Annotated in this window: 50 protein-coding genes, 1 pseudogene and 1 riboswitch (1 of these 52 running past the window's edge); of the genes and pseudogenes, 23 read left to right on the top strand and 28 right to left on the bottom strand. The window is 74.4% G+C overall.

The features are described from left to right. Nucleotides 1–533, top strand: the 3' portion of a protein-coding gene (locus LFA75_RS09040; RefSeq protein WP_263639368.1) for a 3-hydroxybutyryl-CoA dehydrogenase. Its footprint begins 319 nt before the window's first position; only the last 533 of its 852 coding nucleotides appear in the window; the start codon falls outside the window, past its left edge; its stop codon occupies nt 531–533. Here LFA75_RS09040 and LFA75_RS09035 read toward each other — a convergent pair. Both LFA75_RS09035 and ddaH read right to left on the bottom strand, forming a co-directional pair. Next, nucleotides 521–1,549 (bottom strand): ornithine cyclodeaminase, encoded by a 1,029-nt coding sequence (locus LFA75_RS09035; RefSeq protein WP_225233309.1) that lies wholly within the window; start codon nt 1,547–1,549, stop codon nt 521–523. The two genes, LFA75_RS09040 and LFA75_RS09035, sit on opposite strands and share 13 nt — an antisense overlap. Then, nucleotides 1,546–2,409: a dimethylargininase gene (gene ddaH, locus LFA75_RS09030; protein ID WP_225233308.1), complete on the bottom strand. Its 864-nt coding sequence runs from the start codon at nt 2,407–2,409 to the stop codon at nt 1,546–1,548. Before ddaH ends, LFA75_RS09035 begins: the two co-directional genes overlap by 4 nt. A gap of 125 nt (nt 2,410–2,534) precedes the next feature. Here ddaH and LFA75_RS09025 point away from each other — a divergent pair, with 125 nt between their 5' ends. Continuing rightward, on the top strand, nt 2,535–2,981 hold the full coding sequence (locus tag LFA75_RS09025) for an Lrp/AsnC family transcriptional regulator (protein WP_225233307.1): 447 nt from the start codon (nt 2,535–2,537) through the stop codon (nt 2,979–2,981). Here LFA75_RS09025 and LFA75_RS09020 read toward each other — a convergent pair. Further along, the gene (locus tag LFA75_RS09020) at nt 2,978–3,649 is read right to left on the bottom strand and encodes a maleylpyruvate isomerase N-terminal domain-containing protein (RefSeq protein ID WP_263639367.1); all 672 of its coding nucleotides are present in this window, start codon (nt 3,647–3,649) and stop codon (nt 2,978–2,980) included. The genes LFA75_RS09025 and LFA75_RS09020 overlap by 4 nt on opposite strands. A 78-nt stretch (nt 3,650–3,727) precedes the next feature. On the opposite strand from LFA75_RS09020, the gene LFA75_RS09015 reads away from it, so the two are divergent. Together LFA75_RS09015 and LFA75_RS09010 are read left to right on the top strand one after the other, a co-directional pair. Continuing rightward, the gene (locus tag LFA75_RS09015) at nt 3,728–5,689 is read left to right on the top strand and encodes a HelD family protein (protein ID WP_225233306.1); all 1,962 of its coding nucleotides are present in this window, start codon (nt 3,728–3,730) and stop codon (nt 5,687–5,689) included. 44 nt (nt 5,690–5,733) lie between these two features. Continuing rightward, entirely contained in the window at nt 5,734–6,588 is an 855-nt protein-coding gene (locus LFA75_RS09010; protein ID WP_225233305.1) for a PPK2 family polyphosphate kinase, read from the top strand. A gap of 215 nt (nt 6,589–6,803) precedes the next feature. Here LFA75_RS09010 and LFA75_RS09005 read toward each other — a convergent pair whose 3' ends face one another. The 6 genes from LFA75_RS09005 to LFA75_RS08980 all read right to left on the bottom strand — a co-directional run bounded on the left by LFA75_RS09005 (nt 6,804) and on the right by LFA75_RS08980 (nt 13,449). Then, on the bottom strand, nt 6,804–8,072 hold the full coding sequence (locus tag LFA75_RS09005; protein ID WP_225233304.1) for a guanine deaminase: 1,269 nt from the start codon (nt 8,070–8,072) through the stop codon (nt 6,804–6,806). Next, complete coding sequence (gene xdhC, locus LFA75_RS09000) at nt 8,069–8,869, bottom strand: xanthine dehydrogenase accessory protein XdhC (protein ID WP_225233303.1); 801 nt, start codon at nt 8,867–8,869, stop codon at nt 8,069–8,071. Before xdhC ends, LFA75_RS09005 begins: the two co-directional genes overlap by 4 nt. Then, nucleotides 8,869–11,292: a xanthine dehydrogenase molybdopterin binding subunit gene (xdhB, locus tag LFA75_RS08995; protein ID WP_225233302.1), complete on the bottom strand. Its 2,424-nt coding sequence runs from the start codon at nt 11,290–11,292 to the stop codon at nt 8,869–8,871. The genes xdhC and xdhB overlap by 1 nt, the downstream gene beginning before the upstream one ends. Continuing rightward, nucleotides 11,289–12,176 carry an FAD binding domain-containing protein gene (locus tag LFA75_RS08990; protein ID WP_225236033.1) on the bottom strand — a complete coding sequence of 296 codons (888 nt, stop codon included), beginning with the start codon at nt 12,174–12,176 and terminating at the stop codon, nt 11,289–11,291. The genes xdhB and LFA75_RS08990 overlap by 4 nt, the downstream gene beginning before the upstream one ends. A gap of 26 nt (nt 12,177–12,202) precedes the next feature. Further along, nucleotides 12,203–13,132 (bottom strand): hypothetical protein, encoded by a 930-nt coding sequence (locus tag LFA75_RS08985; RefSeq protein WP_225233301.1) that lies wholly within the window; start codon nt 13,130–13,132, stop codon nt 12,203–12,205. Further along, entirely contained in the window at nt 13,129–13,449 is a 321-nt protein-coding gene (locus LFA75_RS08980; protein WP_225233300.1) for a PadR family transcriptional regulator, read from the bottom strand. The genes LFA75_RS08985 and LFA75_RS08980 overlap by 4 nt, the downstream gene beginning before the upstream one ends. Before the next feature lie 39 nt (nt 13,450–13,488). On the opposite strand from LFA75_RS08980, the pseudogene LFA75_RS08975 reads away from it, so the two are divergent. Further along, nucleotides 13,489–15,441: pseudogene (locus LFA75_RS08975) on the top strand (transglycosylase domain-containing protein); the annotation flags it as partial. 569 nt (nt 15,442–16,010) lie between these two features. On the opposite strand, the gene LFA75_RS08970 reads toward LFA75_RS08975, so the two are convergent. Together LFA75_RS08970 and LFA75_RS08965 are read right to left on the bottom strand one after the other, a co-directional pair. Further along, complete coding sequence (locus tag LFA75_RS08970) at nt 16,011–17,063, bottom strand: 2,3-butanediol dehydrogenase (protein ID WP_455428458.1); 1,053 nt, start codon at nt 17,061–17,063, stop codon at nt 16,011–16,013. 10 nt (nt 17,064–17,073) lie between these two features. Continuing rightward, nucleotides 17,074–18,888 carry a flavin-containing monooxygenase gene (locus tag LFA75_RS08965; RefSeq protein ID WP_225233298.1) on the bottom strand — a complete coding sequence of 605 codons (1,815 nt, stop codon included), beginning with the start codon at nt 18,886–18,888 and terminating at the stop codon, nt 17,074–17,076. Nucleotides 18,889–19,012: 124 nt separating this feature from the next. Between LFA75_RS08965 and LFA75_RS08960 the strand changes: the two genes are divergently transcribed. Continuing rightward, nucleotides 19,013–20,203 carry a GAF domain-containing protein gene (locus LFA75_RS08960; RefSeq protein ID WP_225233297.1) on the top strand — a complete coding sequence of 397 codons (1,191 nt, stop codon included), beginning with the start codon at nt 19,013–19,015 and terminating at the stop codon, nt 20,201–20,203. Here the strand turns inward: LFA75_RS08960 and LFA75_RS08955 are convergent. Together LFA75_RS08955 and LFA75_RS08950 are read right to left on the bottom strand one after the other, a co-directional pair. After that, entirely contained in the window at nt 20,160–21,008 is an 849-nt protein-coding gene (locus tag LFA75_RS08955; RefSeq protein ID WP_225233296.1) for a YhjD/YihY/BrkB family envelope integrity protein, read from the bottom strand. The genes LFA75_RS08960 and LFA75_RS08955 overlap by 44 nt on opposite strands. 47 nt (nt 21,009–21,055) lie before the next feature. After that, a complete protein-coding gene (locus LFA75_RS08950; RefSeq protein ID WP_225233295.1) occupies nt 21,056–23,086 on the bottom strand; it encodes a glycogen debranching N-terminal domain-containing protein in 2,031 nt (676 codons plus the stop codon). Between the two features lie 122 nt (nt 23,087–23,208). Here LFA75_RS08950 and LFA75_RS08945 point away from each other — a divergent pair, with 122 nt between their 5' ends. The 4 genes from LFA75_RS08945 to LFA75_RS08930 all read left to right on the top strand — a co-directional run bounded on the left by LFA75_RS08945 (nt 23,209) and on the right by LFA75_RS08930 (nt 27,667). Beyond that, nucleotides 23,209–24,300: a LacI family DNA-binding transcriptional regulator gene (locus LFA75_RS08945; RefSeq protein ID WP_225233294.1), complete on the top strand. Its 1,092-nt coding sequence runs from the start codon at nt 23,209–23,211 to the stop codon at nt 24,298–24,300. A gap of 73 nt (nt 24,301–24,373) precedes the next feature. Further along, entirely contained in the window at nt 24,374–25,612 is a 1,239-nt protein-coding gene (locus LFA75_RS08940) for a sugar ABC transporter substrate-binding protein (protein ID WP_225233293.1), read from the top strand. Further along, nucleotides 25,609–26,769 (top strand): carbohydrate ABC transporter permease, encoded by a 1,161-nt coding sequence (locus LFA75_RS08935; RefSeq protein WP_225233292.1) that lies wholly within the window; start codon nt 25,609–25,611, stop codon nt 26,767–26,769. The genes LFA75_RS08940 and LFA75_RS08935 overlap by 4 nt, the downstream gene beginning before the upstream one ends. 4 nt (nt 26,770–26,773) lie before the next feature. Next, nucleotides 26,774–27,667 (top strand): carbohydrate ABC transporter permease, encoded by an 894-nt coding sequence (locus LFA75_RS08930; RefSeq protein ID WP_225233291.1) that lies wholly within the window; start codon nt 26,774–26,776, stop codon nt 27,665–27,667. Here LFA75_RS08930 and LFA75_RS08925 read toward each other — a convergent pair whose 3' ends face one another. From LFA75_RS08925 to LFA75_RS08910, 4 genes are all read right to left on the bottom strand, one after another. Then, nucleotides 27,668–28,783, bottom strand: coding sequence for an NDMA-dependent alcohol dehydrogenase (locus LFA75_RS08925; RefSeq protein WP_225233290.1), 1,116 nt, complete (start codon nt 28,781–28,783; stop codon nt 27,668–27,670). 20 nt (nt 28,784–28,803) lie between these two features. Continuing rightward, on the bottom strand, nt 28,804–29,223 hold the full coding sequence (locus LFA75_RS08920) for a PIN-like domain-containing protein (RefSeq protein WP_225233289.1): 420 nt from the start codon (nt 29,221–29,223) through the stop codon (nt 28,804–28,806). Between the two features lie 3 nt (nt 29,224–29,226). After that, nucleotides 29,227–29,904, bottom strand: coding sequence for a DUF433 domain-containing protein (locus LFA75_RS08915; protein WP_225233288.1), 678 nt, complete (start codon nt 29,902–29,904; stop codon nt 29,227–29,229). Nucleotides 29,905–29,967: 63 nt separating this feature from the next. Further along, nucleotides 29,968–31,491, bottom strand: a complete 1,524-nt coding sequence (locus LFA75_RS08910) for a phytoene desaturase family protein (RefSeq protein ID WP_225233287.1) — start codon at nt 31,489–31,491, stop codon at nt 29,968–29,970. A 203-nt stretch (nt 31,492–31,694) separates the two neighbouring features. Further along, nucleotides 31,695–31,852: riboswitch (cyclic di-AMP (ydaO/yuaA leader) on the top strand. A gap of 15 nt (nt 31,853–31,867) precedes the next feature. Between LFA75_RS08910 and LFA75_RS08905 the strand changes: the two genes are divergently transcribed. The 3 genes from LFA75_RS08905 to LFA75_RS08895 all read left to right on the top strand — a co-directional run bounded on the left by LFA75_RS08905 (nt 31,868) and on the right by LFA75_RS08895 (nt 34,762). Further along, complete coding sequence (locus tag LFA75_RS08905) at nt 31,868–32,950, top strand: C40 family peptidase (RefSeq protein ID WP_225233286.1); 1,083 nt, start codon at nt 31,868–31,870, stop codon at nt 32,948–32,950. 150 nt (nt 32,951–33,100) lie between these two features. Then, nucleotides 33,101–33,439, top strand: a complete 339-nt coding sequence (locus LFA75_RS08900) for a DUF3817 domain-containing protein (protein WP_225233285.1) — start codon at nt 33,101–33,103, stop codon at nt 33,437–33,439. Between the two features lie 9 nt (nt 33,440–33,448). After that, nucleotides 33,449–34,762, top strand: coding sequence for a serine hydrolase domain-containing protein (locus LFA75_RS08895; RefSeq protein ID WP_225233284.1), 1,314 nt, complete (start codon nt 33,449–33,451; stop codon nt 34,760–34,762). A gap of 166 nt (nt 34,763–34,928) precedes the next feature. Here the strand turns inward: LFA75_RS08895 and LFA75_RS08890 are convergent, their stop codons facing one another. The 3 genes from LFA75_RS08890 to LFA75_RS08880 are packed head-to-tail and all read right to left on the bottom strand — an operon-like array spanning nt 34,929 to nt 37,495. Continuing rightward, nucleotides 34,929–35,447, bottom strand: a complete 519-nt coding sequence (locus LFA75_RS08890; RefSeq protein ID WP_225233283.1) for a hypothetical protein — start codon at nt 35,445–35,447, stop codon at nt 34,929–34,931. Nucleotides 35,448–35,486: 39 nt separating this feature from the next. Continuing rightward, the gene (locus LFA75_RS08885) at nt 35,487–36,995 is read right to left on the bottom strand and encodes an alpha/beta fold hydrolase (RefSeq protein WP_225233282.1); all 1,509 of its coding nucleotides are present in this window, start codon (nt 36,993–36,995) and stop codon (nt 35,487–35,489) included. Nucleotides 36,996–37,024: 29 nt separating this feature from the next. Continuing rightward, complete coding sequence (locus tag LFA75_RS08880; RefSeq protein ID WP_225233281.1) at nt 37,025–37,495, bottom strand: Lrp/AsnC family transcriptional regulator; 471 nt, start codon at nt 37,493–37,495, stop codon at nt 37,025–37,027. Between the two features lie 130 nt (nt 37,496–37,625). Between LFA75_RS08880 and pdhA the strand changes: the two genes are divergently transcribed. From pdhA to LFA75_RS08865, 3 genes are read left to right on the top strand one after another with little or no spacing between them, the layout of a single operon-like run. After that, the gene (gene pdhA / locus LFA75_RS08875) at nt 37,626–38,759 is read left to right on the top strand and encodes a pyruvate dehydrogenase (acetyl-transferring) E1 component subunit alpha (protein WP_225233280.1); all 1,134 of its coding nucleotides are present in this window, start codon (nt 37,626–37,628) and stop codon (nt 38,757–38,759) included. Continuing rightward, entirely contained in the window at nt 38,756–39,730 is a 975-nt protein-coding gene (locus LFA75_RS08870) for an alpha-ketoacid dehydrogenase subunit beta (protein ID WP_225233279.1), read from the top strand. The genes pdhA and LFA75_RS08870 overlap by 4 nt, the downstream gene beginning before the upstream one ends. Further along, nucleotides 39,730–41,259, top strand: a complete 1,530-nt coding sequence (locus tag LFA75_RS08865; protein WP_225233278.1) for a dihydrolipoamide acetyltransferase family protein — start codon at nt 39,730–39,732, stop codon at nt 41,257–41,259. Before LFA75_RS08870 ends, LFA75_RS08865 begins: the two co-directional genes overlap by 1 nt. An 87-nt stretch (nt 41,260–41,346) precedes the next feature. On the opposite strand, the gene LFA75_RS08860 is transcribed toward LFA75_RS08865, so the two are convergent. From LFA75_RS08860 to LFA75_RS08845, 4 genes are all read right to left on the bottom strand, one after another. After that, a complete protein-coding gene (locus tag LFA75_RS08860) occupies nt 41,347–41,607 on the bottom strand; it encodes an HPr family phosphocarrier protein (protein WP_225233277.1) in 261 nt (86 codons plus the stop codon). Nucleotides 41,608–41,688: 81 nt separating this feature from the next. Continuing rightward, nucleotides 41,689–43,809: a PTS fructose transporter subunit IIABC gene (locus tag LFA75_RS08855; RefSeq protein WP_225233276.1), complete on the bottom strand. Its 2,121-nt coding sequence runs from the start codon at nt 43,807–43,809 to the stop codon at nt 41,689–41,691. Between the two features lie 28 nt (nt 43,810–43,837). Next, nucleotides 43,838–44,812 (bottom strand): 1-phosphofructokinase family hexose kinase, encoded by a 975-nt coding sequence (locus LFA75_RS08850; protein WP_225233275.1) that lies wholly within the window; start codon nt 44,810–44,812, stop codon nt 43,838–43,840. Beyond that, a complete protein-coding gene (locus LFA75_RS08845; protein WP_225233274.1) occupies nt 44,809–45,576 on the bottom strand; it encodes a DeoR/GlpR family DNA-binding transcription regulator in 768 nt (255 codons plus the stop codon). Before LFA75_RS08845 ends, LFA75_RS08850 begins: the two co-directional genes overlap by 4 nt. A gap of 259 nt (nt 45,577–45,835) precedes the next feature. Between LFA75_RS08845 and LFA75_RS08840 the strand changes: the two genes are divergently transcribed. Then, nucleotides 45,836–47,545 carry a phosphoenolpyruvate--protein phosphotransferase gene (locus LFA75_RS08840; protein ID WP_225233273.1) on the top strand — a complete coding sequence of 570 codons (1,710 nt, stop codon included), beginning with the start codon at nt 45,836–45,838 and terminating at the stop codon, nt 47,543–47,545. A gap of 332 nt (nt 47,546–47,877) precedes the next feature. Further along, nucleotides 47,878–48,033 (top strand): hypothetical protein, encoded by a 156-nt coding sequence (locus LFA75_RS08835; protein ID WP_225233272.1) that lies wholly within the window; start codon nt 47,878–47,880, stop codon nt 48,031–48,033. A gap of 118 nt (nt 48,034–48,151) precedes the next feature. Here the strand turns inward: LFA75_RS08835 and LFA75_RS08830 are convergent, their stop codons facing one another. Then, nucleotides 48,152–48,976 (bottom strand): tyrosine-protein phosphatase, encoded by an 825-nt coding sequence (locus LFA75_RS08830; protein ID WP_225233271.1) that lies wholly within the window; start codon nt 48,974–48,976, stop codon nt 48,152–48,154. An 89-nt stretch (nt 48,977–49,065) separates the two neighbouring features. On the opposite strand from LFA75_RS08830, the gene LFA75_RS08825 reads away from it, so the two are divergent. The 5 genes from LFA75_RS08825 to LFA75_RS08805 all read left to right on the top strand — a co-directional run bounded on the left by LFA75_RS08825 (nt 49,066) and on the right by LFA75_RS08805 (nt 54,135). Further along, the gene (locus tag LFA75_RS08825; protein WP_225233270.1) at nt 49,066–50,397 is read left to right on the top strand and encodes an MFS transporter; all 1,332 of its coding nucleotides are present in this window, start codon (nt 49,066–49,068) and stop codon (nt 50,395–50,397) included. A 117-nt stretch (nt 50,398–50,514) separates the two neighbouring features. Next, complete coding sequence (locus LFA75_RS08820; protein ID WP_225233269.1) at nt 50,515–51,453, top strand: ABC transporter ATP-binding protein; 939 nt, start codon at nt 50,515–50,517, stop codon at nt 51,451–51,453. After that, a complete protein-coding gene (locus LFA75_RS08815) occupies nt 51,450–52,310 on the top strand; it encodes an ABC transporter permease (RefSeq protein ID WP_225233268.1) in 861 nt (286 codons plus the stop codon). The genes LFA75_RS08820 and LFA75_RS08815 overlap by 4 nt, the downstream gene beginning before the upstream one ends. Nucleotides 52,311–52,351: 41 nt before the next feature. After that, nucleotides 52,352–53,533 (top strand): sensor histidine kinase, encoded by a 1,182-nt coding sequence (locus tag LFA75_RS08810; RefSeq protein WP_225233267.1) that lies wholly within the window; start codon nt 52,352–52,354, stop codon nt 53,531–53,533. Then, nucleotides 53,530–54,135, top strand: a complete 606-nt coding sequence (locus LFA75_RS08805; RefSeq protein ID WP_225233266.1) for a response regulator transcription factor — start codon at nt 53,530–53,532, stop codon at nt 54,133–54,135. The genes LFA75_RS08810 and LFA75_RS08805 overlap by 4 nt, the downstream gene beginning before the upstream one ends. A gap of 1 nt (nt 54,136) precedes the next feature. On the opposite strand, the gene LFA75_RS08800 is transcribed toward LFA75_RS08805, so the two are convergent. The 3 genes from LFA75_RS08800 to LFA75_RS08790 all read right to left on the bottom strand — a co-directional run. Continuing rightward, nucleotides 54,137–54,295 (bottom strand): hypothetical protein, encoded by a 159-nt coding sequence (locus LFA75_RS08800; RefSeq protein ID WP_225233265.1) that lies wholly within the window; start codon nt 54,293–54,295, stop codon nt 54,137–54,139. A 119-nt stretch (nt 54,296–54,414) separates the two neighbouring features. Further along, nucleotides 54,415–56,259, bottom strand: coding sequence for an acyl-CoA dehydrogenase (locus LFA75_RS08795; RefSeq protein ID WP_225233264.1), 1,845 nt, complete (start codon nt 56,257–56,259; stop codon nt 54,415–54,417). 106 nt (nt 56,260–56,365) lie between these two features. Continuing rightward, on the bottom strand, nt 56,366–56,631 hold a 266-nt coding region (locus tag LFA75_RS08790; RefSeq protein ID WP_225233263.1), incomplete at its 5' end, for a lipopolysaccharide assembly protein LapA domain-containing protein.

The following is a 56,631-nucleotide window of genomic DNA, read 5'->3' as shown; positions in this document are numbered from 1 at the left end:
CGCCGGACGCGCTGCTGGCCTCGAACACGTCCTCCATCCCGCTGGTGAAGATGGCCAGCGTCACCAAGCGGCCGGACAAGGTCGTCGGCGTGCACTTCTTCAACCCGGCACCGGTGCTGCCGCTGGTGGAGATCGTGGCCAGCCTGCTGACCAGCGACGAGACCCTGGCGACCGTGACCACGTTCGCCGAGGACCAGCTGGGCAAGACCACGATCCGGTCCAAGGACCGGGCCGGGTTCATCGTCAACGCCCTGCTGATCCCCTACGTGCTGTCCGCGATCCGGATGATGGAGTCCGGGTTCGCCTCCGCCGAGGACATCGACGCCGGCATGGTGCAGGGCTGCGCCCACCCGCAGGGGCCCCTCGCGCTCGCCGACCTCATCGGCCTGGACACCACCGCCGCGGTGGCCCAGTCGATGTACGCCGAGTTCAAGGAGCCTCTGTACGCCCCGCCGCCGCTGCTGCTGCGGATGGTCGACGCCGGACTGCTGGGTCGCAAGACCGGCCGCGGGTTCTTCCCCTACACGCGCTGAGGGGTCCGCTGCAGCAGGGCGAAGAGGTCCTTGGGGTCGGCCGGGTCGGCGACCAGGTCGAGCTCCTGGCCCCACGGGGTGCCCCGGACGGCGTCGCGCAGCCAGCACAGCACGCTGAAGTCCTCGACGGCGAAGCCGACGGAGTCGAACAGCGTGACCTGCTCGGCCGACGTCCGGCCGGGGCGGGTACCGGCCAGCACCTGCCACAGCTCGGTGACCGGGGAGTCGGCCGGCAGCACCTGGATCTCGCCCTCCACCCGGGTCTGCGGCGGGTACTCCACGAACACGGTGGCGGCCTCGACGAGGGGGCGGGGCAGCTCGGTCTTGCCGGGGCAGTCGCCGCCGATGGCGTTGAGGTGCGTGCCGGGGGCGACCGCGTCGGCGTCCAGCACGGTGGCCCGGCTCTTGTCCGCGGTGCAGGTGGTGACGACGTCCGCGCCGGTCACCGCCTCGCGGGAGCTGCCGGCCACGTGCACGGTGAAGCCCAGCGGCTCCAGGTTGGCGACCAGCTTGGCGGTGGCCGCCGGGTCGGGGTCGTAGACGCTCAGCTCGGTGATGCCCAGTGCCCAGCGCATGCCCAGCGCCTGGAACTCGGCCTGGCTGCCGGCACCGACCAGCGCGAGGCGGGTGGCATCGGGTCGGGCCAGCGCGCGGGCGGCGACGGCCGAGGTGGCCGCCGTCCGGATCGCGGTCAGCAGCGTCATCTCGGCCAGCAGCAGCGGGTAGCCGGTGTCCACGTCGGCCAGCGCGCCGAACGCGGTCACGGTCTGGAAGCCGCGCTCGGGGTTGGTCGGGTGCCCGTTGACGTACTTGAAGGCGTAGGTCTCCCGGTCGGCGGCCGGCATCAGCTCGATGACGCCGACGGGGGAGTGGCTGGCCACCCGCGGGGTCTTGTCGAACTGCTCCCAGCGCAGGAAGTCGGCGTGCACCCGCTCGGCGACCTGGCCGATGGCCCGCTCCACCCCGGTCGCACCCAGCACGGCGGCCGTGTCGGCCACCCCCACGAACGTCGTCACGACAGCTCCTCCACATCGGTGCGGACACGCATCTCGGCGGTGCAGCACTTGACGCCGCCCCCGCCCTTGGCCAGCTCGGACAGGTCCACCCCGACCGGCTCGTAGCCCCGCGCGGCGAGCTGGGCGGCCAGCCCGGTCGCCGCCACGGGCAGCACGACGTGCCGGCCGTCGCTGACCCCGTTGAGGCCGAGCACCAGCGCGTCGGCCAGGTCGGCCTCCACGGCGTCGGGGAACAGCGTGCGGACGACGTCCTGGCCGGCCGCCGAGAAAGCGCCGGGGAACCAGGCCACCGTGGTGTCGTCCAGGGCCATCAGGCAGGTGTCCAGGTGGTAGAACCGCGGGTCCACCAGCTCCAGGGTCACGACCGGGCGGCCGATCAGGGCGGCCAGCTCGGCGTGCGCGGCGCGCGTCGTCCGGAAGCCGGTGCCGGCCAGCACGACGTCCCCGACGACGACGAGGTCGCCCTCGCCCTCGGAGACCTGCTCGGCGACGTGCACCGGGATGCCCAGCTCGGCGAGCAGGTCGCGGTGGTGCGCGGCCTCGGCGGCGCGCTGCGGGTGGGCGAACCGGGAGCCGTAGGCCACGCCGTCCACGACGAGGGCGCCGTTGGCGGCGAACACCATGTCCGGCAGGCCGGGGACGGCGGGCAGCACGTCCACCCGGTGGCCCAGCGAGCGGTACAGCTCCACCAGGTCGGCCCACTGCTGCAGCGCGCGGTCGGTGTCCACCGGGGTGCTCGGGTCCATCCAGGCGTTGATCGCGTAGACGACGTCGAAGTACGTCGGCGGGCAGACGACGTAGTGCCGCGTGCGCGCCGTGCGGACGGCGGACGGGGCGGGCAGGGCGGTGGGCGCGGACACGCAGGTGCTCCTCGGCTCGGGTGATGTCCATGGTCCGGCCTGCGGTGCGCGCAGGCGATGCCCGCGGATTGCGTGTCGGCAGCGATCCGTTGCTTGTGCGAGGCACCTGGTGCAACGATTCGCCGGTGGAGACCTTCGACGACATCGACCGGGGCATCGTGAACCACCTGCGCCGGGACGGGCGGGCGACGTTCGCCGAGGTCGGGGAGGCGGTGGGGCTGTCCGCACCGGCCGCCAAGCGCCGGGTGGACCGGCTGGTCGGGTCCGGGGCGATCAGCGGGTTCGCCGCGATCGTCGACCCGGGTGCGCTGGGCTGGTCGACGGAGGCCTACGTGGAGGTGCAGTACTCCGGCGTGGTGTCCCCGGCGCGGCTGCGCGCCGACTTCTCCGACATCGCCGAGGTGGTCAGCGCCTGGACGGTGTCCGGGGTGGCCGACGCGGTGCTGCACGTCCTGGCCCGCGACATCGGGCACCTGGACGCCACGATCCAGCGGGTGCGTGCGCTGCGCGGGGTGACCGGCACCCGGACCGACATCGTGCTGGCCCGGTTGTTCCAGCGCAGCCCGGACTAGCCCGCGACCGGCCCGAACGCCGCCGCCGGGCCGGTGGCCCGCTCGGCCCGGGCCAGTGCCCGCAGCGCGGTCGGCGTGCCGTGCTGCCGGGCGGACAGCACCGCCAGCAGCGCCAGCGCGGGGTGGGTCAGCTCGTCGTCCAGGTCCGGCAGCGGGAGCTGCACGCTGGCGGCGAGGTCGTCGGCGTGCACCAGGACCTCCATCGCCCGCACCACCAGGAAGTCGTCGGTGGACACCGAGCAGTCCTGCCAGGGCACGTAGGTCGTCGGCCCGGCTGCGGCCACCGCGTCGGGGAGCCAGGCCGTGCTGCGCGCGAGCACGGCGACGGAGTCCGCCTGCCCGCCGGCGGCCATGGCGTCGAAGTCGTCGCGGATCGAGGTGTTCTCCGGGGCGTCGACCGGGGCGGTGAACCAGTCGGTGCGGCGGTACAGCTCCACGAGGGTCACCACCGGGGCGTGCGACGGGGGCGGGAGGATGCCCAGGAACTCCACGGCGGCCTCGAACTGGCCGACCAGGTGCCGGGCCACCCCGCCCACCGTCATCCCGGGCAGCGCGGACTCGCGGTCCCAGGCGGCGGCGACCTCGGGCGCGCCGACGAGCGGGGCGAGGGCGAGCGCGGCGCGGTGCAGGGCGGTCCGGTCGACGGTCCCGGCGAAGGTCAGCGGCACGGCCCGACCCTAGGGATCCCGGGCCGCCACCGGAACCCGTTGAGCTCACCGGCCGGTCGGGCGTAGCGTCCTCCGACCGTGCCCGAAGACGCCGTCCTGACCGCCGAGCGCGCGCACCTCGACCTGGCTGCCGCCTGTCTGCAGCAGATGCACACCGCCACCGCGGCCACCGCCGACGCCGGGGTGGACGCCTGGGCGTCCGAGCGGTTGGGTGCCGCCCGGGCGGAGCGGCTGCGCAGCCTGGCCGCCGCCCGCGGGGCGCCGCCGTTCTTCGGCCGCACCGACACCCCGGACGAGGCCTTCCACGTCGGCCGCCGGCACGTCCGCGACGCCGCCGGCGACCCGGTGGTCATCGACTGGCGGGCGCCGATGAGCCGGCCGTTCTACCAGGCCAGCGCGGCCGACCCGCAGGGGTTGACCCGGCGCCGCCGGTTCGGCTTCGCCGACGGCCGGTTGACCTCCTACGAGGACGAGTCCCTGACCGGGGACGACGGCGAGTCGCAGCTGCTGCGGGAGGAGATCGAGCGGCCGCGGTCGGGCCCGATGCGCGACATCGTGGCCACCATCCAGCCCGACCAGGACGACATCGTGCGCGCCCCGCTGGCGGAGTCGATCTGCGTGCAGGGGGCACCGGGCACCGGCAAGACCGCCGTCGGCCTGCACCGCGCGGCCTACCTGCTGTACACGCACGGCGAGCAGCTGGCCCGCACCGGCGTGCTCGTCGTCGGCCCCAACCGGGCGTTCCTGCGCTACATCGAGCAGGTGCTGCCCGCCCTCGGCGAGGTGGAGGTCGACCAGGCCACCGTCGCCGACCTGACCGGCCGGGTGCCCGTGCGCGCGCAGGACCCGGACGACGTGGCCGTGCTCAAGGGCGACGCCCGGCTGGCCGAGGTGCTGCACCGGGCGGTCTGGCGCGGGGTGGCCAAGCCGCAGGACTCGGTGCAGGTGCCGCTGTCCGGCCGGCGCTACCGCATCCCCGTCGAGCGGCTGCGGCGCTACGTCGACGACCTGCGCCGGGCCGACATCTCCTACGGCGCCGGCCGCGAGCGGCTGGGCCTGTCGCTGGCCGAGGACGCCCGCCGGCAGAAGGAGGAGGCCGGCGGCAGCCCGACCGACGCCGAGACCCGCCGCTGCGCCCGGTCGGCCGAGGTGCGCGCGTTCTGCGACGAGCACTGGCCGGCCGTGGACGCCGCGGGGCTGGTCGCCGCGGTGCTCGCCGACCCCACCCGCGCCGCCCGGGGCGTGCTGACCGACGAGGAGCAGGAGCTGCTGCGGCGCGCACCCGCCCGGTCGGTGCGGTCCACCCGCTGGACGGCGGCCGACGCCGTGCTGGTCGACGAGGTGGCCGGCCTGCTGGAGCGGACGCCGGGCTACGGGCACGTGGTGGTCGACGAGGCGCAGGACCTCTCGCCGATGCAGTGCCGCGCGGTGGCCCGCCGGCTGGCCGCGGGGTCGCTGACCGTGCTCGGCGACCTGGCGCAGGCGACCAGCCCCTGGTCGGTGGCCGACTGGACGCAGACGCTGGCCGCGCTGGGCCGCCCGGACACCGTCGTCCGGCCGCTGACCCGGGGCTACCGGGTGCCGGCCGAGGTGCTCGAGTTCGCCAACCGGCTGCTGCCGACGCTCGTGCCCGGGCTGGCGCCGGCCACCGCCGTCCGCTCGGAGCCGGGGTCGCTGCAGCTGCGGTCAGTGTCCTCGCTGGCCGGCCCGGTGGCCGAGGTGGTCGCGCAGGTCGCGCAGGGGTCGGTCGGGATCGTCTGCGCGGACGCCGGGGTCGACGAGCTGGTCACCGCGCTGCGGGCGGAGGGGCTGCAGGTCGAGGCGCTGGTCGACGACGGCAGCGAGCCCGCGCGGGTGGTCGTCGTCCCGGCGACGCTGGTGAAGGGCCTGGAGTTCGACGCCGTCGTGGTGGTGGAGCCCGCGGCGATCGTGGCCGCCGAGCCCCGTGGGCTGCACCGGCTCTACGTGGCGCTCACCCGGGCCGTCAGCAGCCTGGTCGTGCTGCACCGCGAGGACCTGCCGGAGCTGCTGGTCGGCTGACGGCGCCCGGGCCGCGGCACGCGACCGGAACTAGGGTGCTGATCATGGCCAAGACGACGACCTCCCTGCGCGAGGTGCTCCGCGCGCCGTCCGGCCCGGTGTCGCTGGCCGACCTCGACCCGCGCGGCACGCCGCACGCCCCCGGGGACAAGGACGCCACCCGCGACCAGATGGCCGCCGACGGCGCGGAGCTCTCGCTGCTGCAGGAGCGGCTCTACGCCGAGGGCGTCTCCGGCGGCGACCGGCGCGTGCTGCTGGTGCTGCAGGGCATGGACACCAGCGGCAAGGGCGGGGTGATCAAGCACGTCGCCGGGGCGGTCAACCCGCAGGGCGTGCTGATCACCAGCTTCAAGAAGCCGTCGGCCGAGGAGCTGCGGCACGGGTTCCTCTGGCGGGTCCGCCGGGCGGTGCCCGCACCCGGGCTGCTCGGCGTCTTCGACCGCTCGCACTACGAGGACGTACTGATCGGCCGGGTCCGCGAGCTGGCCAGCCCGGCGGTGATCGAGCGCCGGTACAAGGAGATCGCCCGGTTCGAGGACCAGCTGGCCGAGGCCGGCGTGACGATCGTGAAGTGCATGCTGCACATCTCCCGGTGGGAGCAGAAGCAGCGGCTGCTCGCCCGGCTGGACGACTCCACCAAGCGCTGGAAGTTCAACCCCGGCGACATCGACGAGCGCGCGCTGTGGACGGACTACCAGCGCGCCTACGAGATCGCCATCGAGCGCACCAGCACCGAGGCCAACCCCTGGTACGTCGTCCCCGGCGACCGCAAGTGGTACCGCAACTGGGCGGTCGGCCGGCTGCTGCTGGAGGCCGTGGGCGACCTGGCCCCGCGCTTCCCGGCCGCCGAGTACGACGTCGCCGAGCAGCGCGACCGCCTCATCGACGAAGCCGACTGACCCACCCTGCGCAGAGGGTCACCCCACCGTCATCGGGTCGCGCCACGACGCGACCCGATGACCGCCGGATGCCCTTCTGGCAACCCGCGGCGACCTCGCTGGTCCAGGATCGCCACGCCGACTGGGTCGCGGGTCGATCCAAGTCCACGGCCGGGTCCGGTCGGGGTGTCCGCGCATTCCTGTGGGTCCTCGTCCGTCGTGATGGACGGACACCCTCAGGGATTCGCGGACACCCCGCGGATGCGGTCGCCGTCGACCCAGACGCCGGCGATGTCGGCCGGGCCGCCCAGGGCGAAGGCCTTGGCGAGGGCGTCGTCGGGCCCGGCCGCCGACCTCAGGACGACGTCCAGGGTGCTCCCGGCATCCGGGCGCAGCCAGACGGCGTCGAAGCGCTTGCCCACCGACAGGTCGCCGACGTCGTCCAGCCCCAGGGCGTCGGCGCCGGCGGCGGTGGCCAGGTGCAGCAGGTCCGCCGGGGTCAGCGGCTCCCCGGCCGCGCCCAGCAGCTGCTGGCCGAAGTAGCCCTGCAACCCCTCCTTGAGCAGGGAGAACCCGGTGCCGGCGCCCACGTCGGAGCCCAGCGCCACCCGCACCCCGGCCGCCCGGTGCCGGCGCAGCGGGAACAGCCCGCTGCCCAGCGCGGCGTTGGACGTCGGGCAGTGCGCCACCGCCGTCCCGCGCAGGCCCAGCAGGTCGAGCTCGCCGTCGGTGGGGTGCACGTCGTGCGCGAGCACCGACCGCGGTCCCAACAGCCCGGGCTTGTCATAGGTGTCCACGTAGGACCCGCCGAACAGCTCGGCGACCGCGGCCACCTCGGCCAGGTTCTCGTTGACGTGCGAGGTGACCAGCGCGCCGTCCACCTCGCCCAGCAGGTCGGCGCAGGACTCCAGCAGCTCCGGGCTGCACGACAGCGAGAACCGCGGGGTCACCGCGTACCGCGAGCGCCGCACGCCGTGCCACCGCTCCGCCAGCGCGCGCCCCTCCGCCAGGGCCCGCTCCGGCGTGGTCAGCAGCGCCTCGGGCAGCAGGCGGTCGCTCACCACCAGCCCGGACGTCACCCGCAGCCCGACCCGGTCGGCCTCGGTGAACAGCGCGTCCACCGCCGGGGCGAAGTGCGAGCCGAACACCAGCGCGGACGTCGTCCCGGCGCGGGCCAGGCCGTCGACGAACTCGGCGGCCACCGTGCGGGCGTAGCCGACGTCGGCCAGCCGGCACTCCTCGGGCAGCGCGCACCGCTCCAGCCAGTCCAGCAGCGGCATGCCCAGCCCGCCGATCGCCCGGACCTGCGGGTAGTGCACGTGGGTGTCGACGAACCCGGGCAGCACCAGGCCACCGGTCAGGTCGACGACCTCCTCGCCGGCGGGCGCGTGCACCACCCCGCGGGCGACGACGACCCCGTCGCGGACCAGCAGCCCGCCGTCGAGCTCGGTGCGCAGCTCCCCGGCGACCGGGGTGTCCAGGAACGAGCCGCGGTAGAGGGTCACGAGGGCACGCGGGTGAACGCCCCGAGCAGGGCGGCCGCGACGCTGACCGCGATGACCGCCGGCTCCTTGCCGGCCAGCTCGGGCAGCCCGATCGGGCAGGTGATCCGGTCGGGGTCCGGGGCGCCGTCGGCCAGCAGCGTGCGGCGGAACCGGGCCCACTTGCCGGCCGAGCCGATCAGCCCGATCGAGGCCAGGCCGGGGGTGCGCAGCGCGGCGTCGCACAGCGCGGCGTCCTCGGCGTGGTCGTGCGTCATCACCAGCACGTGGGTGCCGGCCGGCAGCTCGGCGAGCACCAGCTCGGGTAGCACCGGGACCTGGTGCACGTGCACCGCGGCCAGCGCGTCGTCCAGCACGGCCAGCCGCTCGGGGGTGAGCTGGTCGGGCCGGGAGTCGACCAGGTGCAGGTCGAGGTCGTGGCGGGCCAGGATGCGGGCCAGCTCCAGCCCGACGTGCCCGATGCCGAACACCGCCACCGCCGGGACGACGGGCAGCGGCTCCAGCAGCAGCCCGACCTCGCCGCCGCAGCACTGCACGCCGTGCTGGTAGGGCGCCTTGTCCGACAGCGCGACCTCGACGACCTGGGTGGCGAATTCCCCCCCGGCCAGCAGCGCCCGCGCCCGCTCGACCGCGACCGCCTCCAGGTTGCCGCCGCCGACGGTGCCGTGCTGGGCGTCGGCGGTGACCACCATCTTGGCGCCGGCCTCGCGCGGCGAGTGCCCGCGGACGGTCGCCACGGTCACCAGCACGCCCGGCTCCCGCCGGTCGCGCAGCGCCTGCACGGCGCGGTCCCACCGCATCAGGACTCGCTCAGCACGCGCTCGGACGTCGGCCGGATCGGCGGACCGGTCGGCTGCGGTGGCTGCTCGCCGCCGTCCCGCAGGTGCGCGCCCTCGCCGGACCGGGCCGCCTCGACCGCCCAGAACACCGCCTCGGGGGTGGCCGGGGAGGCCAGGTCCACGGCGGTGCCGGCCGGGCCGAACGCGGCCGCGGCCTGGCGCAGCGCCTCGCGGACGCTGAACGCCAGCATCAGCGGGGGCTCGCCGACGGCCTTGGAGCCGAAGACGGCGCCCTCCTCGTGCGCGGACTCCAGCAGCGAGACCCGGAAGTCCTCGGGCATCTCGGAGAAGCTGGGCAGCTTGTAGGTGCTGGCCGACTGCGTGCTGATCCGGCCGCGGTTCGGGCCCTCGCGGTCCTCCCAGCGCAGGTCCTCCAGGGTCAGCCAGCCCACGCCCTGCACGAACCCGCCCTCGACCTGGCCGATGTCCACCAGCGGGGACAGCGAGTCGCCGACGTCGTGCACGATGTCCACCCGGCGCACCCGGTAGGCCCCGGTGAACCCGTCGACCTCGACCTCGGCGGCGGCCACCCCGTGCGCGAAGTACTTGAACGGCTCGCCGCGCATGGCTGCGGAGTCCCAGTGCAGGCCCTCGGTCCGGTAGTAGCCGGCCGCCCACAGCTGCACCCGGGAGAAGTAGGCCAGCCGGACGACGTCCTCCCACGGCACGGTCGGGCCGCCGGGCGCCAGCCCGCGCACCACCCCGCCGGAGAACCGGACGTCGGCGGCCGGCACGTGCAGCTGCTCGGCGGCGACCTGGGACAACCGGGCGAGGATCTGCTCGCAGGCGTTCTTCACCGCGCCGCCGTTGAGGTCGGCCCCGGAGCTGGCCGCCGTCGCCGAGGTGTTGGGCACCTTGTCGGTCCGGGTGGGGGCCAGCCGGACGCGGGACAGCGGGACGCCGAGGGCGGTGGCCGCTACCTGCAGCATCTTGGTGTGCAGGCCCTGGCCCATCTCGGTGCCGCCGTGGGTGATCAGCACCGAGCCGTCCTTGTAGACGTGCACCAGCGCGCCGCCCTGGTTGAACGCGGTGAAGTTGAACGAGATGCCGAACTTGACCGGGGTGATGGCCAGGGCTCGTTTCACGTGGAGCGACCCGGCGTTGAACGCCGCGACCTCGGCGGTGCGGGCCGCGAAGTCGCCGGTGTCCAGCACCTGGTCCCAGGTCCGCAGCAGGCGGTCGGCCTGCCGGACGGGCTGGCCGTAGGGCGTCTCCTGGCCGACGGCGTAGAAGTTCCGGCGGCGCAGCTCGTGCGGGTCGATGCCCAGGGTGGGCGCGCAGCGACCCAGGATGTCCTCGATCACGAGCATCCCCTGCGGGCCGCCGAAGCCGCGGAACGCGGTCTGCGACGTCTTGTTGGTCCTGGCGATCCGGCCGTTCACCCGGACGGCGGGGATCCAGTACGCGTTGTCGATGTGGCACAGCGCGCGGGCCAGCACCGGCTCGGACAGGTCCAGGCTCCAGCCGCCGTCCGAGGTCAGCGTGGCGTCCAGCGCGGTCAGCCGGCCCTCGTCGTCGAAGCCGACCTGCCAGCGGGCGTGGAAGCCGTGCCGCTTGCCGGTCATGGTGATGTCCTGGCTGCGGGTGAGGCGCAGCCGGACCGGGCGGCCGGTCAGCCGGGCACCGAGCGCGGCGATCGCGGCCAGCCCGTGCGGCTGCATCTCCTTGCCGCCGAAGCCGCCGCCCATCCGCAGGCACTGCACGGTGACCTCGCTGCTGGTCAGCCCCAGCACGTGGGCCACGATCTCCTGGGTCTCCGAGGGGTGCTGGGTGCTCGACTGCACGAACACCTGCCCGTTCTCGTCGACCAGGGCCAGCGCGCAGTGCGTCTCCAGGTAGAAGTGCTCCTGGCCGGCGAACTCGATCTCCCCGGAGAACACGTGCGCCGAGGCGGTCAGCGCCTGCTCGACGTCGCCGCGCTCGAGCCGGGGCTGCCCGCCCTGGAACGCCTCCGCCTCGATCGCCTCGCGGACGGTGACCAGCGCCGGCAGCGGCTCGACCTCGACCTCGACGGCCTCGGCGCCCAGCCGGGCGGCCTCCAGCGTCTCGCCGAGCACCCAGCACACCGCGTGGCCGTAGAACATGACCTCGTCGGGGAACAGCGGCTCGTCGTGCTTGACCCCGGCGTCGTTCACCCCGGGGACGTCGGCGCCGGTGAGCACCCGCACCACCCCGGGGACGGCGAGCGCCGGGTCGGTGCGCAGCGCGGTGACCCGGGCGTGGGCGTGCATGACCTGGACCGGCCAGGCGTGCAGCACGTCCTTGGTGCGGCCGACCAGGTCGTCGGTGTAGAGCGCCAGCCCGGTCACGTGCAGGGCGGCGGCCTCGTGCGGGACGGCGGTGCCGACGACGGCACCGGCGGGTCGCTGGGACAACGCGCTCATGCCGGGACCTCGTTCTCTGCGGCGAACTTCAGCAGCGACTGGCGGAGCATGGCCGCGCGGTAAGCGGCGCTGGCCCGGTGGTCGTCCAGCGGGGTCCCCTCGCCGCCGAGCACGTCGGCGGCCGCGGCGACGTCGGGCCACGGGCGGCCGACGAGGGCCTGCTCGGTGGCCAGCGCCCGGATCGGCGTCGCGGCGACCCCGCCCAGCCCGATCCGCGCCGCGGCGACGACGCCGTCCACGACGTCGAGGCCGAACGCGACCGCGACGCTGGAGATGTCGTCGAACCGCCGCTTGGCGATCTTGGTGAACCCGACCAGCCCGGGCTGCGGCTGCGGGATGCGGACGGCGCGGATCAGCTCGCCCGCCGTCCGCACGCTGCGCCGGTAGCCGGTGAAGTAGTCGGCGAGGGCGACCTCGCGCTCGCCGTCGGACGAGACCAGCACCAGCGAGGCGCCCAGGGCCAGCAGCCCCGGCGCGGTGTCGCCGATGGGGGAGCCGGTGCCCAGGTTGCCGCCCAGCGTGGCGCCGTTGCGGATGAGCACCGAGGCGAACTGGGGGAGCAGCAGGTCCAGCAACGGGACGGCGCCGTCCAGCCGGGCGGCGATCTCGCTGAGGGTGACCGCGGCGCCGATCTCGACGACCTCGTCGGTCACCGAGACCCCGCGCAGCTCGGCCAGCCGGTCGACGGCCACCACCAGCGGGGCGCGCACCCCGCGCAGGTTGACCTCGACGCCCCAGTCGGTGGAGCCGGCGACGACGACCGCGTCGGGCCGCTCGCCGAGCAGCTGCAGCGCGGCGGCCAGGTCGGCGGGGCGGACGAAGGCGTCGGTGCGGGTCNCTCCTGGGCGGGACGGGCGGGTGGCCCACCAGGATGCCCGCTCCAGGTTGCGCGCAGGTCTCGGCCCGGGTGTCAGGTCCTCGGGGACGGCAACCGGCGCACCGCGCGGACGGCGGTCACGGCGCAGACCACGGTGGTCGCGGCGAGCAGGGCCACCGCCCCGGCCTGGACGGCGACGTACCCGGCCGGCCCGCCGCCGACGACCAGCGGGAGCAGGAGGACGGGCAGCGTCAGCAGCCCCAGGACGGCGACCGCACCCGCGGCCGGGGCGGCGGTCCGCACCACGGCCACGGCGCCGACGACGGTGAGCCCGACCGCCGCGACGGCGTCAGAGGTCAGCCAGACCGGCGCCAGGAGGGACAGGTAGGGCAGCCCGCCCACGAGGAGGAGCGCGCCGAGGGCGCCGGCCCACCACCACCCGGGTCGGTCCACCCGCACCGGGTCCACGGCCAGGGCGGCCAGCAGCGGGACGGCGGCCGGGAGCAGGAACGCCACGGTGGATCCGATCGGGGCGCTGGTGGTGATGGCGGCGAACAGGTGCAGCGCGAGGAGCGCCCCGGCCGTCGCCCGGGCGACCACCGAGCCGTGCACCAGGCACCCGAACACCGCCACCGCGAGCACCGCGGCCAGCGTGTTGAACGGGACGTGCCAGCCGGTGACCCAGGGCGGGCCCGGGTCCAGGGTGCGTGCGAGCTGGGCCAGGGCGGCCGGGGCGGCGGCGGCCAGGGTGCCCAGCAGGGCGACCCAGCGGACCGTGGCGCCGGTCAGCGAGGCCCGGGCGGAGGACCCCGGCCCGCCCAGCCGGAGCCGGAGCGCCAGACCCCAGACGTCGAGGCGGTCGGCCAGGTCCGGGGAGCCGAACTCGGCGAACTCCGGGTCGTGGGCGCAGGTGGCGGTCAGGTAGGTGTCGGTCATCTCGTCGGCCCAGCGACTGCGGGCCGGTTCGGGGAGGGCGCGCAGCAGGCGCCGGTAGCGGTCCTCGAGGGTGGGGACGGCGCTCATGCCGGCCGCACCCGCAGCCGGGCGCGCAGCGCGCGAGCATTGGCCTCCTGGCGCACCGCCTCGGCCTCCAGCGCGCGGCGGCCGGCGTCGGTGAGCCGGTGGTAGCGGCGGGTCCGGCCGGCGTGCAGCTCCTCCCGGTCGGGCTCGACCAGACCCTCGGCGGTCAGGCGGTCGAGCAGGCCGTAGAGGGTGCCCACCCGCAGGGCGACCTGGCCGGCCGACAACAGCTCCACCTCCGCGGTGATGCCCCACCCGTGCAGGGGCTGGTCGGCCAGCGCCGCGAGCACGAAGGCCGCGGGCTCGGTCAGCGATGCCATGCTGGACAAGCTATCCGGCCATGCCTTGCCGGACAAGGCATGGTTGTGGAACATCTGCGTTCTCTGGTTCTGTGGGACCCCGGTGACCTGCGAGGAAGGTGGGACATGGGCGTGGCCCGCCGGATCGGCACGCTGGTCCAGCTGCTGGCCGCCGTCGTCCTGGCCGGGGTGCTCGTCGCGGCGGTGCTGTTCCCGGTCGTCGGCGGGCTCGGCGTCACGGCCCGCAACTCGGCCTCGCTGCTGGATGCCCTGCCGGTCGAGCTCACCGACCGGACGCCGGCCGGCAACACGGTGATGACCGCGGCGAACGGCGAGCCGATCACCGGGTTCTACGACGAGAACCGCGCCCCGGTGACCGGCGACCGGATCGCCGAGGTCATGAAGCAGGCCATGGTGGCCATCGAGGACGCCCGGTTCTACTCGCACCACGGGCTCGACGTGCAGGGCACGCTGCGGGCCGCGGTCACCAACCTGTCCGCCGGCGACGTGCAGGAGGGCGGGTCGACGCTCACCCAGCAGCTGGTGAAGCAGACGCTGCTGCAGACCGCGGACACCCCGGAGGAGGCCGCGGCGGCCACCGAGCAGACGCTGGACCGCAAGCTGCGGGAGGCCCGGCTGGCCCTGGCGCTGGAGGAGACCTACAGCAAGGACGAGATCCTCACCCGCTACCTGAACATCGTCTACTTCGGCCAGAACGCCTACGGGATCCAGGCCGCCTCGCGGATCTACTTCTCCGTGGACGCCGTCGACCTCACGCTGCCGCAGGCCGCGATGCTGGCCGGGCTCGCGCAGAGCCCCACCAGCGACGACCCGACGGTGAACCCCGAGGCGGCCACGACCCGGCGCGACCAGGTGCTCGACCGGATGGCCGAGCAGGGCATGGTCACCCCCGACGAGGCCGCCGCCGCGCAGGCCGAGCCGCTCACCCTGGTGCTGGGCGCCGCGCCGCCGCGCGGGTGCGTGCAGGCCGCGGTGGGCCCGTTCGTCTGCGACTTCGTGCAGCGCTACCTGACCCAGACCCTCGGCCTGACCCAGGAGCAGCTCGAGCACGACGGGCTGACCATCCAGACCACGCTGGACCCCGAGCTGCAGCGCGCCGGGGACGCCGCGGTCCTGGGGACCCTGCCGATGGGCGACTCGCTGGCCGGGATGTTCACCGCCGTCCAGCCCGGCACCGGGCACCTGCTGGCGATGAGCGTGAACCGGGTGTTCGGCTACGACGTCACCGACCCGGCGCAGGAGTCCTACAACCTCAACGTGGCCGCCAGCCAGGGGTCGGGCTCGACCTACAAGGTGTTCACCGCGGCCGCCGCGCTGGCCCGGCAGTACTCGCAGTACTACACGCTGACCACCTCGGACCCCTACGTCTCGCGGGTCTACCGGGACGGCGCGGAGCCCTACGACGTGCGCAACGCCGGCCGGTACTCGGGCACCCTGGACCTGTCGACCGCGCTCTACCAGAGCTCCAACACGTACTTCCTCGCCCTGGAGGACGCCCTCGGCAGCGTCGAGGAGCCGGTGCGGATGGCCGAGGCGGCCGGGCTGTTCCAGTTCAGCCGGCCGGGCCTGGCCCAGCAGGTCATCGACGAGAACCGCGGCTCGTTCACCTTCGGCGCCGAGGAGACCAGCCCGCTGGCCCTGGCCAGTGCGTACTCGACCTTCGCCGCCAGCGGCACCCGCTGCCTGGTCACCCCGGTGACCGCCGTCCTGGACCGCGCCGGCCAGCCGCTGCTCGCCGCCGACGGCCAGCCCCTGGTGCGCGGTGACCAGTGCACCCCCGAGGCCATCGCGCCCGGCGTGGCCACCACGATCAACCAGATCCTGCGCCGGGACGTCGAGCCGGGGAACCCCGGCCAGACCGGGTCCCGGGCCTACGTCGCCGGGCACCAGATCGCCGGCAAGACCGGGACGTCGCAGGACAACTTCTCCGCCGCCTTCGTCGGCTACACCCCCGAGATCACCGCCAGCGTGATGGTGCTGAACCCCAAGCTGAACCAGGACGTCGGGGGCTTCGGCGGCAACAAGCCGGCGACCATCTGGCGGGCCGCGATGGCGCCGATCCTCGACGCCCGCGGCAGCGGTGAGTTCCCGCCCGCCGACCCGGCCGTGGTCAACGGCAACACCCGGCCGGTGCCCGGCTGCGGCTCGGTCAGCTCCTGCCGGACGGCGCTGGCCGACGCCGGGGTCGTGCCGCAGACGGTGACCGTGGACGGCAGCACGCCGTCCGGCTCGCTGCTGGGCACCAGCCCCCCGGCCGGCGGGCGCGCGGTGGTCGGCCAGGTGGTCACCATCCGGGTCAGCAACGGCGCCTCCTACACACCCCCGGCGCCGTTGCTGACCCGGATGGTGACCACCTGGCCGACCACCGCGCGCCCGCCGGCCGGGGNCCCGCACCCGCGCCCCCGGCACCCGGACCGGCACCACCGGCACCGGGACCGGGCGGCCCGGGCGCCGGCCCGCCGTCCATCCCCGGTCAGCCCACCAACTGACCGCACGCCAAGTGCACGACTGCGGTGGTCCCGGAGCCCCGGAGACCACCGCAGTCGTGCACTCGACCCGCCTCAGGGGTGGACGAGGATCTTGACCTGGGTGTCGTTGCGGTGGACCAGCGTCTCGAAGCCCTGCTCCACCAGGTCGGCGAGGTCGATCCTCGCCGTGATGAACGGGGCCAGGTCGACCTTGCCGCTGCGCACCAGCTCGATCGTGGCGGGGTGGTCGCCGGCATAGGCGATCGTGCCGCGCAGGTCGATCTCCTTGAGCACCAGCTTCTGCAGGTCCACCGCCGGCTTGTGCCCCCAGATCGACACGTTGACGATCACCGCGCCGGGCCGGACGCCGTCCAGCAGGGTGTCCAGGACGGCGTCCACGCTGGAGCACTCGAAGCCGACGTCGGCACCCCGACCGCCGGTCAGCTCGCGCACCCGGTCGGCCACCGACCCCTCGGTCGGGTCCAGCACGTGGTCGGCCACCCCGGTCTCGAGCGCCTTGGCCTTGCGCGCCGCGCTGACCTCGGTCACGACCACGGTGAGCCCCTCCGCCCGCAGGACGGCGGCCAGCAGGGGCCCGACCGGGCCGGCCCCGCCGATCAGCGCGACGTCCCCGGCGCCGGCCCCGCTGCGCCGGTAGGCGTGGTAGCCCACGGCCAGCGGCTCGACCAGGGCGGCCTGGTCCAGCGGGATGTCCCCGACCGGGTGCACCCACCGCCGGTCGACCACGACCTTCTCGCTCAGCCCGCCGCCGCGGCCGCCCAGCCCGATGAAGTTCATGTCGTGCGACAGCTGGTACGGCTGGCCGGGCGTGGTGTCGACGTCGTCGGCGATCACGTAGGGCTCGACGACGACCGCGTCGCCCACCGCGAGGTCGGTGACGCCCTCGCCCAGCGCGGTCACGGTCCCGGAGAACTCGTGCCCCATCGTCAGCGGCGCCATCTCGCCCGACACCGGGTGCGGGGTGCCGTGCGGGATGAAGATCGGCCCCTCCAGGTACTCGTGCAGGTCGCTGCCGCAGATCCCGCACCAGGCGACGTCGATCGCCACGTGCCCGGGTCGGAGATCCGGCTCGGGGATGTCCTCGACCCGGATGTCCCCCCGGGCGTGCCAGCGTGCTGCTCTCATCGCGCGCTCCTCAGCTCGTGTGGTGCACGGCGGCCGGCTCGGACACCGGGGTGGGGATGCCCTCGTACCGGGCTTTGAGCTGCAGGGCCAGGTACAGGGAGTAGTGCCGGGACTGGTGCAGGTTGCCGCCGTGCATCCACAGGTGCGGGACGGCGGTGGGCTTCCACATGTTGCGCTGCTCGCCCTCCCACGGGCCCGGGTCCTTGGTGGTGTCCGAGCCCAGGCCCCAGACCTTGCCCAGCCGGTCGGCGGTCTCCTGGTCGATGAGGTCGGCCACCCACCCGTTCATCGAGTCGTAGCCGGTGGCGTAGACGACCAGGTCGGCCGGCAGCGTCGTCCCGTCCTCGAGGACGACGGCGTCCTCGGTCAGCTCGCGGACCTGGCCGCCGACCAGCTTCACCGAGCCGTCCGCGATGAGCTCGGAGGCACCCACGTCGATGTAGTAGCCCGAGCCCCGGCGCAGGTACTTGAGGAACAGGCCGGAGTCGTCGTCGCCGAAGTCGAGCTGGAAGCCGGCGGCCTCCAGGCGGGCGTAGAAGTCGGCGTCGTCGATCCGGATCTGGTCGTAGAGCGGCTTCTGGAACTCGCCCATGATCCGGTAGGGCAGCGAGGCGAAGGTCAGGTCGGCCTGGTGCGTGGTGACCCCGGCGGCCGCGGCGCTCTCGGAGTACAGGCCCTCCATCGTGCCCAGCAGCGAGCGGCTGGTGACGATGTGCGTGGAGCTGCGCTGCACCATCGTGACGTCGGCGCCGTGCTCCCACAGCGCCGCGCAGATGTCGTGCGCGGAGTTGTTGCTCCCGACGACGACGACCTTCTTCCCCCGGTAGGCCTCGGGTCCGGGGTGGGCGGAGGAGTGCTGCTGCTCTCCGCGGAACCGGTCCATCCCGGGGAACCGCGGCATACGGGCCTTGCCGCTCATGCCGGTGGCGAAGACCAGCTCGGTCGGGTGCAGGGTGAGCCGCTCGCCGTCCCGGACGACCTCGACGTCCCAGTGCCCGGCGGCCTCGTCCCAGGACGCCGACTCCACGCTGGTGGAGCTCCAGTAGTTGAGCTCCATGACCTTCGTGTACATCTCCAGCCAGTCGCCGATCTTGTCCTTCGGCGCGAACACCGGCCAGTTCTCCGGGAACGGCAGGTAGGGCAGGTGGTCGTACCAGACCGGGTCGTGCAGGCAGAGGGACTTGTAGCGGCTGCGCCACTGGTCGCCGGGCCGGGCGTGCCGGTCGACGACGATCGTCGGGACGTCGAGCTGCCGCAGCCGGGCGCCGAGGGCGATCCCGCCCTGGCCCCCGCCGATCACCAGCACGTGCGGCTGGCGGGTGTACCCGAGCTCGGTGGCCTCGGCCTCGCGGCGCTCCAGCCAGGTCTGCCGGTCCTTGTTCGCCCCGTGCTCGGCGCCGCGCGGGCGGCCGGCACCGGCCGGCTCCTCGTGGCCGGTCAGCTCGTACAGGGTGGTGAGCAACGTCCAGGCCTTGCCGTCCTGGAGCCGCAGGTGCCCGCGCCCGCGGCCGACCGACGTCTCGAAGTGGATCCAGGCCTCGTCGACGCCGTCCGCACCGGTGGGCTCCTGGCCCTCGGTGACCCGGAAGCCGGTCGGGGCGACCCGGTCGGTGACCTCGGTCAGCCGGGCCCGGACGGCGTCCCGGCCCTCGGCGGTGGTGATGTTCCAGGTGAAGGCGATCAGGTCGCGCCAGAAGCAGGTGGGGGCGAACAGCTCGGCGGCGGCGTCGGCGTCCCGGGCGTCCAGGGCGGCCTGGAAGGCGTCGAGCCATGCGGCGACGCGGGCGGCGGGGGTGTCGGTGGGGCGTTCCAGGGTCTGCGTCATGCGGGTGCCTCCTCGCTCGGACGGCCTCGTCGCCGTCCCGGGGTCCATGCCACACCCGCGCCGGTCGCTGCAGCAGGGTTGCGAAGGGTTGCGCTCCCGGTGGTCCAGGTCACACCCTGGTGCCGTGCCCCGCCCCCTCATCGACGCGTCGTGGCGACGGGTGGCCGCGGCGGGCGTGGACCCGGGCGGGGCCGGCGGACCGGCGGGGGTGTCGGACGCCGAGGGGTCCCGGCTGGGGTTCACCGGGCCGCTGGCGCCGGTGATCCCGGTGCTGCGGGACCGCCTGGAACCGGTCGCCCGGGCCTCCGGCCAGCTCCTGGTCGTGGCCGGCACCGACGGCACCGTGCTGTGGCAGGGCGGGGCGCCGGAGGTGCGGCGCCGCGCCGACGGGCTGGGGTTCGTCCCCGGGGCGGCCTGGGACGAGCCCACCGTGGGCACCAACGCGATCGGCACCTGCCTGGTGCTGGGGACCCCGGTCGGGGTGCACGGCGGGGAGCACTTCGTCGACGGGCACCAGCAGTGGACCTGCGCCGCCGCCCCGCTGCGCGACCCGGTCGGCGGCGCACTGCTGGGCGTGGTCGACCTGTCCGGGCCGGCGCGCACCGCCCACCCGGGGGTGCTCGCGCTGGTGTCGGCGGTCGCCGCGCTGGCCGAGCACGAGGTGCGGGCCGCGCACGACCGGTCGCTGGAGCAGCTTCGCCGGATCGCCGGTCCGCTGCTGGCCCGGGCCGAGGGACGGGCGCTGGTGCTGGCCCACGACGGCCGCACCGCGGCGGCCACCGGGTTCGCCGGTCCGGCCCGGGTGGCCCTGCCGGCCGGGCTGGACGGCGGGCACCGGCTGCTGCCGGTGCTGGGCCCGTGCCGGGTGGAGCCGCTGCCCGGCGGGTGGCTGGTCCGGCTGGACGACGACGACCTGTCCGGCGCCGACACCGCCGTGCTGCTCGACCTCGCCGGGGACCGGCCCCGGCTCCGGGTGGACGCGCCCACCGGGTCGTGGGTCGACGTCCTGGGCCCGCGGCACGCCGAGATCCTGCTCGCTCTGGCCCGCGCCCCGCAGGGGCTGACCGCCGCCGAGCTCGCCGGGGCGCTGTTCGGCGACCCGGCGCGCACGGTGACGGTGCGGGCCGAGGTGTCCCGGCTGCGCCGCGCGGTCGGGCCCCTGCTCGCGACGCAGCCCTACCGGCCGGCCGACGGCGTCACCCTGGACGTCGTCCTCCCCGGCCCGGGCAAGGTGCTGCTGCCCGGCTCGGTCGCGCCGGTCGTGCTCGCGCTCAGGGCCGCCCGCGGGCCAGCCGCTGGTCCAGCGCCTGGGTGAGCAGCCAGCCGGCGATCACCACCAGGTGCAGCAGGAACAGCCACAGCCCGAGCGCGACCACCCCGCCGACCACGTCGAGCCCGCCGAACGGGGCACCGATGGACAGCGGCAGCCGCAGGAAGAGCACGAAGCCCTGCAGGAACCCGGCCAGCGACGCCGCGGTGAAGAACGCGCCGACCAGCACCGCGCCCCAGCGCAGCATCCCGGCCGCGACGAACCGGAACCCCCACACCAGCGGCCCGACCAGGGCGAAGAGCACCGAGTAGAAGCCCAGCGCGACCCCGCCCACCCGCGCGCCGAACCCGGCCGTGGCCTGCAGGTCGGCGAGCACCGGCACCACCAGCAGCACCGGGTACAGCAGGAACGGCGAGACCAGCAGCAGCGGGACGACGGCCAGCCGGCCGCGCCAGCCGGTGTAGGTGTCCCGCTCGTCGGTGAACCGCAGCAGCGCCCGCCGCAGCCCTTCGCCGTAGAACGTCATCGGCAGCAGGGCCAGCACCCCGCCGAGCAGGGTCATCGTGGTGCCGGCCTCGGCCAGCCGGGCGAGGGCGTCCGGGGCGCCGAGCTGGTCGGGCAGCACCCCGCCGAGGAGGTCCAGCTTCCCGCGCACCCAGTCGGCACCGGCCAGCAGCGAGGTCAGCGCCAGGGCCAGCAGCAGCAGCGGGACGACGGAGATGCCGGCGTAGAAGGTCAGCCCGGCCGCGATCAGCGCGAGGTCCCGCCCGCGCAGGCCCCGCCGCACCGATCCCATGAGGAAACGGGCCTCCGACCGCCATCGGGCGTGCCAGGACGGGCGGACGGTCATCGCCCCAACTCCACCACCCGCGGGGCCGCGGCGCCCGGCGAGCCTGGTCAGCCGACGGCGACCTCCCCGGAGAAGCCAGTCACCTCGACAGCGCCGTCGGCAGACACGGTCACCGTGACGTCGTCGGACCCGATCCGCAGGCCCTCGACCCGGACCGCGCCCAGCGGTGCCGGCTGCAGCGGCCGGACGACGAGCCGGCCGGCCGGGACGTCGGGCCGCAGCCCCAGCACGGCGGTCAGCACGGCGACCGCGGCGGCCGCCGACCAGGCCTGCGGCCGGCAGGAGGCCGGGTAGGCCAGCGCTCGCCGGACGACGTCCGAGCCGTCGCCGGCGAACAGCTCGGGCAGCCGCCAGGCGAAGGACTCCCCGGCCGCCAGCACCCCGCGGGCCAGCGACCCGGCGACCGCGTCGTGCCCGTCGCGGGCCAGCCCGGTGAGCGTGATCGCGGTGTCGTGCGGCCAGACCGACCCGCAGTGGTAGGTCAGCGGGCCGTAGCCGCCGGCGGTGGTGGCCATCGTGCGCAACCCGAACCCGGAGTCCATCGCCGGCGACCCGAGCCGGGCGGCCACCTCGGCGGACTCCCCGGCGGTGAGCAGCCCGGTGCCCAGCAGGTGGCCGATGTTCGAGGTCGGGGCGTCCACCGGGGTCTTGGCGCCGTCCAGCGCGATCGCCGGGTAGCGGCCCTCGGCGTCGGCGACCCAGAAGGCGCCGCGGAAGCACTCGGCCAGGTCGGCGGCCCAGGCTCGCCAGCGGTCGGCGCCGGGCCGGCCGAACGCCTCCAGCAGGTGCGCACCGGCCAGGGCCGCCTCGTGCGCGTAGGCCTGCGCCTCGCACAGCGCGATCGGTCCCTCGGCGATCGTGCCGTCGGCGAAGCGGACGGAGTCCGCGCTGTCCTTCCAGCCCTGGTTGGCCAGCCCGGCGCCCGAGCGGTCCAGGTACTCCAGGAACCCGTCGCCGTCGGGGTCGCCGTCGGTGGCCAGCCACCCCAGCGCCCGCTCGAGCGGGTCCAGCAGCTCGGTGACCACGGCCGGGTCCAGGCCCCAGCGCCAGGCGTCGTGCAGCAGGCAGACCCACAGCGGGGTGGCGTCGACGGTGCCGAAGTAGACCGGCGGCAGGAACGGGGTCGTGCCCTCCTCGGCCACCGGGGGACGGCGGATCTCGTGCAGGATCTTGCCCGGCTCCTCGCCGGTGGCGTCGTCCCGGCGGGTGCCCTGCCGGGCGGCCAGGGTGCGCAGCGTGCCGGCCGCCAGCTCGGTGCCCAGCGGCAGCAGCAAGCGCGCCGTCCAGAGGCTGTCCCGGCCGAAGAGGGTCAGGTACCAGGGGGCCCCGGCGGCGGCGAAGACGTCGTCCGGGTCGCTCGTGGTGGTCATCCGCAGCCCGGCCAGGTCCTCCAGGGACTGCTCGACGAGCGCGGCCAGCCGGGAGTCGTCGGCGGTGACCCGCGGGGTGGACCAGCTGGCCGCGGTGCGCGGGGCCGTGGTCACCCCGCCGGGGTCGGTGACGGTCGCCGACCAGGTCAGCTCCACGGCGTCCCGCGGCGGGACGACGACCGACCAGCGCAGCCGGCCCACCTCGCCGTCCACCTGGAGGCCGGGCACCGCGACGGTGACCCCGCGGCCGGACCACCCGTCGCCGTCCGGGCGCAGCAGGGGGCGCAGGTGGCCGCTCTTGACCTCCTCCACGGTGGCCAGGTCGGTGGCCAGGGTCAGCACCACCTCGGCGGTCACCGGTGCGGCGGCGGTGGAGACCAGCCGCAGCGTCTCGGTGAGCCCGTCGGCGGTGAGCGTGCGCACGGTCTCCAGCCGGACCGTCGGGTCCGGGCCGGGGTCGCCCAGCCCGCGGACGACGGCCACGTGCGTGCTGGTGCCCGGACCGGTGCTGCCCCCGCCGATGCCGTCGGGACGACGACCGGCCACGGTCACCCCGACCACCGACAGCGCCCGGACGTCGCCGCAGAACACCCCCTCGGCGCCCTGCCCGCGCACCGCGCCGTCCCGCGCCGACAGCACGGTGACCGGGGCCCGCAGGCAGACGTCGAGCTCGTGGACGGTCGGCTGCAGGCCCGCGTCGCTCGTCATTCGACCGATCCAACCCGAACCCGGCCGGATCGCACAAGCTGCACCGAGCTCGCACTTGACAGCCACCCTGCACCCGGCGCACTGTGCCTCCGATCACTTGGATCGGTCCAAAGGAGACAGCGATGCACCCCGACGACGGCGTCGAGCGGCCCACGCTCGCCAGCGTCGCTGCGCTCGCCCAGGTCTCCAAGCAGACCGTGAGCAACGTGCTCAACGCACCGCACCTGGTCAGCGGGGCCACCCTGGACCGGGTCCGGGCGGTCATCGACGAGGTCGGCTACCGCCCGCTGCGGGCCGCCCAGCAGATGCGCAGCCACCGGTCGCAGCTCATCGCCATGCGCATCGAGCCGGTCCGCGAGGCCTTCGGCGGCAGCGTGCTCGACCAGTTCCTGCACGCGCTGACCCGCAGCGCCGAGGAGTCCGGCCAGCGGCTGGTGCTCTTCACCGCCGACGACGCCGAGGCCGAGGTGGGCGCCTACGACGAGCTCGTCGCCTCCTTCGCCGTCGACGCGTTCGTGCTGACCGGCACCTCCCACGGCGACCCGCGCACCGCCTGGCTGCGCCGCCGCCGGCTGCCGGTGGCCAGCTTCGGCCGGCCCTGGGACGACCCGGACGGGCGCAGCTGGGTCGACGTCGACGGCGCGGCGGGCACCCGCGCGGCCGTCGAGCACCTGGTCGCCCAGGGGCACACCCGGATCGCCTGGCTCGGCTGGCCGGCCGGCTCGGGCACCGGCGACGACCGGCGGGCCGGCTGGGTGGACGCCATGTCCTCGGCCGGCCTGCCCGTCGCCGGCCTGGAGGCCGGGCTCCCCGACGATCTCGCCGTCGCCCAGGCCACCGCCCTCGGCCTGCTCGCCGCGCGCGGGGTGACCGCCCTGGTCTGCGCCAGCGACTCCCTCGCCCTCGGCGCGCTGGGCGCCGTCCAGGAGCTCGGCCGCCGACCCGGCCGGGACGTCGCCGTCGTGGGCTTCGACGACAGCCCGGTCGCCGCCGCCCTGGGGCTCACCTCGGTCGCCCAGCCGGTCGTCGCGGCCGCCGCGGCCTGCATCGAGCTGCTCCGCGGCCAGCTGGACCCCGGCCCGCCCGGCTCCCCGGCCGCCGACCAGCCGGTGCTGCTGCCGCCGCGGCTGGTCGTCCGGGCCAGCTCGCAGCGCGGTGACGACGCCGCGCCGTCCGCGGCGAGCCTGCCGTTCCCGCCGTCCGGCACCCACTGACCACCCGACCCACCCCGCACCACCCGGCCGACGGCACCGACGCCGACGGCCGACCGCAGAGGAGGAACCCCGAGTGAGACACCCCATCCGCCGGTCCGCGCAGGCCGCCGTCGCCGTCGCCGCGCTGTCCCTGGCCGCCGCCTGCGGTGGTGGCTTCGACGACGGCGCCGAGCAGCAGGAGTCGGGCAGCGCCTCGCTCACCATGCTCATCGCCAGCTCCGGCGACGCCGAGACCCAGGCCGTGCAGTCCCAGGTCGACGCCTACGAGGAGGAGTCGGGCAACACCGTCGACGTCCAGGTCGCCGCCGACCTCTCCCAGGAGCTGGCCCAGGGCTTCGCCGGCGGCAACCCGCCCGACGTCTTCTACCTCGACGCCAGCCGGCTGGCCGACCAGGCCGACGCCGGCAACCTGTTCCCCTACCTGGACCAGGTCGACGACCTCGACGACTTCTACCCGAACCTGGTCGACGCGTTCACCTACCAGGACACGCAGTACTGCCTGCCCAAGGACTTCTCCACCCTGGCGCTGGAGATCAACGACGCCGCCTGGTCGGCCGCCGGCCTGACCGAGGCCGACTACCCGACCACGTGGGAGCAGCTGGCGACGGTCGCCCAGCGGCTGACCACCGGCGAGCAGACCGGCCTGGTCGTCAACGCCACCCGGGACCGGGTCGGTGCGTTCATGGTCGAGGGCGGCGGCTGGTTCCTGTCGGAGGACGGCGGCGAGGTCACCGCGGACAGCCCGGAGAACCTCGAGGCGCTGCAGTACCTGCAGACCAACCTGCAGGCCGGCAGCTTCAGCTTCCCGGGTGACGTCGACGCCGGGGACGGCGTGGAGGCCCTGGGCACCGGCAAGGCCGCGATGACCATCGAGGGCAATTGGCTGGTCGGCGGCATGGCCAACGACTACCCGGACGTCGGCTACACCGTCGTCCCGCTGCCTGAGGGCCCCGGCGGCTCGGGCACGCTGTCGTTCACCAACTGCCTGGCCGTGGCCGCCGACAGCGACGCGCAGGACGCCGCGGTCGACCTGGCCACCTACCTGACCGGCGCCGACGCGATGACCCCGCTGACCCAGGACACCGGTGTGCTCCCCTCGCGCCAGTCCCTGGCCGACGCCTACCTGCAGCAGTTCCCCGAGCGGGAGGCCTACATCGCGGGTGCCGACTACGCGCAGGGGCCGGTCAACGCACCGGGCGTCGAGCCGGTGCTGCAGGACTTCGACAGCCAGCTGGGGGCGATCGAGACCGGTGACCCGGCCGAGATCCTGCAGTCCACCCAGACCAACCTCGAGCAGGCGATCGGCGGATGACCGCGGCCCCGGCTCCCGCAGGGGCCCTGGCGACCGCCTCCCCGCGGGGGTCGGGGCGCAGCTCGTCCCGGGCCGGGCAGGGGCGGGCCGGCTGGTCCTTCGCCGCCCCGCAGCTCGTGCTGATCGGGCTCTTCGTGTTGATCCCGATCCTCATGGCGTTCTGGGTCAGCCTCACCGACTGGCGCGGGCGGGGATCGCCGTTCACCGGCCAGGTCGGCTTCGTCGGGTTCGACAACTACGCCGCGATCCTGACCGAGCCGGGCCTGGCCCGGCAGGACTTCATGACCGCCCTGCGCAACAACGCCTGGTACGTCCTGCTGGTGGTCCCGCTGCAGACGGCGATCGCGCTCGGCCTGGCGCTGGTGCTCAACTCGAAGATCCGGGCCAAGGGCTTCTTCCGGACGGCGTTCTACTTCCCGACCGTCACCAGCTCGGTGGCGATCAGCCTGGTGTTCATCTTCCTGTTCACCGGCGGCGGGGCGGTCAACGGCCTGCTCGGCCTGGTCGGCATCGACGGGCCCAACTGGTTCAGCGACTCCCGCGGCCTGCTGCACCTGATCGGCGACGGCCTCGGGTTCTGGGACGCCGACTCCCCGCCGGCCGCGCTGACCGATGGCGGCCCGCTCGGGCTGTCCTGGTGGGACTGGCTGTCCGGGCCGTCGATCGCGCTGGCCGCGCTGATCTTGCTGGTGGTCTGGACGTCGGCCGGTGGCTACATGCTGATGTTCCTGGCCGCGCTGCAGGACGTGCCCAACGACGTCCGCGAGGCGGCGGTGATGGACGGCGCCAACTCCTGGCAGCGGTTCCGCGCGGTCACGCTGCCGGCGCTGCGGCCGACCTTGTTCCTCGTCATCACCCTGGGCCTGATCGGCACCTGGCAGGTGTTCGACCAGGTCTACCTGATCAGCCAGGGCAACCCGGCCAAGACCACGCTCACCCCGGCGTTCCTCAGCTACACCTCGGCGTTCGTCAGCGGCCAGTGGGGCCGCGCGGCCGCGATGTCGTTCGTGCTGTTCGCGATCATCATCGTGCTCACCTCGGTGCAGCGGTTCCTCATGCGCGACAAGGACGCCGCCGCCGAGAAGAAGGCGCTCAAGGCCACCCAGCGGGCCCGGGCGGCGTCGTCCAAGACCACCTTCTTCCAGGCCGGACGGTGACCGCGTGACCACCACCCTCGAGACCCCCGTCGACGACGCCCCAGCGCCGGAGGCACCCCGCCGCCGGCTGCCCGGCCGGCAGGTGGGCCGCTTCCTGGCCTACGTCGTGCTGGTCTTCTTCTCCGTCGTCTACCTGTACCCGTTCCTCATCCAGGTCGTGACGTCGTTCAAGACCAACGGCGACGCCACGAACAACCCGCTGGCGCTCCTGCCCGACCCGCTCACCGCGGCCGCGTTCGGCCGGCTGTTCGACACCGACTTCGGGCTGTGGGCGTTCAACTCGGTCTGGGTGTCGGTGCTGGTCACCGGCCTGCGGGTGTTCCTGGACTCCCTCGCCGGCTACGCGCTGGCCCGGTTGCACTTCCGCGGCCGGTCGGCGGTGTTCAGCGCCGTCCTGGCGGTCATGGCGGTGCCCGGCGTCGTCCTGCTGATCCCGAAGTTCCTGGTGCTCAACCAGCTCGGCATCTACGACACCCCGGTGGCGCTGTTCCTGCCGCTGGTCGCCGACGCCGCGGGCATCTTCATCATGAAGCAGTTCTTCGAGTCGGTCCCGGCCTCGATCGAGGAGGCGGCGCGGATCGACGGCGCCGGCACCTTCCGGGTGTTCTGGTCGGTCGTGCTGCCGATGGCCCGCCCGGCGCTGATCACGCTGACCATCCTCAGCTTCCAGGCGTCGTGGAACGAGCTGCCGCACTTCATCGTGGCGTCCCAGGACCGGGACCTCTACACGCTGACCAAGGGCGTGGCGACGCTGACGACCGGCCAGCTGGGCTCGGGCAACCAGTTCCCGCTCACCCTGGGTGCCGCGCTGCTGATGACCATCCCGGTGGCCGTCGTCTTCTTCGTCTTCCAGCGCTACTTCGTCGGCGGGGCCAACGAGGGGGCGGTCAAGGGCTGATCAGTCCGCGTGCACCAGCAGGCCGCGGATGGTCTCGCCGGCGGCCTGGTCGGCGAAGCCCTGCTCGAGCTGGTCCAGGGCGTACCGGCGGGTGACCAGCCGGTCCAGCTCGAGCTTCCCCTCGCTGGCCAGCCGCAGCAGCATCGGGACGTCGCGGTGGGCGTTGCAGCTGCCGAACAGCGCGCCCTGGATGCGGTGCTCGTAGACGGTGAGCCCGTTGCCCTGCAGCGACACCGTGACGTCGGAGCCGATGTCGGCCAGCGCCGTCAGCACCAGCGTTCCGCCCTTGCCCAGGCAGCGGGCGGCCTGGCGGGTGCCCTCGGCGGCGGTGGCCCCGACCGCGAGGACGACGACGTCGGCGCCGTTGCCCCGGGTCAGCTCGCGGGCGAGCATCGCCGCGCTCCGGGTGTCCTCGACGGCGTGCGTGGCGCCGACGGACTCGGCGAACTCCCGGCGGAACGCGACCGGGTCGACGGCGACGATGTTCGACGCCCCGGCGTGGACGGCGCCCTGCACCGCGTTGGCGCCCACCCCGCCGCAGCCGACGACGACGACGGTGTCCCCGGGGCGGGTGCCGCCGGCGTAGACCGCCGAGCCCCACCCGGTGGGCACGCTGCAGGCCATCAGCGCCGCGGTGTCCAGCGGCAGCCACGGGTCGATCCGGATGCAGGAGGCCTCGCTGAGCAGCGAGTGCCGGGCGAACGCGCCGACCATGCAGAACCCGCCCAGCGGCTCGCCGTCCAGCCGGAACGGCCAGGTGCCGGTGGGCAGCTGACCGGTGGCGATGGTGGCGCCCAGGTCGCACAGGTTGGACCGGCCCGACGCGCACCACCGGCAGGTGCCGCAGGCGGGCAGGAAGCTGGCCACCACGTGGTCGCCCGGGGCGACCCGGCGCACGCCCGGCCCGACGGCCAGGACGACGCCCGAGCCCTCGTGGCCGCCGACGATCGGGTACTTCCCGCCGGCGTTGGAGTGCCGCAGGTGCTCGTCGGAGTGGCAGAGCCCGGCGTAGGCCATCTCGACCAGCACCTCACCGGGGCCGGGGTCGCCGACCTCCAGCGTCACCAGTTCGTACCGGCCACCCTCGCCGCGCAGCACCGCGCCGGTCGTCTCCACCCCCGCTGTCTAGCAGGTGGTCAGTTGTCGGGCAGGTCGATCGGCCGGAGGTCGCGTTCGCTCATCGTCAGCGCCCATGGACCAGGGCCTCGCTTGACCATCTCCCGTCGCAGACGGGTCTCGTGTCGCAGGAACAGTGCCGCCTGTTCGCTGGGTCGTCGATCGGTCTTCCCGGCGAGGAACACCACGCGCAGGCCTTGAGACCGGTACTCGGTCAACTCCGCCGGCCGGGTCCGGATGCGTCTGTCGCGGGTGAGGACGACGAGGTCGTGGCGTGCGATGGTCGCCATCCATTCGAGGTCCGGGCAACCGAGAGGTACGTCGGGCAGCAGGACGTGGCCCGGGTGCACGACGTCGTCCCGGCCCTCCTTCAAGAGGCAACGGGCCATGCCGAGGCAGTTCTCGTCGGCGAAGAACGTGACCCCCGCCAGCGCGGCCACCGGTCAGGCGGCGTCGCGGGCGGCGATCAGCTCGAATCGAATCGCTTGATCCACCAAGGTCGGCGTCAAGTCGTACAGCTCGACCAGTTCGTCCCTCTCGCTGCCGGCGCGGAAGTCCTCGGCGATGGCGTCGGTACGGATTCCTCGGACAGTCGGCTGCCCGAAGGACCGGGCGGGGTCCATGGTCACGTCAGGTGTCGCTGCGGAAGGCCGGATGAGTGCGACGGCGTCGTCCTCGTAGTGCACCGAGTGCTGGAACCGCTCCGCAGCGGCCGACAGGACCACCTGACCGTTGCGAACGACCACGAGACTCAGGTCGGGGTCCAGCTCGAGTCGATCCTGCATGCGGCGGACGAGCTCTCGGTTGTCGACGGTCAGGAAGGGGCGCGCATGGGCCAGGGGGTAACGCCCGAACTCGTCGCGCAGGGCAGCGACCGCCGGACGCATCCTCTGCATGGACACCTTGCGGGAACGGAACTCGGCGAGCAGGCGGGCCTCGACGAGCTCACCCCAGGTGACGGCCGCCGAACCGTCGGAGTGCTCGCGGAGAACGGGTTCGTAGCGGGACCCTGAGCGCTCGTACCCGTCGAGCCAACGACGGGCGGTGCCAGCGGGCAGGCCGACGAGGCGGTCCACATCCCCGAAGGAGTAGATGGCCCGGTCGAGCATGGACACCGTCACCTCCGGATCATCCCATCCCTGAGCCCGGCGGGCGTCACGGTTGTGGACGGGATGTCCGGTGGGTCACCCCAACAGGTGGCGGGCGGCCGCGTAGCCGCCCAGGCCGCTGACGGCACCGCCGCGGACCGTGCCGCCGCTGGACGCCGCCACCACGCGCGGGTGGGCGGTGGCCGCGCCCCAGGTGCCCGCCGGCTGCGCCTCGGTCGCCACCGGCCAGGCCAGGTCGCCGTGGAAGATGTGCCCGCCCGGCATGGCGAGCGAGGCCTCGACGTCCAGCGGGGATGACGCCTGCAGGCACGGGCGGCCCTCCCCGTCGGTGGCCAGGCAGTCGGCCAGCGGCTCCTCGAGCTGGGCGTCCAGCTGGGCCACCACACGGCGGACCGCCTCCTCGCGGGTGCCGACCGGGTCGGCGGTGAACAGGTCGGCCGGGGTGTGCAGCCCGAACAGGGTCAGCGTGTGCAGCCCGGTGTCCCCGACGATCGAGGGGTCGGTGAGGGAGTGGCAGTACACCTCGAACGGGATGACGTCGGGCAGCCGGCCGGCCGAGGACTGCGCCCAGGCGGCGTCGATCTGCGAGGCGGCCTCGTCGACGTGGCAGGTGCCGCCGAACGCGACCGCCGGGTCCAGGCCCGACCGGGTGCGGGGCAGCCGGGTCAGCACCATGTTCACCTTGAGCTGGGCGCCCACCGGCCGGGGGCCCGGCGCCGCCCCGGTCAGCTCGTCGAGCACGGCCGGCGCGCAGCCGGCGACCACGTGGCCGGCGTCCACCGCGTGCGTCGTCCCGTCGTCGTCGGTCCAGTGCACCGTGACGCCGTCGTCGCGGGTCTCGACCGCGGTCACCGTCGCCCGGGTGCGGAGCTCGGCGCCGCCCCGGCGGGCGGCGTCGGCCATCGCGCCGCTGACCGCCCCCATGCCGCCGACCGGCACCCGCCAGAGGCCCGTGCCGTTGCCGACCAGGTGGTACAGGAAGCAGCGGCCGGCCAGCCCGTCGGCGGCGTGCACGTCGGCGGAGGTGCCGATCAGCCCGTCCGTGAGCGCGATCCCGCGGGCGACGTCGGAGTCCAGGTGGTCGGCGACCACGTCGGCCAGCGGGCGCTCGAGCAGGTCGCGGTACAGCTGCCGGTCGCGCAGCCGACGCTCCAGCTCGGCGGTGGTCGGCAACGGCTCGACCAGCGTGGGGGAGAGGTCCTCGGCCAGGGTGGCCAGCCGGTCGTAGAAGCGCTGCCAGCCGGCCCACTCGGCGTCGGACCCGGTGAGGTCGCGGAACGACTGCGCGGTGACCGGGCCGGGGTCGCGCTCCACGACCGGTGCACGGTCGCCGAGCAGGGTGGCCGAGCTGACCGCCCGGTCGGCCAGCCGGACGTCGAGGTCCAGGTCGGCCACGACCCGGTCGGGCAGCAGGCTGACCAGGTAGGAGTAGGCCGACAACCGGACGTCGACGCCGGGGAAGACCTGCTCGCTCACCGCCGCCCCGCCCAGGCCGGCCCGGCGCTCCAGGACCAGCACCGACCGGCCGGCCCGGGCCAGGTACGCCGCCGCGACCAGACCGTTGTGACCGCCGCCCACCACCACCACGTCGAAGCGCATCCCGGCATGGTGACCGACCGGCGGGGTCGCAGTCGTCCGCTCACGCGTTGTGAGCGTGCTCATGGCGTGTTCCGGGCGCAGACGTGGAGAAGTCCACAATCGCGGGGGCCTCACTTGTCACGAGTCGGCAACCCCCTTACCGTCGCCACGTCCGGACGGATCGTTCCGCCACCTCTCCCTGGTGGCACCGGCCGGACGCCGCCGAACCACAGCCGCCCCTCCAGCACCACCGGGGCGGACGTGGACCGGGGACCCACCGCAGCACTGGGGTGAAGCACGACGACCACCCAGGTCGACGTGCCGGGCGAACTTCCCGTCCGAATCCGTCAGCTAACTCGGTAGGCGGCTCGTTGGAAGAAGGGACCACCCGCCGCACATGGCGAGTACCAGCTTGTCCGCGCGTCGCCCTGCCCTCCGCGGGCGCCGCGCCGTCATCACCCTCTTCGCCGCCGCCGGGGTCCTGCTGACCGCCAGCCCCGCCGTGGCCGCCCCCGGCGACACCGCCGAGCCGACGACCTCGGCCGAGGCCGCGCAGCTGATCGTCGACCGGGGCCAGCAGCTCGAGGTCCTCACCGAGCAGTTCAACGACGCCCGCGTCGCGCTGGACACCGACCAGGCCGCCGCCGACCAGGCCGCCGCCACCGCGCAGGCCGCCCAGGCCGCCCTCGAGGCCGCCCGCGGCTCGGTCACCGACGTCGCCCGCACCGCCTACCAGGGCGGCAGCCAGCTCACCTCGCTGCAGGCGCTGCTCACCTCCACCTCGGCCGGTGAGTTCGTCGAGCAGACCGCGACACTGGACCTGCTCTCCCAGCACAACACCGACGTGCTCAGCGAGGCGCAGCAGGCCGACGAGGCCGCCGCCGCCGCGCAGCAGCAGGCCGAGCAGACCACTGCGCAGGCCCAGGCCCAGCTGGACGCGGTCACCGCGCAGCAGGCCGACCTGAACGCCCAGATCGCGGACTACCAGGCGCAGTACGACGCGCTGACCGCCGCCGAGCGCGCCGCCGTCGCCGCCGCGGGTGACACCGCGCCCGCCGCCAGCAGCTCCAGTGGCTCCAGCAGTGCCCCCACCAGCCCGGTGGGCTCCGTGGTCGCGAACTCCGCGGCTGCGCAGACCGCCGTCGACACGGCACTGGCCCAGGTGGGTGACCCGTACGTGTGGGCCGCTGCCGGGCCCGACAGCTTCGACTGCTCGGGGCTGGTGCAGTACGCCTACGCCGCTGCCGGCATCGCCGCTCCGCACTCGAGCAAGGCGCAGGCCGTGATGGGGCAGTCGGTCTCCCGCGGCGAGCTGCAGCCTGGTGACCTGGTGGCGTTCTACTCCCCGGTCAGCCACATCGGCATCTACATCGGCAACGGCATGATGGTGCACGCCCCGACGTCCGGTGACGTGGTCAAGGTGTCGAGCATCGACGCGATGGGCTCCTCGCCCACGGCGTACCGCCGCCTCGCCGGCTGAGCCACCCCGCAGCAGCACGGAGCCCCGGTCACCTCGGTGACCGGGGCTCCGTCGTGTCCGGGGCCGTGTGCGGGGGTCCGGTGCGGGGGTCTGGTGCGGGGTCCGTCACACCCGGGGACGCCGGCCGGGCCCGCCTCGTTGGGACAGGTCGTGGCCGCCCTCCTCGCACCCCGGACCGTCGCCCGTGCCTTCCGCGTCGTCGCCCTCGCCGAGGCGGTGAGCTGGGCGCTGCTGCTGGCCGGCATGTTCGTGAAGTGGGTGCTGGGCACGTCGGAGGTCGGTGTCCAGGTCGCCGGGCCGATCCACGGGGCGGTGTTCGTGGTCTACGTGGTGCTCGCGCTGGTCGCCTGGCGCGTGCTGCGGTGGGACCTGCCGACCGTCGTCCTGGCCCTGGTCTCCTCGGTGCCGCCGTTCATGACCGTGTGGTTCGAGCGGCGGGCCGTCCGCGACGGTCGGCTGCCGGTGGGCGCACCGGTCACCACCACCTAGCCTGCGGGGATGGTCGAGCCCACCACCGCACGCACCCTGCTGGCCCGCACCGCCCAGGTGCAGCGCGACGGCCGGGCGCCCAGCCTGGTGGCCGGCGTCGTCCGGGACGGCGGGCTGGCCTGGTCGGCCGGGCGCGGGGACGTCGCCGACCCGCACATCGACGTGCAGTACCGGCTGGGCTCGATCAGCAAGAGCATCACCGCGGTGGTCGTGATGCGGCTGCGCGACGAGGGCCGGCTGGGCCTGGACGACCCGCTGGACCGGCACGTCCCCGGCACCCCGCTGGGCAACCGCACCGTGGGCCAGCTGCTCTCGCACCTGGCCGGCGCCTCCAGCGAGAGCCCGGGCGGCTGGTGGGAGCGGGTGCCCGGCGGGTCGCTGGCCGACCTGCAGCTGGGCCCCGAGCACGTCGTCCTCGGGGCCGCGCGCCGGTTCCACTACTCCAACCTCGGCTTCGGCCTGCTCGGCGAGCTGGTCGCCCGGCACCGCGGCCGGCCGTGGGTCGAGGCGGTCACCGCCGAGGTGCTCGCACCGCTGGGCATGACCCGGACGACGCCTCGCCCGTCCGGTGCCGCCGCGCAGGGCACCGCCGTCCACCCGTGGGCCGACGTCGTCCTGCCCGAGCCCGAGCACGACGCCGGGGTGATGGACGCGGCCGGCCAGCTGTGGGCGACGCTGACCGACCTGGGCCGGTTCGCCGCCTTCCTGCTGGGCGACACCGGCGACGTGCTCGCCCCCGGCACGCTGGCGGAGATGACCGTGCCCGCCGGGGTGGACTTCTCCGCGCCCGGCTGGTCGGCCTACGGGCTCGGTCTGCAGGTGGTGCGGGTCGAGGGCACCACGCTGGTCGGGCACGGCGGGTCGATGCCGGGCTTCCTGGCCGGGGTGTTCGTCGACCGGTCCGAGGCGGCCGGCGCGGTGATGCTGGCCAACACCACCAGCGGCCTGGACCCACTCGTGCCCGGTCTGCTGGCCGACCTCAAGGCCGCCGAGCCGTACGTCGGGCCTGCGTGGACGCCGTCCCCGCCGCCGGTGCCGCTGGACGTCCTCGGCGTCTGGTTCTGGGGCCCGGCGCCGCACGTGCTGCGCGCGCAGGCCGGCGGCCTGCTGCACCTGGGTCCGCTGCCCGGCCGCGGCGGACGGGCCAGCCGGTTCACCCGGCGGGCCGACGGCAGCTGGGTCGGGCTGGACGGCTACTACGCCGGCGAGACGCTGCGGATCGCCGACGACCACCTGGACCTGGCCACGTTCGTCTTCACCCGGCAGCCCTACGACCCCGCCGCCCCGGTCCCCGGCGGCGTCGACCCCGCCGGCTGGCGCTGACCCCTGCGGCGTGGATCAGCTGGGTCCACCGACGTGCGTCCTGGCTCACCGACGCCGGTGAGCCAGGACGGCCGTTGCTGAACCCGGGGGCCAGCGCACCGAGTGACAGCTCAGCGCGGTCTCGAGGGCGCCGGAACCACCCTCAGCTGTCACTCGAGGCCGGCGGTCAGGCGCGGTCGAGGGCGGCCAGGGTGGCGTGGGTGGCGAAGCCGTAGGCCAGGTGCGGGACGACGTCGGCGGCCCAGTCGGTGGCCGACCAGGTCCGCGGATCGCTGATGCCCAGCGCGGCCATCGGGCCGTTCGCGCCGACCAGTGCCCCGACGGTGGCCACCAGGCCGCCGACGACGGGGTTCGGCCGGAAGCCCGCCGCGCGGGCCAACCCGGCGAGCACGCCGACCCCCACGCCCGCGGCGATCCCGGTGAGCGGGCCCAGGCCGGAGACCCGGTTGTCCCGGGTCTCGCCCTCGCCGGGGATCCCGACGTGGGCCTTGTCCGCGAGCGCCTCGACGGTCTGCTCCGGGGTGCTGCTGGTGCCGCGGCCGCGCAGCACCATGTCCAGGTAGGTGACGGTGTTCAGCACCGTCGTCCCGGCCGCGCCGGCAGCCGCGCCGCGGACCAACCACCCACCGGTGGAGATGCCGCGCCTGCCCTTGCCGATCGCACCGAAAGGGGTCTTCTTCGCCATGCCGGGCGGACTACCCGGGCGGGCCGGAGGTGGAAACCGTCACCAGGTGCAGATGGTGACCCGTTGCGCCGGCACCTGGCCGGTGGTGATGAAGGCGTCCACCGGCTCGTCGATGCACGGGTCGCCCCGGCCGTAGATCACGTGCGGGCCGTAGAGCTGCACGATCGCGGCGTCGGCCGGTCCGGCGCCGGGCACCAGGTCGCGGAACACGCTGCGCGCACCGACGAACGGGGTGGCGGGGTCGGTGTCGGCGTTGAGCACCATCACCGGGTAGGGCGGGTCGGTCACGGGTGCCGGGCGGGCGAAGTCGGGGGTGGTGGTCGACCCGGGCCAGAACAGGCAGTCCACGTCGCCGTAGAAGCTGCTCAGCCGCAGCTGGTCGACCCCCGCCGCGGCCCCGGCGTCCAGCCAGTCGTCGAGCACCGCCCGCGGGTCGCCGCCCTCGGGGACGACGTCGTAGTCCTGGCACTCGACGGCGTAGTACAGCGCGTCGGAGAAGTCCGACGTCGGGCCGTAGCCGCCGTTGCCCAGTGCGTCGAGACCGGCGAAGTCCCCGACCAGGGCGTCGTTGAGCGCGTCGGTGAACTCCTGCCGGGCGTACGGGTCACCCATCGACGACCCCGCCGCCGCGCGCAGCGTGTAGTCGTCCACCGGGTCGCCCCCGGGCGGGGTGACCGGGTCGGCGGCCAGCCGGGCGAGCAGGGCGTCGTAGTCGGCGAGGGAGTCCCCGGGTGCGACGGCCGCGCACACGGGGTTCGTGTCGCACCGGGCCAGCGTGGCGACGAGGACGTCGGACTGGCCCTGCGCCTGCTCGACGGCGAACTCGGGCTGGTCGGTGGCCAGGTCCACCACACCGTCCACCAGGAGCCCGGCGACCCGGTCGGGGTGCGCGGCGGCGTAGGTCTGCACGTACTGGGTGCCGTAGCTCTCGCCGTAGAGGGTCAGCTCCGGGGCGTCCAGCCACTGCCGGAAGTCCTCCAGGTCCTCGACGGCCTGGGCGGTGGCGTAGCGGGGTGCGGTGGCCGGGTCGACGCCGGCCTCGGCGAAGCAGTCCTCGCCGAAGCCGGTGCTCGCGTCGGCGAAGGCGTCCCGCTCGGCGGGGGTCGACGAGGTGTCCACGAACCCCGAGTAGGAGTAGTAGGTGTCGTCGCAGCGCAGCTCCTGGGACAGCCCGATCCCGCGCTGGTCGAGGAAGACGACGTCGAAGCCCTGCCGGACGTCGTCGGGGAAGGCCGCGGCGTAGGAGTCGGCCACGTCCAGACCGCTGGACCCCGGCCCGCCGGTGGCGGTGACGTAGACGCCCTTCCGCTCGCCCTCCGCCCGCAGCACGCCGAAGGTGACGTCCCAGTGCTCGCCGGCCGGCTGCGCGTGGTCGACCGGCACGCTGAGGGTCACGCAGGAGAAGTCGGACGCACCGTCGGCCCCGGCGTCCGCGCACGGCTGCTCGGAGACGAACTCCCACCCGTCGGGCGCGGGGGACGCCGTCCCGTCGATCCGGCACCCGGCCAGCAGCAGCACGACCAGCACGAGCACAGGGCGGATCCGCACGGCGCACCCTAACCGGGCTGCACCGCCGGTCAGCGCCCGGCGGCGCGCCTGAGCAGCGGGGTCATCCGGTGGTCGACGAAGCGCCGCAGCGCCAGGTTCGTGTCGGTGCGCTGGACGCCGGGGATGGCCAGCACCTGCTCGCTGATCCGCCACAGGTCGTCGGCGTCGCGGGCCACCACCTGCACGAGCAGGTCCGCCGCCCCGGACAGGCCGATGACCTCGAGCACCTCGGGGATGTCGGCCAACCCGGCGCTGACCTCGGCCAGCGACGTCTGCACCACCGTCACCGTGACGTAGGCGCCCAGCGGGTAGCCCAGGGCCTCGGGCCGCACGCGCCGCTCGAAGGGGTCCAGCACCCCGCCGGACTCGAGCCGGGTCAGCCGGGCCTGCACGGTGTTGCGGGCCAGCCCGAGGGTCTGCGACAGCGCCATCACCGTGGCCCGCGGATCCTCGGACAGGGCGAGCAGCAGCCGGGCGTCGGTGGCATCGATCCCGCTCACGGTGCTCAGTGTGCCACGCCACATCCCGGTCCGACTGATCATCCTGCTCAGATCCGGGCAGCTGCCTTGCGCATCTCGGCCGGGCAGTGATGTGCTGCACACGGAGCTCTGCGACGTGAGGAGAACAGCCGTGACCGCGCTCGGCGAGATGGTCGACCCCGTACCCGGGGCGGGTGCACCGCACCTGCCTGCCCAACCCGACCTGGTGCAGCTGCTGACGCCCGAGGGCGAACGGGTCGAGCACCCGGACTACGCGATCGACGTCACCGACGACGAGCTCCTGTCCCTCTACCGCGACCTCGCACTGGTCCGCCGGTGGGACGTCGAGGCCACCGCGCTGCAGCGCCAGGGCGAGCTCGGCATCTGGGCCTCCCTGCTGGGCCAGGAGGCCGCGCAGATCGGCGCCGGCCGCGCGCTGGGCGCGCAGGACATGGCCTTCCCCACCTACCGCGAGCACGGCGTCGCGTGGGCCCGCGGGGTCGACCCGCTGCACGTCATCAGCCTGTTCCGGGGCAACGACCTCGGTGGCTGGGACCCGCTGGCGACCAAGTTCAACCTGTACACCGTGGTCATCGGCGCGCAGTGCCTGCACGCCACCGGCTACGCCATGGGCATCCAGCGCGACTCGGGGACGGCGGGCGGCGACGGGGCCGCGATCGCCTTCCTCGGCGACGGCGCGACCAGCCAGGGCGAGGTCAACGAGGCCATGATCTGGGCCGCCACCTTCGACGCCCCGGTCGTGTTCTTCTGCCAGAACAACCAGTACGCGATCTCGGTGCCGATCGAGCGCCAGTCCAAGGTGCCGCTGTTCCGCCGCGCCGCCGGCTTCGGGTTCCCCGGCGTCCGGGTCGACGGCAACGACGTCCTCGCCGTCCTGGCCGTCACCCGGGCCGCGCTGGCCCGGGCGCGCGAGGGCTCGGGCCCCACCTTCATCGAGGCGTTCACCTACCGGATGGGCGCGCACACCACCTCCGACGACCCGACCCGCTACCGGCTGGCCGACGAGCTGGAGGAGTGGAAGCTGCGCGACCCGATCGCCCGGCTCAAGGCCCACCTGTCCCGCTCGGGCAAGGCCGACGCCGACTTCTTCGCCTCGGTCGAGGCCGAGGGCGACGAGCTGGCCGTCCGCATCCGCAAGGGCACGCTGGAGATGCCCGACCCGGCCGGCACCGAGATGTTCGACCACGTGTACGCCGAGCAGACCGACGAGATCGCCGCCCAGCGCGCGGAGTTCCTCGCCTACCAGGAGGGCTTCGCCTCGTGACCACGCTGACGTTGGGCAAGGCCCTCAACACCGGCCTGCGCAAGGCCATGGAGGACGACCCGAAGGTCGTGCTCATGGGCGAGGACATCGGCAAGCTCGGCGGGGTCTTCCGGATCACCGACGGGCTGCAGAAGGACTTCGGCGAGGCGCGGGTGGTCGACACCCCGCTGGCCGAGGCCGGCATCCTGGGCACCGCGGTCGGGCTGGCCATGCGCGGCTACCGGCCGGTCGTGGAGATCCAGTTCGACGGGTTCGTCTTCCCCGCCTACAACCAGATCGTCACCCAGGTGGCCAAGATCCACGCCCGCTCGCGCGGCCGGCTGCCCATGCCGATCACCATCCGCATCCCGTTCGGCGGCGGCATCGGCGCGGTCGAGCACCACAGCGAGAGCCCCGAGGCCTACTTCGCGCACACCACCGGGCTCAAGGTCGTCGCGGTGTCCAACCCCTCGGACGCCTACTGGATGCTGCAGCAGGCCATCGCCAGCCCCGACCCGGTGGTGTTCTTCGAGCCCAAGCGCCGGTACTGGGACAAGGCCGAGGTCGACCTGGAGGCCACCCCGCCGCCGCTGTTCAGCTCCCGGGTGGTGCGGGCCGGCGACGACGTCACGCTGCTGGCCTACGGCCCGATGGTGAAGACGGCGCTGCAGGCCGCCGAGGCCGCCGCCGAGGAGGGCCGCTCGCTGGAGGTCATCGACCTGCGCACGCTGTCCCCGCTGGACCTGGGTCCGGTCGAGGAGTCGGTCCGCCGCACCGGCCGCTGCGTCGTCGTCCACGAGGCGCAGACCAACCTGGGCCTGGGCGCCGAGATCGCCGCCCGCGTGACCGAGACCTGCTTCCACTCCCTGGAGGCCCCGGTGCTGCGGGTCGGTGGCTACGACGTCACCTACCCGCCGTCCAAGCTCGAGGAGGAGTACCTGCCCGACCTGGACCGGGTGCTGCACGTCGTCGACCGCTCGATGGAGTTCTGATGCCGGACCTGCGCCAGTTCAAGCTGCCCGACGTCGGCGAGGGCCTGACCGAGGGCGAGATCCTGCAGTGGCTGGTGGCCGTCGGCGACGTCGTCGTGACCAACCAGCCGCTGTGCGAGGTGGAGACGGCGAAGGCCGCCGTCGAGCTGCCCAGCCCGTACGCCGGCACCGTGGTCGAGCTGCTGCACGAGCCGGGGACGACGGTCGACGTCGGCTCGCCGATCATCACCATCGACATCGGCGGGGACGCACCCGCAGCGGCCGCGGACGACGACACCCCCGCCGCCGGGCTGATCGGCGGGCCCGCGCCCGGCGGTCGCACCTCGGTGCTGGTCGGCTACGGCCCCAAGAACACCGAGGCCAAGCGCCGTCCCCGGAACGCCGGCGCCGCGGTGGCCGAGCGGGCGACCGCCCCGCAGGTGCTGCCCGAGGCCGACTACGGCAGCGGCGGCACCGAGCGACCGCCGCTGCTGGCCACGGCACCGGACGCGACGAGCAAGCCGGTGCGGCACGGCGGGCTGGAGATCGGCCGGGCCGCCGAGCAGCACGCCACGGACACCGAGGCCGCGTCGTCGCAGGCGGTCGCGCCCGGACGCCGGGCCCCGCGCCCGCTGGCCAAGCCGCCGGTGCGCAAGTACGCCAAGGACCTCGGGGTCGACCTGACCACGGTCACCGGCAGCGGTGCCGGCGGGGTCATCACCCGCGCCGACGTCGACGCCGCCCGGTCCGGGGCGCAGTCCGGTGCAGCGACCCCCGCCCGGACGCCGGCCGAGCTGGCCGCCGACGCCGGGACCGTCGTCCGGTTCCCCGCGGCCGAGGCCGGCACCGAGGGCCGCGAGCAGCGGATCCCGATCAAGGGCGTCCGCAAGCACACCGCGGCGGCGATGGTGACCAGCGCGTTCACCGCCCCGCACGTCACGGAGTTCCTCACCGTCGACGTCACGCGGATGATGGCGCTGCGCACCCGGCTGGCGTCCCGTCCCGAGCTGGCCGGTCTGCGGGTCAGCCCGCTGCTGTTCGTGGCCAAGGCGCTGCTGCTGGCCGCGCACCGGCACCCGATGGTGAACAGCTCGTGGGACGAGGCGGCGCAGGAGATCGTGGTCAAGGACTACGTGAACCTGGGCATCGCCGCGGCCACCCCGCGCGGGCTGATCGTGCCCAACATCAAGGACGCCGGCCGGCTGTCCCTGGCCGAGCTGGCCGGTGCGCTGGGCGACCTGACCGCCACCGCGCGCGAGGGCAAGACCAGCCCGACGGCGATGTCCGGCGGCACGATCACGATCACCAACGTCGGCGTGTTCGGCGTGGACACCGGGACGCCGATCCTCAACCCCGGCGAGTCGGCGATCCTGGCCTTCGGCGCGATCCGCGAGATGCCCTGGGTGCACAAGGGCAAGATCAAGGTCCGCCAGGTCACCCAGCTGGCGCTGTCGTTCGACCACCGGATCATCGACGGCGAGCTGGGCTCGAGGTTCCTGGCCGACATCGGCGCCGTGCTGCACGACCCGGGCGTGGCGCTCGTCCTGTAGCCACCCCGGGAACGAGCGAGGGAGCCCTTCCCGAACGCCAGCTGCCTGGCCGTTCGGGAAGGGCTCCCTCGCTCGTGCGGTGCGGTGCTACTCCGCGTCGAGGTCGCGCTCGACCATCGCGGCGATCTGGTCGAGGGCGGCCTGGTCGTCGCTGGAGACCTCGACCTCGGCGCCCTTCTTGGCGCCCAGGGTCATGATCATCAGCGGCGAGCCGGCGTCGACCGGGTTGCCGCCGGGCGTGGCGAGGGTGACGGGCACCCCGGCCTTGCCGACGGCCTCGGCGATCAGGGCGGCGGGACGGGCGTGCAGGCCGACGGCGGAACCGACGGTCACGGTCTTGCTGGGCATGGAGGTGCGCTCCTCTTCGTCGAGTGAGGTGCGGGGCGCGGACGGCGGACCGCCCGCGCCCCGGGGTCGGGGTCGATCCTGTCAGCTCGCGGCGACCGCGGCACCCGTGGTCGAGGACGGGGCACCGACCATCGCTGCCTCGGTGGCCTCGGCCGGGGCGGCCTCGGGGGTGCGGCCGACGGACTTGGCCAGCGTGACGGCGACGCCGCCGACGACCGCACCGATGATCACCGCGATGATGAACAGGAAGAAGTTGCTCATCGCGAAGAACACGAAGATGCCGCCGTGGGGGGCGCGCAGCTCGACGCCGGCACCGGCCACGATCGCGCCGGTGGTGGCACCGCCCAGCATCATCGAGGGGATGACCCGCAGCGGGTCGGCCGCGGCGAACGGGATGGCGCCCTCAGAGATGAAGGACAGGCCCAGCAGCCAGGCGGCCTTGCCGTTGTCGCGCTCGGCGGCGGTGTACAGCTTGGGCCGGACGACGGTGGAGATCGCCATGGCCAGCGGGGGCACCATGCCGGCGGCCATGACCGTGGCCATGATGACCAGCTGCTGGCGGCCGCCGTCACCGGCGATCGCCGCGGTGAGGCCGGTGGTGGCGAAGACGTAGGCCGCCTTGTTGACCGGGCCGCCCAGGTCGAAGCACATCATCAGGCCCAGGATGATCCCGAGCAGGATCGCCGAGGCGCCGGTGAGGCCGTTGAGGAAGTTGCCCAGGCCGGTGAGGGCCGCGGCCAGCGGTCGGCCGAGGAAGAGCACCATGATGCCGCTGGAGATCAGGGTGGCCAGCAGCGGGATGATCACGACCGGCTGCAGCCCGCGGACGCCGGCGGGCAGCTTCCACTTGCTGATCCACAGGGCCACGAAGCCGGCGATGATGCCGCCGACGACGCCGCCGAGGAAGCCCGCGCCGACGGTCCCGGAGACCGCACCGACGACGAAGCCGGGCACGATGCCGGGCCGGTCGGCGATGGCGTAGGCGATGTAGCCGGCCAGGGCCGGGACCAGGAAGCCGAAGGCGGCCTGGCCCAGGACGGTGAACAGCGCGCCCAGGTAGCCGAGCAGGCCGTCGTTGAGGCCGGAGCCGACGTCGCCGGCGACCGGCAGGTTGAAGAAGCTGTTGTTCAGCGCCCAGTTCAGCGCGTAGCTCTGGCCGCCGGCCGAGTCCGGGTCGGTGAGCACGATCTGGTAGCCGCCGAAGAGGAAGCCCAGCGCGATGAGCAGACCACCGGCCGCGACGAACGGGATCATGTAGCTGACGCCGGTGAGCAGCCAGCGGCGGATCTCCGCACCGGTGCTGGGCTTGCCGCCCGAGGAGGACGGGGAGTCCGCGACGCCGGTGCCGGGGACGCGGCGGGCGTTCGGGTCCTGGGCCGCGGCGAGGGCCTCGCGGATCATGACCTCGGGCTCCTGGATGGCCCGCTTGGTGCCCGACTGGATGACCGGCTTGCCGGCGAACCGCTCCCGGTCCTTGACGCCCACGTCGACGGCGAAGATGACCGCGGCGGCCTTGCTGACCACCGAGGGGTCGATCGGGGTGGAGCCCGAGGAGCCCTGGGTCTCCACGTGCAGGTCGACGCCCATCTCGCGGGCGGCGGCGGCCAGCTTGTCGGCGGCCATGTAGGTGTGCGCGATGCCGGTCGGGCAGGCGCTGACCGCGATCAGCGTCGGGCCGGCGGCGGCCGGTGCCGCGGCGGCGGGGGCGGCCGCGGCCGGGGGGGCGACGGTGGCGGGTGCGGCGGTCGGCGCGGGGGCGACGACGTCCTGCACCAGGGCGACGACCTCGTCGGCCGAGCCGGCGGCGCGCAGCGAGGCGACGAACTCCGGCCGGACCAGCGCGCGGGCCAGCGCGGACAGCAGCGTCAGGTGGTCGGCGTCGCCGGCGGCCGGGGCGGCGATCAGGAAGACCAGGTCGGCCGGGCCGTCCGGGGCGCCGAAGTCGGCGCCGGGGGTCAGCCGGGCGAAGGCCAGCGAGGCCTCGGTGACGGCGGCGGAGCGGCAGTGCGGGATCGCGATGCCGCCGGGCAGGCCGGTCGCGACCTTGGCCTCCCGGTCCATCGCGTCGGAGTACAGGCCGTCGGCGGAGGTGGCCCGGCCGCTGGCGGCCACCAGCTCGGACAGCTGGCGGATGACCGCTGTCTTGTCGGCGCCCGGGCTGACGTCGAGCGCCACCAGGTCGGAGGTGATGAGTGCGGACACGGGAGGTCTCCTGGGTTCGGGGGGTGTGTCAGTGGGAGAGGGACGGTGCAGAACCGGCGAAGCCGGGGGTGACCTGTACTGCTGCACCGTCCACCTGGGTCGGGGTGGGGACGGCGGATCCGGGGAGCGACGCCGAGGCCGCTCCGTAGGCGACCGCGCTGCGCAGCCGGTCGGCGGGGGAGGCGCCGGCGAGGTCGGCCAGCAGGTAACCGGCCAGGCTGCAGTCGCCGGCGCCGACCGTGCTGCGCACGGTGATCGCCGGCGGGCGGGCGGAGAAGAGCTCGCCGCCCGCGGTGGACAGCAGGGCGCCGTCGGCACCGAGGGTGAGCAGCACCTCGCGGACCCCGCGCTCGTGCAGGACGGCGACGGCGGCCAGCGCGGCCTGCGGGTCGGCGACGACCTCGGCCTCGCTCACCCCGGCCAGCTGGGCGAGCTCCTCGGTGTTGGGCTTGAGCAGGTCCGGCGCGGCGTCCGGGCCGGCGGCGAGCAGCGCCAGCAGCGGGGCCTCGGAGGTGTCCACGGCGATCCGGGCACCGGTGCGGCGGACGGCGCGGACCAGGTCGGCGTACCAGTCGACCGGGGTGCCCGGCGGCAGCGAGCCGCACAGCGCGACCCAGCGGGCGCCGACGGCGTGCTCGGCGACCGCGGCGGCCAGCGCGGCCCGGGCGGCCTCGTCCAGGACGGCGCCGGGCTCGTTGAGCTTGGTGGTCGTGCCGTCGGGCTCGGTGAGCGTGTAGTTGGTGCGCACCGGCGTCCCGATGCCGACGGTGGCCAGCCGCAGGCCGAGGGCCTGCAGCGCGCGGACGATGGGGTCGTCGTCGGCGGCGGGCAGCACCGACACGACGTCGGCGCCGGCGGCGGCCACCGCACGGGAGACGTTGACGCCCTTGCCGCCGGGCTCGGTGCTGCTGGCGCCCAGGCGGGCGACGCTGCCGCGCTCCAGCGGACCGGGCAGCGCCAGCGTCCGGTCCAGGCTGGGGTTCGCCGTCAGGGTGACGATCATGCGGTGAGGACCTCGATCCCGTGCGATTCGATCTCGGTGACGACGTCCGGGTCGGCCTCGTCGTCGGTGATGAGGACATCGACGTCGTCGATGCGGGCGAAGCGGACCAGGTGCTCGCGGCCGAGCTTCGAGCTGTCGGCGAGCACGACCACCCGCTGGGCGGCGCGGACCATGGCGCGCTTGGAGGCGGCCTCGGTCTCGTCGGGGGTGGTGAAGCCGTGCGCACCGGTGACCCCGTTGGCGCCCAGGAAGACCACGTCGGCCTTCAGGTCGGCCAGGGCGGCGACGGTGGACTCACCGACGGCGGTCTGGGTGATGCCGCGGACCCGCCCGCCCAGCACGTGCAGGTCGATCCCGGGGGCGACCGACAGCCGGTGCGAGATCGGCACCGAGTTGGTGACCGCGAGCAGCCGGCGGCCGGCGGGCAGCACCTCGGCCAGCGCGGCGGTGGTGCTGCCGCCGTCCAGGATCAGGCTGCCGTCGTTCTGCGGCACGAGGTCCACCGCGGCCAGGGCGATCCGCCGCTTCTGCTCGGTGCGGGTGCTGCGCCGCTCGCCGAGGGCGGGCTCCAGGACGGTCAGCGCGTTCGTGGGGACGGCGCCGCCGTGCACCCGGCGCAGCATCCCCGAGCGCTCGAGCAGGGCGAGGTCGCGGCGGACGGTCTCGGTGGTCACGCCGAACCGCTCGGCGACCGCGGTGACGGCGACCCGCCCGCGCTGCGCGACGAGTCCGGCGATGGCCTGCTGGCGTTCCTCGGCGTACACGGTCACCTCCGTCCCAGCGTTGCGTCGGTCACGTCCGCCTGCCCGTTTGTGTGGGTTCGGATGTGTGTTGGTGTTGTTTTACGTCCGTTACGTTGACAAGTCAAGGGCGAGTCGTGACTCTGGTCACCGGGCAGTCCGGTCAGCGTCCACCCCTCGGTCGCCGACCCGCCAGCCCGTCGTCACCACCGTTCCACCCGCGTCGCCGTCGCCGCGTCCGTCCCGCCGTCTCCCCCCGCGCAGTCCCAGAGAGAGGTCCTCGATGTCGACCACCCACCCCGACGTCACCAGCACCGAGGCCGGCGGGCCGACGGTGCTCACCGGTACCCCGGTGGTCCCCGGTGTGGCCCTCGGGCCGGTCATCCGCCCGCACGGCGCGGTGCAGCTGCCCACCGAGGACGACGCCCCGGTCGCCGAGGCGGACCGGGCCGGCGAGCGGGCGCGGTTCTCCGCGGCGGCCGAGCTGGTGGCCGGTCGGCTGACCGCGCGGGCCGCGGCGGCCAGCGGGGTCAGCGCGGCGGTGCTGCAGACGACGGCCGGGCTGGCCAAGGACCGCGGCCTGCTGTCCACGGTCGAGCAGCGGATCGACGCCGGCGCCTCGGCGGCCGTGGCCACGGTGGGCGCCGCCCAGCAGTTCGCCGAGCTGTTCACCAGCCTCGGCGGGCTGATGGCCGAGCGGGTCACCGACGTCAACGACGTCCGGGACCGGATCGTGGCCGAGCTGACCGGGCAGAGCGAGCCGGGCGTGACCATGCCCGACACCCCGTCGGTGCTGCTGGCCGACGACCTGGCCCCGGCCGACACCGCCGGCCTGGACCCCGCCCGGGTGGTCGCGCTGGCCACCCGGCTCGGCGGCTCGACCAGCCACACCGCGATCATCGCCCGCCAGCTGGGCCTGCCCTGCGTGGTGGCCGTCGGCGGCCTGGCCGACGTCCCCGAGGGTGCGGTCGTGCTGGTCGACGGCGAGCAGGGCACGGTCACCGTCGACCCCGACCCGGCTGACGCGCAGACCCGCGTGGAGGCCGCGAAGACCGCGGCCGCCGCGCTGGCCGGCTACGAGGGCCCGGCGACCACCGCCGACGGGCACGCCGTCCAGGTGCTGGCCAACGTGCAGGACGGCGCCGGGGCGCGGGCCGCCGCGGCGGCGCACGCCGAGGGCGTCGGGCTGCTGCGCACCGAGCTGGCCTTCCTGGGCCACAGCGAGGAGCCCTCGGTCGAGGAGCAGGCCACCGGCTACGCCGCGGTGTTCGAGGCCTTCGCCGGCCGCAAGGTCGTCGTCCGCACCCTGGACGCCGGCTCCGACAAGCCGCTGGCCTTCGCCACCCCGGCCGACGAGGCCAACCCGGCGCTCGGCGTGCGCGGGCTGCGCACCACCCGGTTGAACCCCGGCATCCTCACCCGCCAGCTCGACGCGGTGAAGCAGGCGGCGGAGGCCACCGGTGCCGCGCCGTGGGTGATGGCGCCGATGGTGTCCACCGTCGCCGAGGCTGCCGACTTCGCCGCGCTGGTGCGCGAGCGGGGCATGGTGCCCGGCGTGATGGTCGAGGTGCCCTCGGTGGCGCTGCTGGCCGACCGGTTCCTGGAGCACCTGGACTTCCTGTCCATCGGCACCAACGACCTGTCGCAGTACACGCTGGCCGCCGACCGGCTGTCGGGTGACCTGGCCGACCTGACCGACCCGTGGCAGCCGGCGCTGCTGCGCATGGTGCAGCTGACCGCCGAGGCCGGGCAGCGGACCGGCAAGCCGGTCGGGGTCTGCGGCGAGGCCGCCGCCGACCCGCTGCTGGCCTGCGTGCTGGTCGGGCTGGGCATCACCTCGCTGTCGTGCGCGGCCTCCTCGGTCGCCGGCGTGGGCGCGAAGCTCGGCACCGTCACGCTGGCCACCTGCCAGCGGGCCGCCGAGGTCGCGCTGTCCGCCGCCGACCCGCAGGCCGCCCGCGCCGCCGTCCGCGAGGTCGTCGACGCCGCCTGACGCAGCACCCGCCCGCTCGTCGGGCAAAGGAACCTCTGCACCCCCTCTCCGCGACGAAGGGGGGTGCAGAGGTTCCTTTGCCGTTCCCGGGAGGTGGTGAGGCGACGCGCCCGAGGGTCCGGGTGGGCCTGGACACAGCGCCGGACGGCGGGGGTGGCGCAGGCCACCGCTGGGGTGTGTCCTGCGGCACGATTCTTAGGTTCCTGCTGCTTTCGGGTGAACATCCGTAGATCAAACGCCGACGTGACCTGTGTTCCGTTGGAATAGAAGCGGCTCCGCCTGCTTTAATGCAGGTGTAACAACCACCCAGCAGCACGGAAGAAGGAACCACCATGAGCAGCGTGACCAGCACCTGGCGTCAGCGTCGTCAGGCGTCGCGGACCCGTCGGGCCCTGGACGCCGCCCTCGCCCGCAGCAGCAGCCCCGCGATGCGCGACGACCTGCTGACCCTGGCCAACAGCACCCAGTTCTCCAGCTTCACCCGATAAGGACCCCCTCGTCCCCCACGACGCGCTCCGCACGCCGCGGGGCCCTACGAGGGGGCCGACAGCTCACGACCCCGACTCCCACCAGGGAGTGCGGGGTCGTCCGCTGTCCGGGGTCGGGTCAGTCCTCGGTGAGCTTGCGGCGCAGGACGGCCTGCTCGTCCGGGCCGAAGCCGTGCGCGTCCAGCCAGCCCAGCGGGCCGCCGTGCCGCTCGTCGAGCAGGTCGAGCACCCGCCGCATGGTCTCCGCCCGCGGGGTGTGGCTGGCGACGTCCCGGCGGGTCATGTCCTCGGCGTAGGTCGGCCGCGCGGCCAGCTTGGCCACCACGCCCTCGATCCGCTCCGCGGTCTGCGCGTAGTCGGCGACCACGGCCTCCCGCTGCACCCCGGCCACGCTCAGCGCCAGGGCGCACACCACGCCGGTGCGGTCCTTGCCCGCCGCGCAGTGCACGACCGAGGCGCCGGGGGCGGCGGTGACCGCGCGCAGGGCGCCGACCACGTTGTCCGCACCGTCGGAGAGGTAGCCCAGGTAGGCCTTCACCGACGGCGGCTCGTCCTCGTCGCCGGGCCCCGCCGTGCGGGGGAGCAGCGTCTCCACCCAGTCGGCGGGCAGGTCGACGTCGCCGGCCGCGTCGTCGTCGGCGAACACGTCGGTGTACTCGCCGACCTCGGGGATCAGCGAGAAGTGCCGGTGGTCGACCCCGGCCACGGCGCGCAGCGGACCGCGGCCCTCCATGCGCACCTCTGCGCTGGTGCGCAGGTCGACCACGTCGGTCAGCCCGAACCGGTCGGTGAGCAGCTCGACGTCGGTCGGGGTGAGCTCCTGCAGGTCGTCGCTGCGCAGCACCCGCCCGGGGACCGTCGTCCCGCCGCCGGCCAGCGGCAGGCCGCCGAGGTCGCGGGTGTTGGCGGTGCCGGTCAGGTCGATCCAGCGGTCGTCGGCCATGCCCCGAACCTAGTCAGCCGCCGCGCCGCCGGACTCCTAGGGTGGGTCCCGGCCACGACGAGGTGGCCGCGGTCGCAGGGGGTGGGTCGGTGACGACGCAGGACACGGACGCCGGGATGCAGGCCCGGGTGGTGCGCAAGGTCGCCGTCCGGCTGATCCCCTTCCTGGGGCTCGCCTACTTCCTCAACTACGTCGACCGCACGAACATCGGGTTCGCCAAGCTCACGATGAGCGCGGACCTCGGGCTGACCGAGACGATGTTCGGGCTGGCCAGCGGGCTGTTCTTCATCGGCTACCTGCTCTTCGAGGTGCCCAGCAACATCGCGCTGCACCGGTTCGGCGCCCGCCGCTGGATCGCCCGCATCCTGGTGACGTGGGGGCTGATCGCCGCCGCGATGGCCTTCGTGCAGAACGCCCCGATGCTCTACGCGTTCCGCGTCCTGCTGGGCATCGCCGAGGCCGGGTTCTTCCCCGGGATCATGCTGTACCTGACGTTCTGGGTCCCGCGCTCGGTGCGGGTGCGGCTGACCGGGCTGTTCATGATCGCGCTGCCGGCCTCCAGCGCCCTGGGTGCGCCGGTCGCGGGGGCGATCCTGCAGTACTGGGACGGCCTCTTCGGCCTGGCCGGCTGGCGGATCATGTTCCTGGTCCTCGGCCTGCCCGCCGTCGTGCTGGGCGTCGCGGCGTGGTTCTACCTGACCGACCGGCCGAAGGACGCCGACTGGCTGGCCGCCGACGAGCGGCGGTGGCTCGACGACACCATGGCCGCCGAGCAGCAGGCGACGCAGGCGTCGGGCAAGCACCGGGTCCGGGACTCGCTGCGGGACCCCCGGGTGTGGGCGCTGGGCCTGGTCTACTTCGGCGTCACCTACGGCCTCTACGCGCTGAGCTTCTTCCTGCCGACCATCGTCGCCGGGTTCGCCGAGTCCTTCGACACCGAGTTCTCGATCCTGGAGAACGGGCTGATCGTCGCCGTCCCGTTCGCCGTCGGCGCGGTGGCGATGGTGTTCTGGTCCCGGCACTCGGACCGCACCGGTGAGCGGGTCTGGCACGTCGCGCTGCCCGCCCTGCTGGGCGCGGTGAGCATCCCGGTCGCGCTGTACATGGAGTCCCCGCTGGCCACGATGGCGGTGATCACCGTGACCGCGGTCGGCGTCTTCTGCGCGCTGCCGGTCTTCTGGTACCTGCCCTCGACCTTCCTGGCCGGCGCCGGCGCGGCCGCCGGGATCGCACTGGTGAACACGCTGGGCAACAGCTCGGGCTTCGGGGCGCCCTACATCACCGGCTTCCTGCTCGACGCCACCGGCAACTCCCGGGCCGGGCTCTGGGTGGTCGGCGTGATGATGCTGGTCGCCGGCCTGACGGTGCTCGCGCTGCGCGGTCGCCTCCGCGCCGCGGACACCGACCGCGTCCGGGCATGAGGTTCGTCATGGGTCGACCGTGCAGGAGCCGCCGCAGGTCGTGAGGGACGGCACCTGCCCGGGGGCGGGACGGCGGGCAACGTCAGGGGTGACCGATCGAGCCCCTGGAGGACGACGATGCAGACCACCGCCGCAGCACCCTCGACCGCGGTCCCCGCGATCGAGGTCACCGACCTGCGCCGCAGCTACGGCGACTTCGAGGCCGTCCGCGGCATCCCCTTCGAGGTCCGGCCCGGGGAGGTGTTCGCCCTGCTCGGCGTCAACGGCGCCGGCAAGACCTCCGCGCTGGAGGTGCTGGAGGGCCTGGCGGCGCCCGGCGGCGGCAGCGTCCGGATCCACGGCGCCGACCCGGTGCGCGACCGCACCGCCGTCCGCTCCCGGATGGGCATGCTGCTGCAGAGCTCGGGGCTGCCCGGCGACCTCACCGTCGCCGAGACCGTGCGCAGCTGGGCCGGCACGCTGTCCGCCCCGCGGGACGCCGACGAGGCCATCGCCCAGGTCGGGCTGACCGGCCGGGCCGACGTCCGGGTGCGCAGCCTGTCCGGCGGCGAGCGCCGTCGCCTGGACCTCGCGCTGGCCGTGCTGGGCCGCCCCGACGTGGTCGTCCTCGACGAGCCGACCACCGGGTTGGACCCGGAGAGCCGCCGGCAGGTGTGGCGGCTGGTCCAGGACATGGTGGACGGCGGGGCCGCCGTGGTGCTGACCACCCACCACCTGGAGGAGGCCGAGGAGCTGGCCGACCGGGTCGCCATCCTCAAGGCCGGCCGGATCGTGCTCTCGGGCACCCAGGAGGAGATCGCCGAGACCCAGCCGGCCGTCGTCCGCTTCACCCTCGACGCGGGCACCCCGCAGCCACCGGTGCCGACCGCCGTCCAGGTCGTGTCCACCGGTCCCCGGTACGAGTGGCACACCCGGGCGCTGCAGCCGGTGCTGGCCGAGCTGCTGGCCTGGGCCGCCGAGCACGGCGTGGTGCTGCGGTACCTGCAGGCCACCGCCGCGTCGCTGGAGCAGGCGTTCCTGGCCGTCGCCGAGGGCCGGGTCGGGGAGGCCGCGTGAGCGCCGCACCGACCACCCGCCCCACCACCCAGGAGAGGACCGACATGACCACGACCACCGCCACCCGACCCACCGGACCGTCCCGCCCGGCCCGGCTGCGCGCCGCCGCCGGCGCCGAGGCCCGCCTGCTCGTCCGCAACCGCACCGCCGTCTTCAACTCCGTGCTCATGCCGCTGCTGCTGGTCGCGGCGGTGCCCGCGCTGGGGATCGGCGGCGGAGAGGTCGGCCTCGGCCCCACGCTGCTGACCGCCGCCGTGGTGATCAGCCTGGTCTACCTGACCTACTACAACCTGGTCACCACCTACGTGGCCCGCCGGGAGGACCTGGTGCTGCAGCGGATGCGCACCGGGGAGCTCTCCGACGGCGAGGTGCTCGCCGCGACCGCCGTCCCCACCCTGCTGGTCACCGTCGGCCAGCTGGTCGTGGTCACCGCCGGCGTCGTCGCGCTGGGCGAGTGGTCGGCCCCGGTGCAGCCGCTGCTGGTGGTCGTCGGCGTCCTGGCCGGGCTCGTGCTGATGGTCCTGTTGGCGATCGCGAGCACCGGCTTCACCCGCACCGCGGAGTCCGCGCAGATCACCACGCTGCCGATCGTCCTGGTCTCCAGCGCCTTGTCGGGCATGTTCTTCCCGCTGTCGACCCTGCCCGAGTGGCTGTCGGGCATCGCCCGGTTCCTCCCGGTGACCCCGGTCGTGGACCTGCTGCACCTGGGCTTCTCCGGCACCACCTGGGAGGGCGAGCCGATCGGCGACGTGTCCGTCTGGACCTGGGCGGTCTTCCCGGCAGGCGTCCTCGTGGCCTGGATCGTGGTGGCCGCGGTGCTGGCCCGCCGCGGGTTCCGCTGGGCGCCGCGCCGGTGACCGTGCGCGCCACCCCGGCCCGGCACGGCAGCATGGCTGCCGTGCCGGGCCTGACGCGTTGGTGGAGCAGCCGGTCGGACACCGACCGGATCGAGATCTACACCCGCTGGTCGTTCCACGTCACGCTGGTCGGGCTGCCCTTCGTGCTGCTGCTGGCCACGGTGTCGGCCTACCGGGGCCGGGGTGTCGTCTGGGACCTCGCCCTCGCCGTGGCCGCCCTGGTCACCACCGGGGCGTGCATCGTGGTGGCCGAGACCGGGTTCCGGCGGGCCGTCGTCCCGCGTCCGGCACTGGTGGTCGCGCTGGTGGCCGGGGCGACCACGGTCGGGCTCGGCCTGCAGGTCACCGCCGCCCGGGACGCCGACGGGGTGCCGTCGCCGGCGGGGCCGTGGTTCGTCGGGCTGGTCGCCGCGGGTGTGCTGGTCGCGCTGTCGGTCACCGTGCCCTACCGGCCCCTGGTCGGCGGGTCGCTCGTCGCCGGCGTGCTGTCGGCCGCGGTCGGGGCGGCGCGCGGCGTCCCGCTCCTGGGGGCCGTGATCGTGGGGCTGTCGATCGTCGTGGCGCTCGTCGGGTTCGTCGGGGCGTTCCGGTTCAGCGTCTGGCTGCTGGACGTCGTCCGGGAGCAGGAGCGGGCGCGCGGGGTGCAGGCCCAGCTGGCCGTCGCCGAGGAGCGGCTGCGGTTCGCCCGCGACCTGCACGACGTGATGGGCCGCAACCTGTCGGCGATCGCGGTGAAGTCCCAGCTCGCCGAGCAGCTGGTGCGCCGCGGCCGGCCCGAGGCCGCCGACGAGGTGGCCGCGATCGGCGCGCTGGCCGGGTCGTCGCTGGCCGAGGTCCGCGAGGTGGTGCGCGGCTACCGGGCGGTCGACCTGGGCTCCGAGCTCGCCGGTGCGCGCTCGGTGCTGCGCGCGGCCGGCATCGACTGCGTGGTGCAGGGCGAGGACGCCGACCTGACCGAGCAGGCGCAAGTGGTGCTGGGCTGGGTCGTGCGCGAGGCGGTGACCAACGTGCTGCGGCACGGGTCCGGCGGGTCGTGCACCATCGCGGTCGTGGAGTCGGGCCCGGACGTGTCGTTGACCGTGACCAACACCGCCACCGGCGACGTCGGGGCATGGGGCTCGGGGCTCACGGGCCTGTCCGAGCGGCTGGCCGCCGCCGGCGGGCGCCTCTCGGCGCAGCGGGTCGGCGCCGACTTCGTGCTGGTCGCGGAGGTGCCGGCGTGATCCGCCTGCTGCTGGCCGACGACGAGAACCTCATCCGGACGGCGCTGGCCGCCCTGCTCGGGCTGGAGGACGACCTCGAGGTGGTGGCCCAGGCGGCCTCGGGCGCGGAGGCGCTGGCGATGGCCCGGGCGCACCGGCCCGACGTCGCGGTGCTGGACCTGCAGATGCCCGACCGGGACGGCATCTCGGTGGCCGGTGACCTCGCCGAGGCACTGCCAGGCTGCGGGGTGGTCATCGTGACCGGGCACGGGCGGGCCGGGCACCTGAAGCGGGCGCTGTCGGCCGGCGTGCGCGGGTTCCTGCCCAAGACGGTGAACGCCGCGGTGCTCGCCCAGGTGGTGCGCACCGTGCACACCGGCGGGCGCTACGTGGACCCCGAGCTGGCCGCCGAGGCGATCAGCGCCGGGGACTCACCGCTCACCCCTCGCGAGGCCGACGTGCTCGAGCTCGCCGCCGGCGGGGCGACGGTCGAGGAGATCGCGGCCAAGGTGCACCTATCGGTGGGCACGGTGCGCAACCACCTGTCGTCGGCGGCCGGCAAGCTCGGCGCCGCCAACCGGCACGCCGCCGTGGACGCCGCCCGCCGCCACGGCTGGATCTGACTCAGGAGTTGTCGGGCTGGGCCTCGGAGTCGTCGTCCTGGGCGGCGTCGTCGGTGGTCAGCGTGGTGTCGTCGCTGCCGGGGACGGTGTCGCCGGGGCGGCCGTCGACCAGGTTGTCGTCGGAGGGGGCATCGGCCGGGTTGGTGATCGGGTCGCTCATGCCCCGCTCCCTGCCCCGCGCGGCCGCGGCTCACCCATCGCCGCGCGAGCGAGGGGTGAGCACGGCGTGGTTCCTGGGCATCCTGCGGCCGGGATGAGCAGGAACCACGCCGAGCTGGGTCAGAAGGCGGCTTCGTCGACGTCCATCAGGGAGTTGTCGGTGCGGTCCACGATGGCCCGCTCCGCCGTCAGCTTGGGGAGCACCTGGGAGCAGAAGAAGCGGGTGGCCGCGACCTTGCCCTCGTAGAAGTGCCGGTCCCGCTCGGAGACCTCCCCGGCCAGCGCGGCCAGCGCCACCTCGGACTGCCGGACCAGCAGCCACGCGGTGACCAGGTCGCCGGCGGCCAGCAGGAAGCGGGAGGTGTTCTGGCCGACCAGGTAGGCGTTGCGCATGTCCTGCGCGGCCTGGCCGAGGTGGCCGAACATCGTGGTCAGCATGCCCTGGACGTCGTCCAGCGCGGTCGCCAGCAGCGCCCGCTCCTCCTTGAGCCGCCCGTTGCCGGCCTCGGCGTCCAGGGTCTGCTGGATCTGCGACGCCAGCCAGCCGATCGCCACTCCGCCGTCCTTGACGATCTTGCGGAAGAAGAAGTCCTGGCCCTGGATCGCCGTGGTGCCCTCGTAGAGGGTGTCGATCTTGGCGTCGCGCACGTACTGCTCGACGGGGTAGTCCTGCAGGAAGCCCGATCCGCCCAGGGTCTGCAGCGACTCGGCCGACAGCAGCGCCGACGCCCGCTCCGAGCCGTAGCCCTTCACGATCGGCAGCAGCAGGTCGTTGAGCTTCTCGGCGAGCTTCGCCTCGTCGCTGTCCGCGGTGCCGGCCGCCTCGGCCTCCATCACCTGGTCGCGGAAGGTGGCGGTGTAGAGGTACAGCGCCCGCATGCCCTCGGCGTGCGCCTTCTGCAGCATCAGCGAGCGGCGGACGTCGGGGTGGTGGGTGATCGTGACCCGCGGGGCATCCTTGCTGGTCGCGGTCATGTCCGCGCCCTGCACCCGGGACTTCGCGTAGTCCAGCGCCACCTGGTAGCCGGCCGACAGCGTGGCGATCGCCTTCGTGCCGACGAACATCCGGGCGTACTCGATGATCTGGAACATCTGCGCGATGCCGTCGTGCACCTCGCCGACCAGCGTCCCGACCGCGGGCACCGGGCCGTCGCCGAAGGTGAGCTCGCAGGTGGTGGAGACCTTGAGGCCCATCTTCTTCTCCACGCCCGTCACGTAGGCGCCGTTGCGCTCGCCCAGCTCGCCGGTCTCCACGTCCACGTGGAACTTGGGGACGACGAACAGCGACAGCCCCTTGGTGCCCGGGCCGTGGCCCTCGGGCCGGGCCAGCACCAGGTGCACGATGTTCTCGGCCATGTCGTGCTCGGCGGAGCTGATGAACCGCTTCACGCCGTGGATGTGCCAGGTGCCGTCGTCCTGGCGCACCGCGCGGCTGCGGCCGGCGCCGACGTCGGAGCCGGCGTCGGGCTCGGTGAGCACCATCGTGGCGCCCCAGTGCCGCTCGATCATCAGCTCGGCGAGCTTCTGCTGCTCCGGGGTGCCCAACCCGTGCAGCACGGAGGCGAAGCTCGGGCCCGACCCGTACATGAAGACGGCGGGGTTGGCGCCCAGGATCATCTCGTAGGCGGCCCAGCGCATGCTCGGGGGAGCACCGAACCCGCCGAGCTCCTCGGGCAGGTCGAGGCGGAACCACTCGCCGTCGTCGATCGCCTTGATCGACTTCTTGAACGACTCGGGCATGGTCACCGTGTGGGTGGCCGGGTCGAACACCGGCGGGTGGCGGTCGGCGTCCACGAAGCTCTCGGCCAGCGGGCCCTCGGCCAGTCGGCGGACCTCGTCGAGCACCCCGCGGGCGGTCGCGGCGTCCATCTGGGCGAACGGCCCGGTGCCGAAGCGGTCCTTGGTGGACTGGAACTCGAAGAGGTTGAACTCGAGGTCCCGCAAGTTGGCGGTGTAGTGGCCCATCTGGCTGCTCCCGGCGCGTCGGGCTCCCGCCGGGCCGTTCGTCCCCGGGGGTAACAAACCCTATTCCCCGCCGGTAACAAGTGTCGAGCCGGCTCGCCCCGAGGGGTCAGCGGTCGCGGCGGCGGGCGCGGATCGAGAGCAGCGCGACGATCAGGGCGCCCAGGACGGCGGCGGCCAGCAGGGCGATGACCAGCGGCAGGTCCACGACGCCGAACACCAGCGAGACGCGCACGGTCTGGGTGTTGAAGACGACGAAGAGCACCAGGACGACGGTGAGGGTGACCAGCAGGACCCCGGCCAGCGTCCGGCCCAGGCTGCTGCCCCCGCGGCGCTTGGGGGCGGGCGCGGTGGCCGGCGGCGGGGGCAGCAGCC

It is taken from the genome of Klenkia terrae (assembly GCF_900491935.1).
Lineage (GTDB): Bacteria > Actinomycetota > Actinomycetes > Mycobacteriales > Geodermatophilaceae > Klenkia > Klenkia terrae.
The sequence above is the reverse complement of the archived record's forward strand: the minus strand, read 5'-3'. Positions and strand labels throughout refer to the sequence as shown.

Excerpts from the sequence above, each read along its gene's own strand:
- LFA75_RS08795 (WP_225233264.1), bottom strand. The coding sequence starts at position 56,259 with ATGGGCCACTACACCGCCAACTTGCGGGACCTCGAGTTCAACCTCTTC.
- LFA75_RS08895 (WP_225233284.1), top strand. The coding sequence starts at position 33,449 with ATGGTCGAGCCCACCACCGCACGCACCCTGCTGGCCCGCACCGCCCAG.
- LFA75_RS08955 (WP_225233296.1), bottom strand. The coding sequence starts at position 21,008 with ATGACCGTCCGCCCGTCCTGGCACGCCCGATGGCGGTCGGAGGCCCGT.
- LFA75_RS08985 (WP_225233301.1), bottom strand. The coding sequence starts at position 13,132 with ATGAGCGCCGTCCCCACCCTCGAGGACCGCTACCGGCGCCTGCTGCGC.
- LFA75_RS08905 (WP_225233286.1), top strand. The coding sequence starts at position 31,868 with ATGGCGAGTACCAGCTTGTCCGCGCGTCGCCCTGCCCTCCGCGGGCGC.
- LFA75_RS08910 (WP_225233287.1), bottom strand. The coding sequence starts at position 31,491 with ATGCGCTTCGACGTGGTGGTGGTGGGCGGCGGTCACAACGGTCTGGTC.
- LFA75_RS08965 (WP_225233298.1), bottom strand. The coding sequence starts at position 18,888 with ATGACGCAGACCCTGGAACGCCCCACCGACACCCCCGCCGCCCGCGTC.
- LFA75_RS08890 (WP_225233283.1), bottom strand. The coding sequence starts at position 35,447 with ATGGCGAAGAAGACCCCTTTCGGTGCGATCGGCAAGGGCAGGCGCGGC.
- LFA75_RS08935 (WP_225233292.1), top strand. The coding sequence starts at position 25,609 with ATGACCGCGGCCCCGGCTCCCGCAGGGGCCCTGGCGACCGCCTCCCCG.
- LFA75_RS08850 (WP_225233275.1), bottom strand. The coding sequence starts at position 44,812 with ATGATCGTCACCCTGACGGCGAACCCCAGCCTGGACCGGACGCTGGCG.
- LFA75_RS08840 (WP_225233273.1), top strand. The coding sequence starts at position 45,836 with ATGTCGACCACCCACCCCGACGTCACCAGCACCGAGGCCGGCGGGCCG.
- xdhC (WP_225233303.1), bottom strand. The coding sequence starts at position 8,869 with ATGCGGTGGGACCGCGCCGTGCAGGCGCTGCGCGACCGGCGGGAGCCG.
- LFA75_RS09010 (WP_225233305.1), top strand. The coding sequence starts at position 5,734 with ATGGCCAAGACGACGACCTCCCTGCGCGAGGTGCTCCGCGCGCCGTCC.
- LFA75_RS08820 (WP_225233269.1), top strand. The coding sequence starts at position 50,515 with ATGCAGACCACCGCCGCAGCACCCTCGACCGCGGTCCCCGCGATCGAG.
- LFA75_RS08970 (WP_455428458.1), bottom strand. The coding sequence starts at position 17,063 with ATGAGAGCAGCACGCTGGCACGCCCGGGGGGACATCCGGGTCGAGGAC.
- LFA75_RS08950 (WP_225233295.1), bottom strand. The coding sequence starts at position 23,086 with ATGACGAGCGACGCGGGCCTGCAGCCGACCGTCCACGAGCTCGACGTC.
- LFA75_RS08830 (WP_225233271.1), bottom strand. The coding sequence starts at position 48,976 with ATGGCCGACGACCGCTGGATCGACCTGACCGGCACCGCCAACACCCGC.
- xdhB (WP_225233302.1), bottom strand. The coding sequence starts at position 11,292 with ATGAGCGCGTTGTCCCAGCGACCCGCCGGTGCCGTCGTCGGCACCGCC.
- LFA75_RS08865 (WP_225233278.1), top strand. The coding sequence starts at position 39,730 with ATGCCGGACCTGCGCCAGTTCAAGCTGCCCGACGTCGGCGAGGGCCTG.
- LFA75_RS08945 (WP_225233294.1), top strand. The coding sequence starts at position 23,209 with ATGCACCCCGACGACGGCGTCGAGCGGCCCACGCTCGCCAGCGTCGCT.
- LFA75_RS08860 (WP_225233277.1), bottom strand. The coding sequence starts at position 41,607 with ATGCCCAGCAAGACCGTGACCGTCGGTTCCGCCGTCGGCCTGCACGCC.
- LFA75_RS08800 (WP_225233265.1), bottom strand. The coding sequence starts at position 54,295 with ATGAGCGACCCGATCACCAACCCGGCCGATGCCCCCTCCGACGACAAC.
- LFA75_RS08980 (WP_225233300.1), bottom strand. The coding sequence starts at position 13,449 with ATGGCATCGCTGACCGAGCCCGCGGCCTTCGTGCTCGCGGCGCTGGCC.
- LFA75_RS08835 (WP_225233272.1), top strand. The coding sequence starts at position 47,878 with ATGAGCAGCGTGACCAGCACCTGGCGTCAGCGTCGTCAGGCGTCGCGG.